General features: G+C 69.5%; 46 protein-coding genes (1 of these 46 running past the window's edge). 18 read left to right on the top strand and 28 right to left on the bottom strand.

Features of this window, described 5'->3' with window-relative positions:
• The 5 genes from chrA to ACX938_RS10235 form a co-directional block, all read left to right on the top strand.
• Positions 1 to 1153: the 3' portion of a chromate efflux transporter gene (gene chrA / locus ACX938_RS10255; RefSeq protein WP_459430968.1), read on the top strand. It extends 86 nt beyond the left edge of the window; 1153 of the gene's 1239 nt are visible here — the last part of the coding sequence; its start codon lies beyond the left edge, outside the window; the stop codon is at positions 1151 to 1153.
• A 100-nt stretch (positions 1154 to 1253) separates the two neighbouring features.
• Positions 1254 to 1727, top strand: a complete 474-nt coding sequence (locus ACX938_RS10250; protein WP_232751887.1) for an SspB family protein — start codon at positions 1254 to 1256, stop codon at positions 1725 to 1727.
• A 141-nt stretch (positions 1728 to 1868) separates the two neighbouring features.
• The gene (gene fumC / locus ACX938_RS10245) at positions 1869 to 3263 is read left to right on the top strand and encodes a class II fumarate hydratase (protein ID WP_459430967.1); all 1395 of its coding nucleotides are present in this window, start codon (positions 1869 to 1871) and stop codon (positions 3261 to 3263) included.
• Between the two features lie 950 nt (positions 3264 to 4213).
• Positions 4214 to 4387 carry a DUF4169 family protein gene (locus ACX938_RS10240; protein ID WP_232751889.1) on the top strand — a complete coding sequence of 58 codons (174 nt, stop codon included), beginning with the start codon at positions 4214 to 4216 and terminating at the stop codon, positions 4385 to 4387.
• On the top strand, positions 4384 to 4611 hold the full coding sequence (locus tag ACX938_RS10235) for a ribbon-helix-helix domain-containing protein (protein ID WP_459430966.1): 228 nt from the start codon (positions 4384 to 4386) through the stop codon (positions 4609 to 4611). The genes ACX938_RS10240 and ACX938_RS10235 overlap by 4 nt, the downstream gene beginning before the upstream one ends.
• 227 nt (positions 4612 to 4838) lie before the next feature.
• Here ACX938_RS10235 and ACX938_RS10230 read toward each other — a convergent pair whose 3' ends face one another.
• Positions 4839 to 5546 (bottom strand): SIMPL domain-containing protein, encoded by a 708-nt coding sequence (locus ACX938_RS10230; protein ID WP_232751891.1) that lies wholly within the window; start codon positions 5544 to 5546, stop codon positions 4839 to 4841.
• Positions 5547 to 5705: 159 nt separating this feature from the next.
• Here ACX938_RS10230 and ACX938_RS10225 point away from each other — a divergent pair, with 159 nt between their 5' ends.
• Positions 5706 to 9128, top strand: coding sequence for a hypothetical protein (locus ACX938_RS10225; RefSeq protein WP_459430965.1), 3423 nt, complete (start codon positions 5706 to 5708; stop codon positions 9126 to 9128).
• Between the two features lie 776 nt (positions 9129 to 9904).
• On the opposite strand, the gene hppD is transcribed toward ACX938_RS10225, so the two are convergent.
• On the bottom strand, positions 9905 to 11002 hold the full coding sequence (gene hppD / locus ACX938_RS10220; RefSeq protein ID WP_459430964.1) for a 4-hydroxyphenylpyruvate dioxygenase: 1098 nt from the start codon (positions 11000 to 11002) through the stop codon (positions 9905 to 9907).
• Positions 11003 to 11118: 116 nt separating this feature from the next.
• Between hppD and ACX938_RS10215 the strand changes: the two genes are divergently transcribed.
• Positions 11119 to 11592 (top strand): Lrp/AsnC family transcriptional regulator, encoded by a 474-nt coding sequence (locus ACX938_RS10215; RefSeq protein WP_459430963.1) that lies wholly within the window; start codon positions 11119 to 11121, stop codon positions 11590 to 11592.
• 91 nt (positions 11593 to 11683) lie between these two features.
• Positions 11684 to 13555 (top strand): monovalent cation:proton antiporter-2 (CPA2) family protein, encoded by a 1872-nt coding sequence (locus ACX938_RS10210; RefSeq protein ID WP_459430962.1) that lies wholly within the window; start codon positions 11684 to 11686, stop codon positions 13553 to 13555.
• Positions 13556 to 13905: 350 nt separating this feature from the next.
• Here ACX938_RS10210 and ACX938_RS10205 read toward each other — a convergent pair whose 3' ends face one another.
• From ACX938_RS10205 to ACX938_RS10185, 5 genes are all read right to left on the bottom strand, one after another.
• On the bottom strand, positions 13906 to 14418 hold the full coding sequence (locus tag ACX938_RS10205; protein WP_232751896.1) for a CarD family transcriptional regulator: 513 nt from the start codon (positions 14416 to 14418) through the stop codon (positions 13906 to 13908).
• A gap of 282 nt (positions 14419 to 14700) precedes the next feature.
• Positions 14701 to 15039: a ferredoxin FdxA gene (gene fdxA / locus ACX938_RS10200; protein WP_232751897.1), complete on the bottom strand. Its 339-nt coding sequence runs from the start codon at positions 15037 to 15039 to the stop codon at positions 14701 to 14703.
• 52 nt (positions 15040 to 15091) lie between these two features.
• Positions 15092 to 15469 carry an RNA-binding S4 domain-containing protein gene (locus ACX938_RS10195; protein WP_232751898.1) on the bottom strand — a complete coding sequence of 126 codons (378 nt, stop codon included), beginning with the start codon at positions 15467 to 15469 and terminating at the stop codon, positions 15092 to 15094.
• A 50-nt stretch (positions 15470 to 15519) separates the two neighbouring features.
• Positions 15520 to 18465, bottom strand: a complete 2946-nt coding sequence (locus ACX938_RS10190; protein ID WP_459430961.1) for a helicase-related protein — start codon at positions 18463 to 18465, stop codon at positions 15520 to 15522.
• 18 nt (positions 18466 to 18483) lie between these two features.
• Positions 18484 to 19005, bottom strand: a complete 522-nt coding sequence (locus ACX938_RS10185; protein WP_255702760.1) for a tetratricopeptide repeat protein — start codon at positions 19003 to 19005, stop codon at positions 18484 to 18486.
• Between the two features lie 125 nt (positions 19006 to 19130).
• Between ACX938_RS10185 and ACX938_RS10180 the strand changes: the two genes are divergently transcribed.
• The 5 genes from ACX938_RS10180 to ACX938_RS10160 all read left to right on the top strand — a co-directional run bounded on the left by ACX938_RS10180 (position 19131) and on the right by ACX938_RS10160 (position 25379).
• Entirely contained in the window at positions 19131 to 19421 is a 291-nt protein-coding gene (locus ACX938_RS10180) for an SCP2 sterol-binding domain-containing protein (protein WP_232751901.1), read from the top strand.
• A complete protein-coding gene (locus ACX938_RS10175; RefSeq protein WP_459430960.1) occupies positions 19421 to 20404 on the top strand; it encodes an alpha/beta fold hydrolase in 984 nt (327 codons plus the stop codon). Before ACX938_RS10180 ends, ACX938_RS10175 begins: the two co-directional genes overlap by 1 nt.
• Positions 20405 to 20580: 176 nt before the next feature.
• Positions 20581 to 21612 (top strand): ligase-associated DNA damage response exonuclease, encoded by a 1032-nt coding sequence (locus ACX938_RS10170; RefSeq protein ID WP_459430959.1) that lies wholly within the window; start codon positions 20581 to 20583, stop codon positions 21610 to 21612.
• The gene (locus ACX938_RS10165) at positions 21609 to 23207 is read left to right on the top strand and encodes an ATP-dependent DNA ligase (RefSeq protein ID WP_459430958.1); all 1599 of its coding nucleotides are present in this window, start codon (positions 21609 to 21611) and stop codon (positions 23205 to 23207) included. Before ACX938_RS10170 ends, ACX938_RS10165 begins: the two co-directional genes overlap by 4 nt.
• A gap of 360 nt (positions 23208 to 23567) precedes the next feature.
• Complete coding sequence (locus ACX938_RS10160; protein ID WP_459430957.1) at positions 23568 to 25379, top strand: M3 family oligoendopeptidase; 1812 nt, start codon at positions 23568 to 23570, stop codon at positions 25377 to 25379.
• Positions 25380 to 25560: 181 nt separating this feature from the next.
• On the opposite strand, the gene ACX938_RS10155 is transcribed toward ACX938_RS10160, so the two are convergent.
• The 7 genes from ACX938_RS10155 to ACX938_RS10125 all read right to left on the bottom strand — a co-directional run bounded on the left by ACX938_RS10155 (position 25561) and on the right by ACX938_RS10125 (position 32700).
• Complete coding sequence (locus tag ACX938_RS10155; RefSeq protein WP_459430956.1) at positions 25561 to 25830, bottom strand: DksA/TraR family C4-type zinc finger protein; 270 nt, start codon at positions 25828 to 25830, stop codon at positions 25561 to 25563.
• 151 nt (positions 25831 to 25981) lie between these two features.
• Positions 25982 to 27622, bottom strand: a complete 1641-nt coding sequence (betA, locus tag ACX938_RS10150) for a choline dehydrogenase (protein WP_459430955.1) — start codon at positions 27620 to 27622, stop codon at positions 25982 to 25984.
• A gap of 75 nt (positions 27623 to 27697) precedes the next feature.
• Complete coding sequence (gene betB / locus ACX938_RS10145; RefSeq protein ID WP_459431025.1) at positions 27698 to 29155, bottom strand: betaine-aldehyde dehydrogenase; 1458 nt, start codon at positions 29153 to 29155, stop codon at positions 27698 to 27700.
• A 12-nt stretch (positions 29156 to 29167) separates the two neighbouring features.
• Positions 29168 to 30676, bottom strand: a complete 1509-nt coding sequence (betC, locus tag ACX938_RS10140) for a choline-sulfatase (protein ID WP_459430954.1) — start codon at positions 30674 to 30676, stop codon at positions 29168 to 29170.
• 164 nt (positions 30677 to 30840) lie between these two features.
• Complete coding sequence (locus ACX938_RS10135; protein ID WP_232751908.1) at positions 30841 to 31038, bottom strand: hypothetical protein; 198 nt, start codon at positions 31036 to 31038, stop codon at positions 30841 to 30843.
• Positions 31039 to 31158: 120 nt separating this feature from the next.
• Positions 31159 to 32061 (bottom strand): DMT family transporter, encoded by a 903-nt coding sequence (locus ACX938_RS10130; RefSeq protein WP_459430953.1) that lies wholly within the window; start codon positions 32059 to 32061, stop codon positions 31159 to 31161.
• Between the two features lie 45 nt (positions 32062 to 32106).
• Positions 32107 to 32700, bottom strand: coding sequence for a LysE/ArgO family amino acid transporter (locus ACX938_RS10125; RefSeq protein ID WP_459430952.1), 594 nt, complete (start codon positions 32698 to 32700; stop codon positions 32107 to 32109).
• 118 nt (positions 32701 to 32818) lie between these two features.
• Here ACX938_RS10125 and ACX938_RS10120 point away from each other — a divergent pair, with 118 nt between their 5' ends.
• On the top strand, positions 32819 to 33559 hold the full coding sequence (locus tag ACX938_RS10120) for a YebC/PmpR family DNA-binding transcriptional regulator (protein WP_232751911.1): 741 nt from the start codon (positions 32819 to 32821) through the stop codon (positions 33557 to 33559).
• A gap of 193 nt (positions 33560 to 33752) precedes the next feature.
• Here ACX938_RS10120 and ACX938_RS10115 read toward each other — a convergent pair whose 3' ends face one another.
• The 7 genes from ACX938_RS10115 to ACX938_RS10085 form a co-directional block, all read right to left on the bottom strand.
• Positions 33753 to 34268, bottom strand: a complete 516-nt coding sequence (locus ACX938_RS10115) for an asparaginase domain-containing protein (protein WP_232751912.1) — start codon at positions 34266 to 34268, stop codon at positions 33753 to 33755.
• The gene (gene mltG, locus ACX938_RS10110) at positions 34265 to 35425 is read right to left on the bottom strand and encodes an endolytic transglycosylase MltG (protein WP_459430951.1); all 1161 of its coding nucleotides are present in this window, start codon (positions 35423 to 35425) and stop codon (positions 34265 to 34267) included. Before mltG ends, ACX938_RS10115 begins: the two co-directional genes overlap by 4 nt.
• A gap of 123 nt (positions 35426 to 35548) precedes the next feature.
• A complete protein-coding gene (fabF, locus tag ACX938_RS10105; RefSeq protein ID WP_232751914.1) occupies positions 35549 to 36808 on the bottom strand; it encodes a beta-ketoacyl-ACP synthase II in 1260 nt (419 codons plus the stop codon).
• Between the two features lie 86 nt (positions 36809 to 36894).
• A complete protein-coding gene (locus tag ACX938_RS10100) occupies positions 36895 to 37692 on the bottom strand; it encodes a glycosyl transferase (RefSeq protein WP_459430950.1) in 798 nt (265 codons plus the stop codon).
• 709 nt (positions 37693 to 38401) lie between these two features.
• Positions 38402 to 39700 (bottom strand): DUF3422 family protein, encoded by a 1299-nt coding sequence (locus ACX938_RS10095; RefSeq protein WP_232751917.1) that lies wholly within the window; start codon positions 39698 to 39700, stop codon positions 38402 to 38404.
• Positions 39701 to 40631: 931 nt separating this feature from the next.
• Entirely contained in the window at positions 40632 to 42065 is a 1434-nt protein-coding gene (locus ACX938_RS10090; RefSeq protein ID WP_459430949.1) for an NAD(P)(+) transhydrogenase (Re/Si-specific) subunit beta, read from the bottom strand.
• A gap of 15 nt (positions 42066 to 42080) precedes the next feature.
• Complete coding sequence (locus ACX938_RS10085) at positions 42081 to 43655, bottom strand: Re/Si-specific NAD(P)(+) transhydrogenase subunit alpha (protein WP_459430948.1); 1575 nt, start codon at positions 43653 to 43655, stop codon at positions 42081 to 42083.
• 446 nt (positions 43656 to 44101) lie between these two features.
• On the opposite strand from ACX938_RS10085, the gene ACX938_RS10080 reads away from it, so the two are divergent.
• Positions 44102 to 44854 carry an SDR family NAD(P)-dependent oxidoreductase gene (locus tag ACX938_RS10080; protein WP_459430947.1) on the top strand — a complete coding sequence of 251 codons (753 nt, stop codon included), beginning with the start codon at positions 44102 to 44104 and terminating at the stop codon, positions 44852 to 44854.
• A gap of 203 nt (positions 44855 to 45057) precedes the next feature.
• The gene (locus tag ACX938_RS10075; RefSeq protein ID WP_459430946.1) at positions 45058 to 47631 is read left to right on the top strand and encodes a Hint domain-containing protein; all 2574 of its coding nucleotides are present in this window, start codon (positions 45058 to 45060) and stop codon (positions 47629 to 47631) included.
• Between the two features lie 299 nt (positions 47632 to 47930).
• Here the strand turns inward: ACX938_RS10075 and ACX938_RS10070 are convergent, their stop codons facing one another.
• The 7 genes from ACX938_RS10070 to ACX938_RS10040 all read right to left on the bottom strand — a co-directional run bounded on the left by ACX938_RS10070 (position 47931) and on the right by ACX938_RS10040 (position 55900).
• The gene (locus ACX938_RS10070; protein ID WP_459430945.1) at positions 47931 to 48707 is read right to left on the bottom strand and encodes a gamma-glutamyl-gamma-aminobutyrate hydrolase family protein; all 777 of its coding nucleotides are present in this window, start codon (positions 48705 to 48707) and stop codon (positions 47931 to 47933) included.
• Positions 48708 to 48773: 66 nt separating this feature from the next.
• Entirely contained in the window at positions 48774 to 49202 is a 429-nt protein-coding gene (locus ACX938_RS10065) for a GlcG/HbpS family heme-binding protein (RefSeq protein WP_232751923.1), read from the bottom strand.
• 310 nt (positions 49203 to 49512) lie between these two features.
• The gene (locus tag ACX938_RS10060; protein ID WP_459430944.1) at positions 49513 to 51654 is read right to left on the bottom strand and encodes a malate synthase G; all 2142 of its coding nucleotides are present in this window, start codon (positions 51652 to 51654) and stop codon (positions 49513 to 49515) included.
• Positions 51655 to 52342: 688 nt separating this feature from the next.
• Positions 52343 to 52873, bottom strand: a complete 531-nt coding sequence (locus ACX938_RS10055; protein ID WP_232751925.1) for an adenine phosphoribosyltransferase — start codon at positions 52871 to 52873, stop codon at positions 52343 to 52345.
• 49 nt (positions 52874 to 52922) lie between these two features.
• Positions 52923 to 53792 (bottom strand): S-methyl-5'-thioadenosine phosphorylase, encoded by an 870-nt coding sequence (locus ACX938_RS10050; protein WP_459430943.1) that lies wholly within the window; start codon positions 53790 to 53792, stop codon positions 52923 to 52925.
• A gap of 91 nt (positions 53793 to 53883) precedes the next feature.
• Entirely contained in the window at positions 53884 to 54630 is a 747-nt protein-coding gene (locus ACX938_RS10045) for an EcsC family protein (RefSeq protein WP_459430942.1), read from the bottom strand.
• A 784-nt stretch (positions 54631 to 55414) separates the two neighbouring features.
• Positions 55415 to 55900: a GNAT family N-acetyltransferase gene (locus ACX938_RS10040; RefSeq protein ID WP_459430941.1), complete on the bottom strand. Its 486-nt coding sequence runs from the start codon at positions 55898 to 55900 to the stop codon at positions 55415 to 55417.
• A gap of 134 nt (positions 55901 to 56034) precedes the next feature.
• Between ACX938_RS10040 and ACX938_RS10035 the strand changes: the two genes are divergently transcribed.
• Positions 56035 to 56640 carry a flavin reductase family protein gene (locus ACX938_RS10035; protein WP_232751929.1) on the top strand — a complete coding sequence of 202 codons (606 nt, stop codon included), beginning with the start codon at positions 56035 to 56037 and terminating at the stop codon, positions 56638 to 56640.
• Positions 56641 to 56757: 117 nt separating this feature from the next.
• Positions 56758 to 57417: a CatB-related O-acetyltransferase gene (locus ACX938_RS10030; RefSeq protein ID WP_459430940.1), complete on the top strand. Its 660-nt coding sequence runs from the start codon at positions 56758 to 56760 to the stop codon at positions 57415 to 57417.
• Positions 57418 to 57671: the final 254 nt, after the last annotated feature.

The raw sequence follows: 57671 nt of genomic DNA, 5'->3' as shown, positions 1-57671 counted from the left end.
GCTTCTGCACCGCAGCACCGTGGAAGAGCGGCGCTGGCTCGACGAGCCGCGCTATCTCGATGCGCTCAGCCTCTGCATGCTCCTGCCCGGCCCCGAGGCGATGCAGCTCGCGACCTATGCCGGCTGGTCGCAGCGCGGCGTGGCGGGCGGGCTGATCGCGGGCGGGCTTTTCGTGCTGCCCGGCGCGCTGGTCATCGGGGCGCTGGCGCTCCTGCATGCGGCGCTTGGGGAGGATCCGCTGGCCGCGGCGCTGCTGCTCGGCGTGCAGGCCACGGTGATCGTGATCGTCCTGCAGGCCCTGGCGCGGCTCGCGCAGAGGACGCTCGACGGGCCGGTCAAACCCGCGCTGGCGCTTTTGGCCTTCCTCGCGATCTACGCGGGCGGGGTGCCCTTCCCGGTGATCCTGGCGCTTGCGGCGGGGGCCGGGGCGCTCCTCTTCCGCCCCGAAGCCCCCAAAGCCCCGCCGCCGCCCGCGCCGCCCCTGCCGCTGACCCGCCTGGCCGTCTGGGCCGCGCTCTGGCTCGCGCCGCTGGGCCTCCTTCTCCTGAGCGACGCGCCCTTCCTCACCGAGATCGCAACATTCTTCGCCAAGCTCGCCGTGGTCAGCTTCGGCGGCGCCTATGCGGCCCTGGCCTATATGGCGCAGGACGCGAGCTGGGTGGCGCCCGAGACCATGATCGACGCGCTGGGGCTCGCCGAGACCACGCCGGGCCCGCTGGTCCTCGCCACGCAGTTCGTCGCCATGCGCGCGGGCGCCGAGCTGGGCGGGCTGCCGCTGGCGCTTCTGGCGGGCGGGCTGACGCTCTGGATGATGTTCCTGCCCTCCTTCCTCTTCATCTTTGCGCTGGCCGCGCATCTCGACTGGCTGCGCGCCCGACCGGCACTGAAAGGCGCGCTTTCAGGCGTCACCGCGGCGGTGCTGGGGGTGATCCTCAACCTCTCGGTCTTCTTCGCGCTGCACGTGCTTTTCGCCGAGACCGCGGTGCTGTCCCTCGGTCCGCTCAGCGCCGAAACGCCGGTCTGGGCCAGCCTCTCGCCCCGCGCGCTGGGGCTGACGGCGCTGGCCGCGCTCCTGATCTTCGGGATGCGCCGGGGCATCGTCACGACGCTGGCGGTTTCGGCCGGAACCTCGGCGCTTCTGGCGCAGATCTGACGCCTCCGCCCGCGGCCCGAGGGAAATTAGCCCGTCCCGCCCCCTTTTCCTCGGCTCGAAAACCAATATCATCGGGGCACAGCTTGCCGAAGGAACCCCCATGTCCCGTGGAATCGACTACGGAAACCTGATGCACGAGGCCATGCGCGGCCTGATCCAGAAGGTGCTGATCGGTGTGGCCGAGCGCGGATTGCCCGGCGACCACCATTTCTTCATCACCTTCGACACCGCGCATCCCGACGTGGAGCTGGCCGACTGGCTGTCGGACCGCTACCCCGGCGAGATGACCGTGGTCATGCAGCATTGGTTCGACGCGCTCGAGGTCACCGACGAGGGCTTCTCGGTCACGCTGAACTTCGGCGAGGCGCCGGAGCGGCTCTATATCCCCTACGACGCGATCAAGACCTTCGTGGACCCCTCGGTCGAATTCGGGCTGAAGTTCGAATCCCCCGACGATCGCGACGACGGCGACGACGGGCCGGGTCAGGAGGCCGCCGACGAGGACGCCGAGGACGAGGCGCCCGAGGATCACAAGGACGCCGAGATCGTCAGCCTCGATTCCTTCCGGAAGTGAGCGCGAGGGGGCCGCGTGGCTGCCCCCGCATCGCCCACCACAGCCCTGCCGCCCGCACCCCGGTGCCGCCCCGCTCTTGGCCTTCGCGCCTCGGGCGGCTAAAGCGCATGCGAGTGTATACCGATCGCGAAAGGATGCCCCATGAGTGAGACCCGCACCGAGACCGACAGCTTCGGCCCGCTCGACGTTCCCGCCGAGAAATACTGGGGCGCCCAGACCCAGCGCTCGATCATGAACTTCCCAATCGGCTGGGAGCGCCAGCCGGTGCCGATCATCCGCGGCCTCGGCGCGATCAAGAAGGCCTGCGCCCTGACCAACGTCGAGCTCGGCAATATGGAGGCCGAGATCGGCGAGGCCATCGCCGCCGCCGCGCAGGAGGTGATCGACGGCAAGTTCGACGACAACTTCCCGCTGGTGGTCTGGCAGACCGGCTCGGGCACCCAGTCGAACATGAACGCCAACGAGGTGATCTCGAACCGCGCGATCGAGATGCTGGGCGGCGAGAAGGGCTCGAAAAGCCCGGTGCACCCGAACGATCACTGCAACATGGGCCAGTCCTCGAACGACACCTTCCCGACAGCCATGCATGTGGGCATCGGCCTGCAGGCGCGCGACGTGCTGCTGCCGGGCCTGCGCAAGCTGCACGCCGCGCTGGTCGCCAAGTCCGAGGATTTCGCCGAGATCATCAAGATCGGCCGCACCCACACCCAGGACGCCACACCGCTCACGCTGGGCCAGGAGTTCTCGGGCTACGCCCATCAGGTCGCCAAGGGCATCGAGCGCGTCGAGGCCTGCCTGCCCGACATCTACGAGCTGGCCCAGGGCGGCACCGCGGTCGGCACCGGGCTCAACACCAAGAAAGGCTGGGACGCCAAGGTCGCGGCCCGCATCGCCGAGATCACCGGCCTGCCCTTCGTCACCGCGCCGAACAAGTTCGAGGCCTTGGCCGCGCATGACGCCATGGTGATGTTCTCGGGCGCGCTGAAGACCGTGGCGGCCTCGCTTTTCAAGATCGCCAACGACATCCGGCTTCTGGGCTCCGGCCCGCGCTCGGGGCTGGGTGAGCTGATCCTGCCGGAGAACGAGCCCGGCTCCTCGATCATGCCCGGCAAGGTGAACCCGACCCAGGCCGAGGCGCTGACCATGGTCTGCGCCCATGTCATGGGCAATGACGCCGCGGTGGGCTTCGCGGGCTCGCAGGGGCATTTCGAGCTCAACGTCTACAACCCGATGATGAGCTACAACGTGCTGCAATCGATGCAGCTTCTGGGCGACAGCGCCTCGGCTTTCACCGACAACATGGTCGCCGGCATCGAGGCCAACGAGTCGCGGATCGGCGAGCTGATGCGCAATTCGCTGATGCTGGTCACCGCGCTGGCGCCGACCATCGGCTACGACAACGCCACCAAGGTCGCCAAGACCGCGCACAAGAACGGCACGACGCTGAAGGAAGAGGCGATCGCACTGGGCTTCGTGGACGCGGAGACCTTCGACCGCGTGGTGCGGCCCGAGGAGATGATCGGCCCGAAGGAGTGAGGGTTTGCCGGGGCCGGGTCCGTGGTGGGCCCGGCCTCGGGTTGTTTGAGGGGGGATGGTCGTGAGTTTTGCCGCGCGGCGCTTGGGGTGACGTTTGAGCCTGTGGCGGGCTTGGGGTGGGGTTTGAGCCTGCGGCGGGCTTGGGCCGGTTGGCGCTTGGATTGAATTTTGAGCGTGTGGCGTTCGGCCTCGGTTTTTTTTTAATGGCGACGGTGGTGAAGCTGGTGAGCTTTCCTGCGTGGCGCTTGGGGTGAAGTTTGAGCGTGCGGCGGGCTTAAGCCGGTTGGCGCTTGGATTGACGTTTGAGCCTGCGGCGCCCGGGCCGTGTGGCGCTTGGGGTGACCTGTGATGGCGCCGCGGGCTTTGGGCACGACTTGGGAGGCATGATCTGACACCGCCCGGCACGTCATGGGACACCTCCCCCGCAGCGTCCCATATCCCACGATCGGGAAAGCTCTCAGCCTGCCCCGATCACCGCCAGCCCCACCTCAATCGATACGCAGAACACCAACCACCCCGCGCCCCTTGCGCCCGAACAGCACCGAAGGTGCCGGGCGCGCGCCGGACCGGCCCCTTGGGCCGTCGCTCCCTCGAATGGCGCGCATAGCATGCCCCTAGTCCTGACCTTGTTGGGATAAAGCGCCTCGCTCAAAGGTCAGAAGCGCCGGCCCCCGGTCCGGTGCGCGCCCTCTGTTGTGCGGGCTGTTGGCGGGGAGAGCGTCGACGTCCGGCCCTGACCACTAAGGGTTGGGCTCTGGCCGCTAGGGGGCGGGCACTGGACACGCGGGGTCGGGCACTGACCACATCGGAGATTGCGCCCTCCCCAATCGTCGCCATCACCGCAACCTTCACCGTCACCCTCAGCCCCAAGCGCCAATCCTTCGTCACACCATCCCACCACCCTCACCACCCCTTCCGCTCCCCTGCCCGCCCGCCTAAACTCCCCACCCATGAGCAAGGTCACCAACCTCAAGGCCGCCCGGAAGGCCCGCGCGCGGGCGGAGAAGCGGCAGCAGGGCGACGAGAACGCCCGCGCCTTCGGCCGCAGCAAGGCCGAGAAGACCCGCGAGGCGGCGGAGCGCGAGAAGGCCCGGCGCGACCTCGACGGGCACCGGCGCGAATGACCGACCGGCCCGCGAAACGCTCGCTGACGCTGCGCGGGCACCGGACCTCGGTCTCGCTCGAGGAGGACTTCTGGCAGGAGTTCCGCGCCATCGCCCGGCGCGAGGGCAAGCCGGTCAACGCGCTGGCGGTCGAGATCGACGCCGAACGGGGGCTCGAGACCGGGCTGGCCTCGGCGATCCGGCTTTACGTGCTGCGCGACCTCAAGGCGCGCTCAGGCGGGTAAGGCGCGGGGCGGGGCTCGGGAAGGTGCGAGACAGAGGGCGGGCCTGGGTCAGAATGGCCGCCCAAGCGGGCGCTGCGCAACGCTCCCACCAGCGGCCCGCAGGGCCGCAAGCCCGCAGAGCACCTCAAGCGCCCGGACCACCTGCAAGCGCCCGGTCCTCCTGCAAGCCCCCAGATCTCCTGCAAGCGCCTCAACCACAAGCCTCGGCGCCCCACACCCCCAAACACCTACTGCCTAATCTCGAACACCATCGAGACCTGCGCGCTGATCCCCGTCTCGCCGCGCGCCACCGGGACCGCGCCGTCGGCGGCCATGCGCATCTCCGCCATGGGCACCGGGCCGGGATAGCCGCCGCCCTGCTCCGAGAGCGACAAGACCCGCCCGAGCGTCACCCCCGCGGCCTCGGCGTATAGCTCGGCCCGGGCGCGGGCGTCGGCCACCGCCTCGCGGCGCGCGGCCTCGAGGAGCGGCTCGGGATCGGCCAGCCCGAAGGAGAGCCCGGAAAGCTGGTTCGCCCCGTCGCCGGTCACCGCCCCCAGAACTTCGCCCAGCCGGTCGAGATCGCGCACACGGACAGACAGCGTGTTCGAGGCCCGGAAGCCCCGGATCTCGGGCGGCCCGTCGCTATTGCGGCGGTCGCTGTAGACCGGGTTCAGCGAGAGGTTCGAGGTCTGCACGTCGCGCTCCTCGATCTCGAACCCCGCGAGCCGCTCGAGGATCCGCGCGGCGACCTCGGAGGTCTGGTCCAGCGCCGCCTCGGCGCTCTCGGCCTCGGCCATGACGCCCAGGGTCACCGTCGCCATGTCGGGCACCGCCCGGGCCTCGCCCTCGCCGCTGACCGAAAGCCGGGCGACGGGCGGATCCCCCGCCTCCTGGGCCGAAAGCGGCAGGGCCAGGCAGGCCAGGGCCAGGACGGGAGCGATGAGACGGATCATGGATGCCTCCTTGCGGGCGATGGGGTCTGCCGTCACTCTCGGGCCAAGCGCGGGGCGGCGCAAGCCGCGCCGGCGGATATCGGCGCGCCCCGGCGGAGAGGCGCGCCCCGAGACGACTGCAGACTCCCATGAGTGCCTGAGCGATGCTAAGAGTGCCCCATGAAACCTGAATTCGCCCTGAACCTGTCCTTCGACGGCATCACCCTCCTGCGCCGGGTGCGCGGCGGCTGGGCGATCCTCGGCGAGGCGGCGCTCGACGGCGACATGGCCCGCGAGATGGCCTGGCTGCGCGAGGCCGCCGCGGCCGCCGCGCCCCATGGCACCGAGGTCAAGCTGATCCTGCCCGAGGACCAGATCAAGTTCCTCGACCGCGAGGCCGGCGGCGCGCCCGAGACCGCGGCCCGCGCAGCCCTCGAAGGCGCGACGCCCTACCCGGTCGCCGAGCTGCGCATCGACGCCGAGGAGACCGGCGGACGGCTGCATGTCGCCGCCGTGGCCGAGGAGACCCTCGCCGAGGCCGAGGCCTTCGCGCTGGAACACGGCTTCCAACCGGTGGGCTTCGTCGCGGCCAAGGGCAACGGCTTCGGCCGCGAGGTGGTCTTCGGGCCCGCGCAGAGCTGGACCGGCAAGGCGCTGACGCCGGAGAGTGCCGGGCTGAAGATCGTGCCGATGCCGGAGGGGGTGGAGGTGTCGGCTGGTGAGACTGACGCAGAGGCTGCGGTTGATGCGGATCCATCGCCGCGCGCACCCTTTGCCGCGGAGGACGATGCACCCGCGCCTGAGACCCCGGAGCAGGCCCCCACCGCCGAAGCCCCGGCATCGGAAGTCTTTGAAGACACGCCCGAAGCCGCGGAAGACGATCAGCCTATCGACGAGCCGGAAGCGGCGCCTGATAACGCCTTGGCGTCAGATTCTCCCGAACACGCGCCCGGGGAAGCTCACGCCAAGACCTCGGACGAAGAGCCGACGCAGGCCCGCCCCGATACCGCCGACCAAGAAAACGTGGTGGAGCCCGAGGTCTCTCCCGCGCCCACACCGGCCCCCTCCGAAGCAGATTCCAAGTCCTCGGACGCCACTTCAGAGCAGTCTTCCCAACCGGAGCCGACATCGCCAGATGCGTCGGAAGCTGCTCCTCACGCTCAACCGTCCGAACCGGAGTCGTCCGACCCCGAGGCCCCGGAGGCGACACCCACCGAAGAGCCTTCCGCCCCGGAGCCCCCGGCATCCAAGGCAAAGGCCAAGGCGCCCCCCGCACCCCGCGCCGAACCGGCGCAGGCCTCCTTCGCCTTCCAGAGCACCCGCAGCCGCGAGGAGGCGCGCGAGAGCCCGCGCGCGCCGCTCAGGGCCAACCCCGAGGACCGCCCCGCCGGGCGGCTCTCGCTGAGCAAGACCTCCAAGCGCAAAGCTCCGGCGGCGCCCAAGAAACCCGCGGCGAAGAAGGCCGCCGAGGGCCCCGCGACGCCCGCGCCCGATCTCGAGGCGAGCCTCTCGCGCCCCGATCCCGTGCCGCCCCTGCGCTCGGAGCGCCGGTCGGACGCCACGCCGCCGCTGCGCGCCGAGCGGTCCTCCGACGCGGCCCCGCGCGATGCGGCGGAGCCCGGCTCCGAAGCCAAGCCCGCGCGCGGGTCCCGCGCCGCCCCTGTGCCGCCCGCGCGGCCCGGGCGGGCGGCGGAGCCCGGCCCGCAGCTCTCCAAGCCCTCGGGGCAGGCCCCCGCGCCGCGCGCCGAGGCAGGCGACGACATTCCCCCGGCTCCGCGCCGCTCGGGGGCTGGAGCCCGGCCCGAGCCCCAAGCCGAGCCCCCCGTCGCGCCGCTGCGCCCCGCCGCCGCTGCACAGGGCGAAGGCCGCCGAGACACCGCGCCGCAGACGCCCCAGCGCCCCCAAAGCGGCGCCCCCCAGGCCGAGGACCGCTCCGCCGAGCGCCCGCCGCTCAGCGCGCGGGACCGGATCGCGGCGCTGCGCCCGGGCACCGAAGCGCCCGCGGGCACGGCCGTCGACACGCCCGCGCTGGCCGCGGGCCTCGCCGCCTTCTCGGGCTCGCGCCGCGACGACCCGGCGGAGGCCCCGGGCCCCGAGGCCGCGCAGAACCTGCCGCGCGGCACCCGCCCCGGGGTCGGCAGCTTCTTCGCCCGCAAACCGCGCATCGACCCCGAGAAAGCCGCCGAGGAAGAGCGCATGACCGTCTTCGGCGCGCGCCGGAAGGACGGCTATGTCGGCGGCAAGCCGCGCTACCTGGGCCTGATGCTGACCTCGGCGCTGCTGGTCTTCCTCCTGGGGGTCGCGGCCTGGGCCTCGGTCTTCCTCGAGGACGGCATCGCGCGGTTCTTCCGCGAGACGCCCGAGACCGCGGTCGCGAGCCTCGCCCCATCCGAGGACCTGCCGGCCCTGCCGCTCGAGACCAGCGCGCGGCCCGCGGCGCGGCCTGCCCCGGCGCCCGAGGTGGACCCGGTCCGCGAGGCCCGGCTCGAGACCGGGGCGGAGACCGACGCCGCCCGCAGCCCCGCGCCCGAGAGCGCGGAGGAGGCCGGTGCGGAACCCGCCCCCGAGGCCCCTGCGGCCCTGCCCGAGGCGCCCGCCGAGGCCCCGCCCCGGCTGCTCTCGCCCGAGGAGGCCGAGGCCACCTATGCCGCGACCGGCATCTGGCAGCGCGCCCCCGGCGCGCCCGCCGAGATCGCGGGCGAGGAGTCCGGCGACCCCTATGTCGCCTCGATTGACCCCGAGGTGCCGCAGTTCGACGCCACCGCCCTGCCCGAGGTCGCGGCCGCGCCCGACAGCGCCCCGGCCTCGCTGCCGATCCCGGCGCCCGCGGGCACGCCCTTCGACCTCGACGCCCGCGGGCTGGTGCGCGCGACGCCCGAGGGCGCGGTGAACCCCGACCGCGTGCGGATCTTCGCGGGCCTGCCGCCGGCGGTGCCGCCCCGGCGCGGCGCGGCGCTGGCGCCGCTGATGGAGGCGATCCCCGAGCGCGGCGACGGCTCGCGCCCGGCCCCGACCGAGATCTTCAACCGCGTGCAGGAGAGCAGCGGGCTGCGCCCCTCGGCCCGGCCCGAGGACCTGCAGGAACAGAACGACCGCGCCAATCTCGCGGGCTTCTCTCGGAGCGAGCTGGCGGCCTTCCGGCCCGAGGTCCGGCCCGAGAACGCCAAGGACGAGTTGGAGGCCGACCGCAGCGCCACCGCCCAGGCGGTCGAGACCTCGAACCGGCCAAGCGGGCGGCCCGGCAATATCGCCGCCATCGTCGCCGCGGTGGAGGCCAGCCGCGCCGCCGCGCCCGCGCCCGCGCAGTCCCAGCAGGTCGCCCAGGCCGCGCCCCGCACCGTGGCGCCGAGCGTGCCCTCCAACACCTCGGTCAGCCGCGCGGCGACCGAGGAGAACGCGCTGAACCTGCGCCGGATCAACCTGATCGGGGTCTATGGCAACGAGTCGAACCGCCAGGCGCTGGTGCGGCTCGGCAACGGGCGCTACGTGAAGGTCGGGGTCGGAGACCGGCTCGACGGCGGGCGCGTCTCGGCCATCGGCGAGAGCCAGTTGCGCTACGTGAAGGGCGGGCGCAACATGACGCTGGAGATGCCGCGGGGGTGAGGCGGCGGCGCGGGTGTCTGGGTGGGTGCTTGAAAGGCGCGGCCACTGGGACGCAATTCCGCGAATACGCTTGGCACGCTGCTCGCTGCTCTTAGCCTTTAGTTCCTTGCTAAAGCCTCACAGCCGCGCAACTCGCAGCCCGAGATCCAGAGTTCACAGCCCTCTGCCCTCTGCCCTCTGAACCGAAGCCGCCCCTGCTCCCTCTCCACAAGCACCATCAGAGGGCGCGCGGCGGACCGGGGGTCGGCGCTTCCGACCTCTGAGCTGAGCACTTTATCCCAACAAGGTCAGGACTAGGGGACAGCTAAGCACGCCACCCCAAGGAGCGCCGGCCCAAGGGGCCGGTCCGGCGCGCGCCCGGCATCTTCGATGCTATTCGGGCGCAAGGAGGGGTTGGTGTGACCGGCCGCTCTCGTGCAGACGACGGTTTGGCGTGTTTCTGGAGGAAGCGCCCCCGCTCCCTCTCCACAAGCACCGCCAGAGGGCGCGCGGCGGACCGGGGGCTGGCGCTGCTGACCTCTGAGCTGCGCACTTTATCCCCACAAGGTCAGGACTAGAGGCACGCTAAGCACGCCATCCCAAGGAGCGCCGGCCCATCGGGCCGGTCCGGCGCGCGCCCGGCACCTTCGGTGCTGTTCGGGCGCAAGAAGGGGGTGGTGCAAGTGAGTGCTACGCGGGATCAGTGGGCCCCGCCCCTTCGCCCCGCCCCCCAAAAAAAAGACGCGCGCCGGAGGATCGGGCGCGCGCCAGTCAATTCTGCCTGTTCGTTCTTCGGATCAGCTGGTCTCTTCCAGCTCCCCATTGGCAATCTGTTCGGCCTCGATCGACTCGAAGAGCGCCTTGAAGTTGCCCTCGCCGAAGCCGTCGTCGCCCTTGCGTTCGATGAACTCGAAGAAGATCGGCCCGATCACCGTCTTCGAGAAGATCTGCAGCAGGATCTTGGTCTCGCCGCCGTCGACCACGCCCTCGCCGTCGATCAGGATGCCGTGTTTCTTCATCCGGTCGACCGGCTCGTCATGGCCCGCCACCCGCTCGAAGCTCAGGTCGTAATAGGTGTCCGGCGGGCCGGGCATGAACTTCACGCCCTTCTCGGCGATGGCATCGGTGGCCGCGTAGATGTCCTTGGCGCCGACCGCGATATGCTGGATGCCCTCGCCGTTGTACTTCTCGAGATAGGCCACGATCTGGCCCTTCTCGCCGCGGTCCTCGTTGATCGGGATGCGGATGCGGCCGCAGGGCGAGGTCAGCGCGCGGCTGTAGAGGCCGGTGAACTTGCCCTCGATGTCGAAGAAGCGGATCTCGCGGAAATTGAACAGGTCCCCGTAGAAGCGGAACCAGGTGTCCATGTTGCCCTTGTAGACGTTGTGGGTCAGGTGATCGAGATACCAGAAACCCACGCCCTCGGGCTTGGAGGTGGCGATCCAGTCGAAGTCCTCGTTGTAGGGCGAGGTGTCGAAATACTGGTCGGTGAAATAGATCAGGCTGCCGCCGATGCCCTTGATCGCGGGCCAGTCGACGGTCTTGTCGTCGCCCTCGTAAGGCTCGGCGCCCAGCTTCACGGCGTGCTCGAAGGCGTGCCGGGCATCGACCACGCGCCAGGCCATCGAGGGCGCGCAGGGGCCGTGCTCCTCGACGAAGCGGGCGGCGAAACTGCCGGGCTCGGCGTTCAGCACATAGGTGATGTCGCCCTGTTGCCAGAGCTCGACCGCCTTGCTCTTATGGGTGGCGACATGGGCATAACCCATGCGGGCGAAGAGGTCGCGCAGCACCTGCGGCTCGGGATGGGCAAATTCGACGAACTCGAAGCCATCCGTGCCGGCGGGGTTCTCGGGGGTGATCTTCGCCTGCGGGGCGTCGTGGGGAAACGGACCCATGATTCCTCTCCTGTCTGACTTACCCCCAGTCTAGACTTGCGCCCATGCGGATGTTGCGCGAATGTCGGCATGCTCACCGCAAAATCCGCACCAGTTCCGCAGGTTTCCCCATGGTCATGCAAAAACCCCGCATAACGCTGGATGAGACCGACCTGCGGCTCCTGGCCGCGCTGCAGCGCGACGCGCATCTCACCGCCGAGGCCCTGGGCGAGGAGCTGAACCTCTCGGCGAGCCAGGCCGGGCGGCGGCGCCAGCGGCTCGAGAAATCCGGCGCCATCCACGGCTATACCGCGCGGCTCGACCCCGAGGGGCTTGGGCTGGCGGTGCAGGCCTTCATCCAGGTCAGCCTCGAAAGCCACGGGCCCGAACAGGCCCAGGGTTTCGCCCGGCTGATCGCCACCCGGCCCGAGGTGGTCTCGGCCTGGACGCTGACCGGCGAGGCCGACTACCTCCTGCGGGCCTATACGACCGACCTGCGGGCGCTGCACCGGCTGATCCACGAGGTGCTCCTGTCGCATGCCACCGTGGCGCGGGTGCAGAGCCAGATCGTCATGGACCAGCTCAAGGCGGATGCAGCCCTGCCGCTCTGAGCCCTGGCGCAGGGGGGCCGCGCGCCTCCGCCCATTGCGCCCCGCGCCGCAGGCGGCACTATAGACCGGACCCCGAAGGGAGCCTCCGCCGATGGACACATTCCTGCTTCAGGCCTCGATCTACCTTCTCGCGGCGGTGATCGCCGTGCCCATCGCCTCGCGGCTGGGGCTGGGCTCGGTGCTGGGCTACCTCGCCGCGGGGCTGGTGATCGGCCCGATCCTCGGGCTGGTGCACGAGACCGAGGACATCCAGCATTTCGCCGAGTTCGGCGTGGTGATGATGCTTTTTCTGATCGGGCTCGAGCTGGAGCCCCGCGCGCTTTGGGACATGCGCACCAAGCTCATCGGCCTCGGCGGGCTGCAGGTCGGGCTGACCACCGCGGCGGTGACGGCGGCGGCCATGGCCATGGGGCTGGCCTGGCAGCCGGCGCTGGCGGTGGGGCTGATCTTCTCGCTCTCCTCGACGGCCATCGTGCTGCAGACCCTGACCGAGAAACGTCTGATCCAGACCGGCGGCGGGCGCTCGATCTTCTCGGTGCTCCTGACCCAGGACATCGCGGTGATCCCGATGCTGGTGCTCTTGCCGCTCCTGGCCCTGCCCCAGCACGCCAGCCTCTCGCCCGACGGCTCAATCGAGCGCGACCACGGCGACCACGGGGCCCATGCCACCATGAGCCTCGTCGAGGGGCTGCCGGGCTGGGGCGTGGCGCTGGTCACGCTGGGCGCCATCGCGGCGATCATCCTCGCCGGGATCTACCTGATCGGCCCGCTTTTCCGCTTCATCCACCAGGCCCGCCTGCGCGAGATGTACACCGCCTTCGCGCTGCTGATCGTGCTGGGCATCGCCTTCCTGATGATCCTCGTCGGCCTCTCGCCGGCGCTCGGCACCTTCCTCGCCGGGGTGGTGCTGGCCAACTCGGAGTTCCGCCACGAGCTCGAATCGGACATCGAACCCTTCAAGGGGCTTCTCCTGGGGCTCTTCTTCATCACCGTCGGCGCGGGCATCAGCTTCACCACCTTCTTCGCCGAGCCTTTCCTGATCCTCGGGCTGACGCTGGGGATGATGACGCTGAAGGGGCTGATCCTCTACGGGCTGGCGCGGATCTTCGGGCTCCGGCATTCGGACAACGCGCTCTTCACCATGGGGCTCGCGCAGGCGGGCGAGTTCGGCTTCGTGCTGGTGAGCTTCTCGCTGCAGCAGGACGTGCTGACCGGCGCCCTGGGCGAACGTATCCTCCTGGTCATCGCGCTCTCGATGCTGTTTACGCCGCTGGTTTTCCTGGCCTACGAGGCGATCTCGAAGCGTTTCGCGCCGACCTCGGACCGGCCCGAGGACGACGAGATCGACGAGACCGCGCCGGTGATCATCGCGGGCATCGGGCGCTTCGGGCAGATCGTGAATCGGCTCCTGCAAAGTTCGGGCTTTCAGACCGTGGTGATCGACCACGACATGGAGACGATCCAGCTCATGCGGCGCTTCGGCTTCAAGGGCTATTTCGGCGACCCGACGCGGCCCGAGCTTCTGCATGCGGCGGGGCTGCACAAGGCGCGGGTGCTTTGCGTTGCGCTCGACGATCCCAAGGCCACCAACACGCTGGTGGCCTATGCCCGGCAGGCGCGCGGGGAGGATCTGCACATCGTCGCTCGCGCGCGGGACCGGACGCATGTCTACGAGCTTTACCAGGCCGGGGCCGACGACATCGTGCGCGAGACCTTCGACAGTTCGATCCGCGCCGGGCGCTACGTGCTCGAGAATATCGGGCTGACGGAATACGAGGCCTCGCAGGCCGAGCGGACCTTCTTCGACCACGACCGGATGACGGTGCGGGAGCTGGCGAAGCTCTGGAAGCCGGGGGTGCGGGCGGTCGACAACCCCGAATACGTGGCCCGCGCGCAGGAGCTGGAAAAGGAGCTGGAGACGGCACTGTTCTCGGCGCTGGAGCGCAAGGAGGACGCAGCGTGAAGGGCGGCGGTGGGCGGGCCGCCTGCCCGGCTGGGTTGGCGCGTTAGGCGGGAGGTGGCAGCGGGGCTGTTGAGGAGGCGTTCAGCGGATGCCGCGGGCAGCTTGGCTTTTCAATGGCCTGCCTAGAACGGCATTTTCTCCGGGTTCGGCTCCGAGGCGGGAGCTGACCCGCTCCGGCCTCTCCCGAGCAACTGACCGGCCGCAGGCCTCCCCCGCGCCTGACAGGCCGCCCGCCTCGCTCGCCGCACCTCACCGGCCTTCGGCCTCCCCCTCGCCCCCCAAAACTCCGCCCATGAAAAAGGCCGCGCCCCTCGGGGACGCGGCCAATTCCTTGCGGGACCGTTGCCGGCTCAGGCGGCGCGGGAGACCAGCACCTCGTCGACCTGCTTGGCCGCCGCGATCTCGTCGCCGCCGGAGACCGCCGCCACCTCGCGGGTGAGCCGCTCGAGCGCGGCTTCATAAAGCTGCCGCTCGGAGTAGCTCTGCTCGCGCTGGTCGTCGGCGCGGTGCAGGTCGCGCACCACCTCGGCGATTGCGATCAGGTCGCCGGAGTTGATCTTCTGCTCGTACTCCTGGGCGCGGCGCGACCACATGGCTTTCTTCACCTTGGCCTTGCCCTGGAGGGTCTTCATCGCCTGGCTGACCACGTCGGGCGAGGACAGGGTCCGCATGCCCACCTCCGTCGCCTTGTGGGTCGGCACGCGCAGGGTCATCTTGTCCTTCTCGAAGGAGATCACGAACAGCTCCATCGTGATGCCGGCAATCTCTTGCTCTTCGATCGACATGATCTGCCCCACACCATGCGCCGGGTAGACGACGTAATCGTTCGGACGGAATTCGGACGACTGTTTGGTCTTGGTCATTACGGTTCCTCAGGCAGCTTGAACGCTGAACCTTCCAGACGAAAAAAGTGCCCGGATACCTTGGGGGATCCGTTCACTTGGTTCGATCAAGAAAATTACCAGCGGGGCGCAGACCCCGCGACCTGGTATGGTTGCAGCGTTCTCATTTGTAACGAGAATATAGCACAATTCCGGGGCGCTGAACAGCGCAAGCGGTAGAGCGCGCTAACCCCTGTGTATCAAGGGGTTACGCCTCGTCCTTCAGGTGCGCACGGCGCCCCGGGGGCGCCGGCTCGAATCGCGTCAGCCGCCTTCGCCGGGCTTCTCCGAGAAGTATTTCTCGAGCTTGCCCTCCTCGCCGTCGCGCTCTTCGGCCTCGGGCAGAGGGTCCTTCTTGGTGATGATCACCGGCCATAGCTCGGAGTACTTCCGGTTGAACTCGACCCACTTCTCGGCTTCCGGCTCGGTGTCGGGCCGGATCGCATCGGCGGGGCATTCGGGTTCGCAGACACCGCAGTCGATGCATTCATCGGGGTGAATCACCAGCATGTTCTCGCCTTCGTAGAAGCAGTCGACCGGACAGACCTCGACGCAGTCGGTATACTTGCAGGCGATGCAGGCGTCATTGACGATATAGGTCATGTTCGAGAGGTCCGTAAGCTGATCCGAGGGTTGGCTAGACCAAGCGCCGGGATCATTCAAGAACCTCACGGCGGGTTTGATCGAGCTGGCGTCTTTCCTTCTTGGTCGGGCGACCGCTGCCTTCATACTTCGGCACATGCGGGGTTGCACTGCGGTCTTTTGGCCGCGGCGGGTCGAGATCGTCGTAAAGCGTCCGCGCCTCCGAGGCCGGCCCGCGCCGCGCGCCGGGCGCAAGCACCCGGATCACCCGGATCTCATGCGCCTGCGGGAAGGTCAGCACGTCCCCCGGCCCCACCGCGAAGGCGGGCTTGGAGATCGGCTGCGCGTTCACCCGCACGCGGCCCGAGGCCACGACCTTGGCCGACAGGCTGCGGGTCTTGAAGAACCGCGCCTGCCAGAGCCATTTGTCGATGCGGATCCTGTCGCTCATCTCTGGACCTGCCATGCCGCGCGGGCGGTGGGCCCGCCGCGCGCAGTTCTTCAGGACTTGCCCTTGTTGAACCCCGAGAGCGCCGCGGCGAAGGGGTTGTCGGGGTCGATCTTGTCCTTCTTCGGCGGGCGCGCCTCGTAGTTCTTGGCCTGCTGCGGCGGGCGCTTGCCCTTCGGCTTGCCCTTGCCCTTGGGCGGGCCGCCCCGGCCCTGCGGACGGCCCTTGCCGCCGCGGTCGCGGTTGCGGTTGCCGGCCCAGGTGAAGGTGTAGAAGACCTCGATCTCGGGCCCGGCGACGGCGGCGTCGGGGGCCTCGCCCAGGGGCGTCTCCTCGGGCGGGGTCTCGGCGACCGGGGTCTCGGGCACATCCTCGGCAGGCTCTTCGGCCAGCGGGGCCTCGCCGTGATCGGCGATCTCGGCGACCTTCTCCTCGGCGGGATCCTCGGCGGGGGCCTCCGGGGCCTCGGCCTCGCCGGTCACGGCGCCGGGCTCGATGGCCTCGGGCGTGCCCTTGTCGAAGACCGGAGCGTCTTCGGCAGGCGCGGCCTCGTCCTCGGCGGCATCGGCGCCGGCGTCGGTGGAGGCGCCCTCCTCGACCGGGACGGTGGCGTCGACCGGCTTCTGCTTGGCGCGTTCGCCCTTCTCGGCGCGGTAGCCGAGCCCCTCCATGAGGTCGGAGAACTGCTCCAGCGTCAGCCCGGTGATCGAGAGCATGTCGGCGGTGGCCTCGAAGCCGCCGCGGCTGTCCTCGACCCGCACGAGATCGGCCAGCCGCTCGAGCATGTCGATGCGGATCGCCCGGGTGCCGGCCTTGCGGTAGCCCATGATCGCGAACTCGTCCTGCGGCGTGCCCTGGTCGGCGGGCACGGTCACCAGCCCCGGCGGCGGCGCCTCGGGGAAGGTGTCGCGGCCCTGCGCGAGGCTCCAGAGCACCAGCCGCAGCCGGGTCGGCGCGGGCTTCAGGAGAAGCGGCATGAAGATGGTGAACTGGCCGAAGCGGATGCCGTGCTTGCGCAGCGCGCCGCGGGCCTCCTGGTCCAGCGCCTTGACCTCGTCGGCGACCTTGGCGCGCGGGATGACGCCCATGGCCTCGATCATCTGGAAGCCGAAGCCCTTGGCGAGCCCCGTCAGCGCCTCGTCGCGCTGGATGTTCATCAGCGGCTCGAACAGCGCCGCGACCTTGCGGTCGATGAAATGCTGCAACCGGCGCTCGACCTTCTGGCGCACCTCGGGGCCCGCCTCGTCGTCGACGAAGGCCGCCACGCGGGGCTTCATCGGGTCGTCGCCGCGCTCAAGCTTGCCGACGGCCTGCTCGCCCCACATCAGACCGCCCTGTTCGGTAAAGTCGATCTCGGTGTCGGGGGCGTTGTAGAACCGATCCGCGCGCAGATGGAAATGCGGCGCAAGCGCCTGAAGCGACGCGGATTTCAGCGTTTTCGCCTCCTCGCCCTTGGCGTCCTTGTCCTGCCGGAAGCGGAACCCTTCGAGACGGCCGATAAACTCGCCCTCGACGGTCACTTCACCCTTGTCGTTCACTTCGGCCAAGAGGGCCTCCTTCTGCTTCAACCGGCGGAGCAACACGCTGGTCCGCCGGTCCACGAATCTCTGCGTCAGCCGCTCGTGCAGCGCGTCTGACACCCTGTCTTCTACCGCCCGCGTCCGGTCTCGCCAATGGGTCTCGTCGGAGACCCAGCCACGGCGTTGCGCGACGTAGGTCCATGTGCGGATATAGGCCAGCCGTTTCGACAACATGTCGATGTCGCCGTCGACCCGGTCGATGCGGTGCACCTGCCGCGCGATGAAATCGTCCGGCACGGTGCCGCGCTCGTGCAGATGCCGGAAGATAACGTCAAGCAGGCCCGCGTGTTCCGCCTGGCTGATGCCGCGGAAATCGGGGATCCGGCAGACATCCCACAAGAGCTGCACCGACCGCGCGTCGCTGGCCCGGGCGCGGATTTCCGCCCGCGTCGCCAGCTCCTTCAGCGCCTTGAGGTCGTCGGCCTCGCGCGCCTTCAGAAGCAGCGGATCCTCGCTGGCCGCCTCGAGCGAGGCGATCAGCGCCTCGGGCGTGCCGAAGGACAGTTTCGGGTTGCGCCACTGCAGCTTGCGCAGCGGGGTGAAGCGGTGGTTGCAGATCGCCTCGGCGACCTCTTCCTCCAGGGGCGGCGCCTCGCCGGTCACCCCGAAGGTGCCGTCGCGCATCCCCCGGCCCGCCCGGCCGGCGATCTGCGCCAGTTCGTTCGGCGCCAGGGGCCGCATCCGCCGCCCGTCGAACTTCACCAGCGAGGAGAAGGCGACGTGGTCGATGTCGAGGTTGAGCCCCATGCCGATGGCGTCGGTGGCGACCAGGTAGTCGACCTCGCCATTTTGATAAAGCGACACCTGGGCGTTGCGGGTGCGCGGGCTGAGCGCCCCCATGACCACCGCCGCGCCGCCCTTCTGACGGCGCAGAAGCTCGGCGATGGCATATACATTCTCAACCGAAAATCCCACAATTGCCGTGCGCGGCTTGATGCGGCTTGTCTTTTTCGGACCTGTGTAGCTCAACTGGCTCATCCGCTCGCGGCGCATGAACTCGCAGCCCGGGACCAGTTCGGCGATCGGCCCGCGCATGGTATCGGAGCCCAGGAACAGCGTCTCGTGGGTGCCCCGCATCCGCAAAAGCCGGTCGGTGAAGACATGGCCGCGCTCGGGGTCGGCGCAAAGCTGGATCTCGTCGATGGCGACGAAATCGGTGCCCATGCCCTCGGGCATGGCCTCGACGGTGCAGACCCAATAGGCGGCGCGCGGCGGCACGATGCGCTCTTCGCCGGTGACCAGCGCCACCACCGAGGGGCCGCGGGCGGCGACGATCTTGTCGTAGACCTCGCGCGCGAGCAGCCGCAGCGGCAGGCCGATCATGCCGGTGCGATAGCCCAGCATCCGCTCGATGGCGTAATGCGTCTTGCCGGTATTGGTCGGGCCGAGAATGGCCGCGACCCGCGAGTTCATGAGCATGTAACGCCCTTTGGCCGATCAGAGGCGATACCCGTTCGCGAGGAGGTCGAGCCGCGTCAGCGCATTGGTCACACGTTCGTCGAAGGGACGCAATGCGTCCGCGGCGTCATAGGCGCGGTAGGCCCGCTGGGCATCGCCCAGGTGTTCGAAGATCGCGCCGAGCCCCTGCAAGGCCCCGTAATGGTTGGGATTAAGCGCCAGCGTCCGCTCCAGCGCATCGGCCGAAAGCCCCAGCCGGTCCTGCGCGTAATAGGCCTGGGCCAGGGTGTGCCAGCCTTCGGCGAAGCCGGGCGCATGGTCGGTCAGCGCGCGCAGGTGTTCGACCGCGCGGTCAAGCTCCTGCACCTCGAGCGCGTCGCGCCCGCGGCGCAACAGAAGGTCCATGGCCGCCGAGCCGGATTTCGACCATTCGAGCTCCAGCTCGCGTTCGAGCCGGCGTGCCTCGGCCGGGGTCTCCGCGGCGCCGAGGTCGCGCAGAAGTTCCGCCGCGCGCTCGCTGCCGCCCTCGGCCTGGCCAAGTGACGGAAGGGAAAACGCCATCACGGCCAGAAATGCCGTGACGGTAGATTTGAATTTCGCGCGCGGCCTAATCATGGTGCCAAGGAGAATAGCGCACCCGCGCGGCTTGTGAACACCCGCGCGCGATCACATGGAGGACACCACGCATGAGCGACACGATCACCGAGGCGGTCTCGGCCCTGAACGCCAAGATGGACGGCCAGGACATCGGCGGCACCGTCAAGTTCGACATCGAGGGCGAAGGCACGATCATCATGGACGACAACGGCGCCCGCGCCGCGGATGAAGACGCCGATGTCACCATGACCGCCGATGCCGACACCTTCCGCGAGATCCTGGAGGGCGAGATGAACCCCACAGCGGCCTTCATGTCGGGCAAGCTGTCGATCGACGGCGACATGGGCCTGGCGATGAAGCTGGCGGGCGTCCTCTCCTGATGGCCGAGACGGCCCCCTTCCTGGCCCAAGAGGCCGAGGGGCCGGAGGGCGCGCGCGCGCTCTGGGTCGCGGCCGTGGACGGCACGCGCCTGCGCATCGGGCATTACCCCGGCGGCACGGCGGGCACGGTACTTCTCTTGCCCGGCCGCACCGAATACATCGAGAAATACGGCCGCACCGCGGCCGATTTCGCCCGCGCGGGCTATCACACGCTGACCATCGACTGGCGCGGGCAAGGATTGTCGGACCGGCTTCTGACCGATGTCCGCACCGGCCATGTGCATGTCTTCGACGACTACCAGCGCGACCTCGACGCCGCGCTGAGCTGGGCCGAAGCCGAGGGCCTGCCGAAGCCCTGGCATCTGCTTGCCCACAGCATGGGCGGCTGCATCGGGCTGCGGGCGCTGATGAACGGCCTGCCGGTGGCGGGCGCGGGCTTCACCGGGCCGATGTGGGGCATCCGCATCTCGCCCTTCATGCGGCCGGCGGCCTGGGCCCTGTCCTGGAGCTCCTCGCGGGTGGGGCTGGGCCATACAATCGCGCCGGGCACCAGCCCCGACAGCTACGTCGTGGCCGAGACATTCGACGACAACCTGCTGACCCGCGACCGCGAGATGTATGACTACATGCGCGCCCAGGTCATCGCCGAACCGGGCCTGCAGCTCGGCGGGCCCTCGCTGCGCTGGCTGAACGAGGCGCTGGTCGAATGTCGGGCGCTGGCGCGAATGCCGGCGCCGGATTACCCCTGCCTGACCTTCGTGGGCTCGAACGAGCGCATCGTCGACGTGCCGCGCATCGCCCAGCGCATGGCGGGCTGGCCGGGTGGCCGCCTGGTCACCGTGCCCGGCGGCGAACACGAGGTGCTGATGGAGGGCCCCGAGGTCCGTGGCGAGATCACCGCGGCGCTGATCGCCCATTACGACGCCGCCGGGGCTTCCGCGCGCGAGGAAGAGAACGGCGGGCCGCGCAGCGCGCGGGCCTGAGGGGGCGCGGGGCGGGCCTCGCGCCAGATGCGCGGGCCGAGCCTCGCCCCTGACGCGCCGGGCTACAGGCGCCAGCCCCGCCGCTGACACGGTGTCCCGGCCCGGCACAGCGGCCAGCGCAAAGACCGCCCCGCCCGCCTCTGGCGCGGCCCTCCGCCTGCCCTATCATGGCCCTCATGGCCGAGCCCGTCCTCACCTTCACCGACCGCGGCATCTACTGCCCCGCGGGCGATTTCTTCATCGACCCCTGGCGCCCCGTCGACCGGGCGCTGATCACCCATGGCCATGCCGACCACGCCCGGCCCGGCCATGCGCGCTACCTCGCCACCGAGGTCGCCGGGCCGGTCATGCGCTACCGGCTCGGGCAGATCGACCTCGAGACCATCCGCTTCGGCGAGACCACGCGCATCGGCGGCGCCGAGGTCAGCTTCCACCCCGCCGGCCATATCCCCGGCTCGGCGCAGATCCGCGTCTCGGTCCGCGGCGAGACCTGGGTGGTCTCGGGCGACTACAAGACCGCGCCCGACCGTCTGTCGGAGCCCTTCGAGCCGGTGCGCTGCCACACCTTCATCTCCGAATGCACCTTCGGCCTGCCGGTTTTCAAATGGCGCCCCGAGGAAGAGGTCGCGTCAGAGATCAACGCCTGGTGGCAGGCCAATGCGGCCGCCGGCGTGACCTCGGTCCTCGGGGCCTATTCGCTCGGCAAGGCGCAGCGGGTGCTGACCCTGCTCGATCCTGACTTGGGTCCCATCCTGACCCATGGCGCGGTGGAGGCGACCAATGCCATCCTGCGCGACCAGGGGCTGGCGCTGCCCGCGACAGCCCAGGTCTCGGAGGAAAACGACCCCAAGAAGACCCCGGGGGCGCTGGTCATCGCGCCGCCCTCGGCGCTTGGCACGCCCTGGATGCGGCGCTTCGGACCTTCGAGCCAGGCCTTCGCCTCGGGCTGGATGGCCCTGCGCGGGGTGCGGCGCCGCCGCGCCATGGACCGCGGCTTCGTCGTCTCCGATCACGCCGATTGGGAGGGCCTGCACGAGGCGATCCGCGAGACCGGCGCGGAAAAACTATACGTCACGCATGGTTACACCGAGATCTTCGCGCGCTGGCTGAACGCCAGCGGCTGGGACGCCGAGGTGCTGCAGACCGAGTTCGGCACCGAGGAGGCGGAGGAGACCGCGCCCGCATCCGACAGCGGGGCGGCGGCATGAAAGACTTCGCCGCGCTCTTCGCCGCCGTCGACCAGACCACCCGCACCAGCGCCAAGACCGCCGCGCTGGCGCGCTATTTCACGCAAGCCTCGGACGCCGACAAGCTCTGGACCATCGCGCTCTTTTCCGGCCGCCGCCCGAAGCGCGCGGTGACCACGACGCAGCTGCGCGAATGGGCGGCCGAGCGCGCGGGCATCCCGCTTTGGCTCCTCGAGGAGAGCTACCCGATCGTCGGCGACCTGGCCGAGACCATCGCGCTGGTCCTGCCGCCGCCCGGGGCGGAAAGCGACCTGCCACTCTCGGAGTGGATCGCCGAGCTGCGCGCCCTGCCCGGCCTGGAGATCGCCGAGCGCCGCGCGCGCATCCTCTCGGCCTGGGACCGGCTCGACACCACCGAGCGCTTCCTCTTCAACAAGCTGATCACCGGCGGCTTCCGCATCGGCGTCAGCCGCAAGCTGATGACCCGCGCCCTGGCCCGCGCCACCGGCCAGGAGGAGGCGGTTCTGGCGCATAAGCTCATGGGCGCCTGGCAGCCCGCCGAGACCAGCTATCACGCGCTGATCGAGGCCGAGGACCCCGCCGCCGACGCCTCGCGGCCCTATCCCTTCTACCTCGCCTACCAGCTCGACGAGGGCCCCGAGAGCCTCGGGCCGCCCGAGGACTGGCAGGCGGAATGGAAATGGGACGGCATCCGCGGGCAGGTGCTGATCCGCGGCGCCGAGCACCACGTCTGGTCGCGCGGCGAGGAGCTGATGACCGACCGCTTCCCCGAGCTCACGCCGCTCCGCGACTACCTGCCCGAGGGCACGGTAATCGACGGCGAGATCGTCGCCTGGGACGCCGCGGCGGCGATGCCCCTGCCCTTCAACACGCTGCAGGCGCGGATCGGCCGCAAGACGGTGCCGAAGAAGCTCCTGCGCGAGGCGCCGGTGATCCTCCTGGCCTATGACCTCCTGGAGGACGGCGGCGCGGACATCCGCGACATGCCGCTGGCCGAGCGCCGCGCGCGGCTCGAGGCGCATCTGGCCGAGGTGCCGCCCGAGGCGCCGATCCGCCCCTCGCCGCGCATCGATTTCGCCGATTGGCAGGCCCTCGCCCGCCACCGCGCCGAGGCCCGCGAGATGCGCGCCGAGGGGGTCATGCTGAAGCGCGCAGCCAGCCCTTATCTCTCGGGCCGCAAGAAGGGCGACTGGTGGAAATGGAAGCTCGACCCGCTGACCATCGACGCGGTGATGATCTACGCCCAGCAGGGCCACGGGCGGCGGGCGAACCTCTTCACCGATTTCACCTTCGCGGTCTGGGACGGCGAGGCGCTGGTGCCCTTCACCAAGGCCTATTCCGGGCTCACCGACGCCGAGTTCCGCCAGATCACCGCCTGGGTGCGCAAGAACACCCAGAACCGCTTCGGTCCGGTGCGTCAGGTGACCCCGGAGCATGTCTTCGAGATCGCCTTCGAGGGCATCTTCGAAAGCCCCCGCCACAAATCCGGGGTCGCCCTGCGCTTCCCCCGCATGTCCCGCTGGCGCCACGACAAATCCGCGGGCGAGGCCAACACGCTGGCGGATCTGAAGGAGATGCTGGCGGCTTACGGGTGATGTGTTTGGGGGCTGTTTGTAGCGTGGCGCGGGGTGTGGCGGGGACGTTTGCATTTTTGGTTGTGGGGGGCTCTGCCCCCTCTTCGGGCCTGCGGCCCGAATTCACCCCCGAGGGTATTTGGACAAGCTGAAGGGCAAGAGGCGCTGCGCTTTAAAGCCCGGCGGGGGGTGCGGGTGGTTGGCGGGGCTGGGTGGTGCGCTTTGGGGCCGTGTCGGTGGCGCGGGCATTTGGCGGTTGCGGGGCGCGCGGGCGGCGCGGTGGCGGCCGGTCTGCCTTGTCGTGGCGCGCCCTGCGGGGCTTGAACCCGGCTGGCGCGCGCGCCACCTTGAGCGGCAAGACCGACACCCATGGAGAACCTGATGACCCCACGCCCCGTCTTCGACGCCGACGCCCACCAGAAAGGCCAGGACCTGGGCGACCTGCCGGTCTGGGATCTGAGCGATCTCTACGCCGCGCCGGATGCGCCCGAGTTCAAGCGCGATCTCGACTGGCTGGAGGCCGCCTGCCGCGACTTCGCGGCGGATTACGAAGGCAAGATCGAGGGCCTCGACGCCGCGGGCTTCGCCGAGATGATCGGCCGGCACGAGACCATCGAGCGGGTCGCAGGGCGCATCATGTCCTACGCCGGGCTGCGCTATTACCAGAACACCACCGATGCCGAGCGCGCCAAGTTCCTCTCGGACGCGCAGGAGAAGATCACCGTCTACACCACGCCGCTGGTCTTCTTCTCGCTCGAGCTGAACCGCCTGGGCGACGAGCATTACGCGCAGCTCTTCGAGGATGCGGCGTTGGCGCGCTACAAGCCCGCCTTCGACCGCATCCGGGCGATGAAGCCCTACCAGCTCTCCGACGAAATGGAGAAGTTCCTGCACGACATGGGCGTGGTCGGCGACGCCTGGGAGCGGCTTTTCGATGAGACCATCGCGGGGCTGACCTTCGAGGTCGCGGGCGAGACGCTCGGCATCGAGGCGACGCTGAACTGCCTGACCGAACAGGACCGCGCCACCCGCGAGGCGGCGGCCCGCGCCCTGGCCGAGGTCTTCGGCCAGAACATCCGCACCTTCGCCCGGGTCCACAACACCCAGGCCAAGGAGAAGGAGGTCATGGACCGCTGGCGCGGCATGCCCAGCCCCCAGACCGGGCGGCACCTGGCCAATGACGTCGAGCCCGAGGTGGTCGAGGCGCTGCGCGACGCGGTGGTGGCCTCCTATCCCGATCTCTCGCATCGCTACTACGAGCTGAAGCGCAAGTGGCTGGGGCTCGACCGGATGCAGGTCTGGGACCGCAACGCCCCCCTGCCCATGGAGGAAACCCGCCGGGTCGGCTGGGACGAGGCGCGCGAGACGGTGATGAATGCCTATGGCGCCTTCGACCCGCGCATGGCCGAAATCGCCGAGCCCTTCTTTACCAAGGGCTGGATCGACGCGGGCGTCACCCCGGGCAAGGCGCCGGGCGCCTTCGCTCATCCCACGGTGACCGACGCGCACCCCTACGTGCTGTTGAACTACCTCGGCAAGCCGCGCGACGTGATGACGCTTGCCCATGAGCTGGGCCACGGCGTGCACCAGGTGCTGGCCGCAGACCAGGGCGAGATGCTGAGCCAGACGCCGCTGACCCTGGCCGAGACCGCCAGCGTCTTCGGCGAGATGCTGACCTTCCGCCGGATGCTGGCCAACGCCAAGGACGATGCCGAGAAGAAGGTGCTCCTGGCCGGCAAGGTCGAGGACATGATCAACACGGTGGTCCGGCAGATCGCCTTCTACGACTTCGAGTGCAAGCTGCACGAGGCGCGGCGCGGCGGCGAGCTGACGCCCGACGACATCAACGCGCTCTGGATGAGCGTGCAGGCCGAGAGCCTCGGACCCGCCTTCGACTTCATGGAGGGCTACGAGACCTTCTGGGCCTATATCCCGCATTTCGTGCATTCGCCCTTCTACGTCTACGCCTATGCCTTCGGCGACGGGCTGGTGAACGCGCTTTACGCCAATTACGAGGACGCGCCCGAGGGCTTCGAGGAGAAGTATTTCGAGATGCTGCGTGCCGGCGGCTCGAAGCATCACACCGACCTCCTGGCGCCCTTCGGGCTCGATGCGACGGACCCGGCCTTCTGGCAGAAGGGGCTGTCGATGATCTCGGGCTTCATCGACGAGCTGGAGGCGATGGAGGGCTGACGGCTCCCGCGCTCGCGCGGGGCGCGCATTTGGGAGACCGGGGGAAGGCCGCGTTGCTGTCATAGGGCGGCGCGGACCCGGTCTCCGCCCCCTCCCGACCGGCGGCGCGCGATCTCAAGCCTTGAGGCGGGCGCCGCCCCTACCCGGACCTCCGGCGCCGCGTGACGCCCACGCGCCAAGCCTACTTCAGCTGGCTGTCCTTCGAACCCCGGCGGTTCACGCCGCCGCGCGCGGCGGGGCGGCCGTCGCGCTCGGACTGGCAGTCGATGCAGAGCTTCACCCCGGGCAGCGCCTTGCGGCGCTTCTCGGGGATCGGCTCGTCGCATTCCGCGCAATGGGTCAGGCTCTCGCCCTCGGGGGTGCGGCGGGCGCGCATCCGCGCCAGCTCGTCGCTGATCGAGGCCTCGATCTGTTCGCTCACCGCGCCGTCGCGGGTCCATCCTCCGGCCATGACGTGCCTCCTTGCCTGCCATGAAGGCTAGGCCGGGCGGCGCCTTTCGCCAAGGGGCCCGCCCCCCGGACAGACAAAGGCCGCCGCCGTGGGTGCCCGGCGGCGGCCTTTGCTCCTTGGCGTGGGGGCCGCAGGGGCTGCCCCCTGCGCCTCAGCGTTGCGCGGTCTGCCACTCGGGATGGACCCAGGGCGCGCTGTTCTCGGGCGGCAGACGGCGGCCCAGCACGTGGTCGGCGATCTTCTCGCCCACGAGGATCGACGGGCCGTTGAGGTTGCCGTTGGTGATCCGCGGGAAGATCGAGCTGTCGGCGACCCGCAGGCCCTCGACGCCGATCACCCGGCCCTCGGGGTCGACCACCGCCTCGGGGTCGTCGGGCCGGCCCATGCGGCAGGTGCCGCAGGGGTGATAGGCGCTTTCGACATGCTCGCGGATGAAGCCGTCGAGCTCTTCGTCGCTTTGCAACTCGGCGCCCGGCTGGATCTCGAAATCGGCGTAGTCCGAGAAGGCCTCCTGCGCGAAGATCTCGCGGGTGAGCCGGATCGCGGTGCGGAAGTCCTGCCAGTCCTTGTCGTGGCTCATGTAGTTGAACCGGATCTTCGGCGCCGCCTCGGGATCGGCGGAGGCCAGGCTGACCGAGCCGCGCGAGGGCGAGCGCATCGGGCCGACATGGGCCTGGAAGCCATGCCCCTCGGAGGCCGCCTGCCCGTCGTAGCGCACCGCCAGCGGCAGGAAGTGATACTGGATGTCGGGGTAGTCGACGCCCGGCGCGCTGCGGATGAAGGCCGCGCTTTCGAACTGGTTCGAGGCGCCGGGGCCGGACTTGTTCAGAAGCCAGCGCAGCCCGACGTAGGCCTTCCCGAAGAGGTTCCAGTAGCTGTAGAGGCTGACCGGCTTCTTCGAGGCCATCTGGATGTAGAGCTCGAGGTGGTCCTGCAGGTTCTGCCCGACGCCGGGACGGTCGGCGCGGACCTCGATGCCGTGTTCGGCCAGATGCGCCGCCGGGCCCACGCCCGAGAGCATCAGGAGCTTCGGCGAGTTCAGCGAGGAGGCGGCAAGGATCACCTCGCGGCTGGCGCGCACGGTCTCGACCGAAGCGCCGCGGGCGATCTCCACGCCGCTGGCGCGGCCTTCCTCGAAGGTGATCCGGCGGGCGAGGCCGCGCACCACCTGCGCGCCCATCTTCTCGGCCGGGCGCAGGTAGGCATGGGCGGCGGACCAGCGGCGGCCCTTGTGGATGGTGGCCTCCATCGGGCCGAAGCCTTCCTGCTTCTCGCCGTTGTAATCCTCGGTAGTCTCATAGCCCGCCTGGGCGCCAGCCTCGACGAAGGCGCGGGTCAGCGGGTTGTTGCGGGGGCCGCGGCTGACGTGCAGCGGGCCGTCGGTCCCGCGCCAGCCCTCTTGGCCGCCGTGGCTGGTTTCCATGCGCCGGAAATAGGGCAGCACGTCGGCATAGCCCCAGCCGTCGGCGCCCTGGTCGCGCCAGTGGTCGTAGTCGCGCGCGTGGCCGCGCACGTAGACCATGCCGTTGATCGAGGAGGAGCCGCCCAGCACCTTGCCGCGCGGGCAGGCCAGCCGGCGCCCGCCGAGGTGCGGCTCGGGCTCGGACTGGTAGCCCCAGTCGTAGCGCGACATGTTCATCGGGTAGGAGAGCGCGCCCGGCATCTGGATGAAGGGGCCGCCGTCCCAGCCGCCGTGTTCGATCACGATGACCGACTTGCCGGCCTCGGCCAGCCGGTAGGCCATTGCACAACCGGCGCTGCCCGCGCCGACGATGACGTATTCCGCCTGCATGTTGAAACCTCCGTGGAAGCTGTCCCGGCGGCGCGAGGGGCCCTCCCTGCGAACCGCCGGGGCGAAAGCCAGCGCCTAGAAGGGCGCCTCGACGCGGCCCATCCGCACGTAGACGGACTTGAGCTGCGAGTAATGGTCGATCGCCGCCTTGGCGTTCTCGCGGCCGACACCGGACATCTTCACGCCGCCGAAGGGCATCTCCACCGGCGCGTCGTTGTAGGAGTTGATGTAGCAGGTGCCCGCCTCGAGCCGGGAGATGACCCGGTGCGCGCGGCTGATGTCGCGGGTGAAGACCCCCGCCGAAAGCCCGAAGGCCGTGTCATTGGCGCGGGCGACGGCCTCCTCCTCGGTCTCGAACTCGAAGACCGACAGGACCGGGCCGAAGATTTCCTCCTGCGCGATGGTCATCTCGTCGGTGACCCCTTCGAAGAGCGCCGGCGTCATCCAGTAGCCCGCGCGGTCGAGGGTCTCGCCGCCGCAGACCAGCCGGGCGCCTTCGGCTTTGCCCTTCTCGAGGTAGCCCTGCACGATCTCGAGCTGGCGGGCGCTGACGAGCGGGCCGAAGTTCGTGTCTTCGTCCATCGGGTCGCCGATCACCGCGCCGCCGAGGCGCTCCTGCATGCGGGCGATGAAGCGGTCCTTCAGGCCCTTCTGGACGAAGACCCGCGTCCCGTTCGAGCAGATCTGCCCCGAGGAGTAGAAGTTGCCCATGATCGCGCCGCCGACCGCGTCGTCGAGATCGGCGTCATCGAAGACCACCATGGGCGACTTGCCGCCCAGCTCCATGGTCACATGCTTCAGGCTGTCGGCGGCGGCGGCATAGACCTTGCGGCCGGTCGGCACCGAGCCCGTGAGCGAGACCTTGTCGACCTTGGGGTGGGTGGTCAGCGCCGCGCCGACCGAGCCCGCGCCCTGCACCACGTTGAAGAGGCCCGCGGGCAGGCCCGCCTCGATCAGGATCTCGGCGACCTTGAGCGCCGAGAGCGGCGTGGTCTCGGAGGGCTTGAAGATCATCGCGTTGCCGCAGGCCAGCGCCGGGGCGGCCTTCCAGCAGGCGATCTGGGTGGGATAGTTCCAGGCGCCGATGCCGACGCAGAGGCCCAGCGGCTCGCGCATGGTATAGGCCCAATCCTCACCGAGCGGGATATGCTCGCCGGTCAGACCGGCGGAGATACCGCCGAAATATTCCAGCGCGTCGGCGCCCGAGGTCGCATCGGCCACCAGCGTCTCCTGCAGGGGCTTGCCGGTGTCCTGGGTCTCGAGGACCGAAAGCGCGCGGTTGCGCTCGCGCATGAGCGCGGCGGCGCGGGCCAGCACCCGGCCGCGTTCGCGCGGCGGGGTCGCGGCCCATTCGGCCTGCGCCCGGCGGCCGCTTTCCACGGCCTTGGCGATCACCGCCTCGGTGGCCTCATGCACCCGGGCGATCACCTCGCCGGTGGCGGGATAGACCACCTCGATCTCGGCGCCGGCGGTGTCCTCGACATAGGCGCCGTCCACGAAGTGGCTGGCTTTCGGTTGGGGGTCGTATCTCAGCTCGTCCATCACTTATTCGCCTCTCGGAAAGCGTTGATTTTCCTCGACAACATTGAGGTCCATGTGGTTGCGCATGTAGCGGTCCGAGGCCTCTCGGAGGGGTTGGTAATCCCAGGGGTAATAGCCGCCCTCGCGCAGGGCCTCGTAGACCACGCGGCGCCGGGCCTGGCTTTCGCGGACCTCGGCATCGAAGGCCTCGAGGTCCCAGCGCAGCGCGGCGGCCTTGCGGAACTCCTCGAGCACCTCGGCGTGTTCCGGCGCCTCGGCCAGGTTCTCCTGTTCGTGCGGGTCCGCCTCGAGGTCGAAGAGCTGCTCGGGGTCGAGCGCGCAATTGGTGTATTTCCACCGCCCCGCGCGCAGCGCGACCAGCGGCGAATAGGAGGCCTCGGCGGCATATTCCATCTCCACCGGCGAGCGGCGCGCGCCGCCCTTGCCCAGGGGCACCAGGCTTTCGCCGGTGGTCCAGGGCATGACCTCCTCCATCGAGACGCCGGCCAGCTCGCAGAGCGTCGGGCAGAGGTCGATGGTGGAGACCGGCGCGGTGACCTGGCCCGGGGTCATCCCGGGCGCGGAGACCATGAGCGGCACCCGCGCGGAGCCCTCGAAGAGGCTCATCTTGAACCAGAGGCCGCGCTCGCCCAGCATGTCGCCGTGGTCCGAGACCAGGACCACGATGGCCTCCTGCCGGGTGCGCTCGAGCACGTCGAGGATGCCGCCGATCTTGTCGTCCAGGTAGGAGATATTGGCGAAATAGGCCCGGCGCGAGCGGCGCACGTCCTCGCGGGTGATCTCGAAGCTGCGCCAGTCGTTGGCGTCGAAGATGCGCTGGCTGTGCGGGTCGTGATCCTCGTAGGGCAGCGCCGGCACCTCGGGGTCGAGATGGTCGCAGTCCTCGTAGAGGTCCCAGTATTTCTTCCGCGCGACATAGGGGTCGTGCGGATGGGTGAAGCTGACCGTCAGCATCCAGGGCCGCGCGTCATGCCCGCGCGACAGGTCGTAGAGCTTCTGCTCGGCCTGGAAGGCGACGTCGTCGTCGTATTCCATCTGGTTGGAAATCTCGGCCACGCCCGCGCCGGTGACCGAGCCGAGGTTGTGATACCACCAGTCGATGCGCTCGCCGGGGCGGCGGTAGTCCGGGGTCCAGCCGAAATCGGCGGGGTAGATGTCGGTGGTCAGCCGGCTCTCGAAGCCGTGCAGCTGGTCGGGGCCGACAAAATGCATCTTGCCCGAGAGGCAGGTCTGGTAGCCCGCCCGGCGCAGGTGGTGGGCATAGGTCGGAATGGCCGAGGGGAACTCGGCGGCGTTGTCATAGACCCCGGTCTCGGAGGGCAGCTGCCCGGACATGAAGGCCGCCCGGCCCGGCGCGCAGAGCGGCGAGGCGGTATAGGCATTGGCAAAGCGCGTCGAACGCGCCGCCAGCCGCTTGAGGTTGGGCGCATGCAGCCAGTCGGCCGGGCCGTCGGGAAACAGCGTGCCGTTCAGCTGGTCGACCATCAGGACAAGTATGTTCGGACGGGACATGGGTCGCCTCTTCCTTCCGCGGGATGCCGGGTGCGGGAGAGAAGCTAGGCATTTCTGATTGACTCGTCAATCAATACCCGGGCCGGAATGCCGCCCAAGGCCAAGAAAAAGCCCGGTCGCGGATGCGGCCGGGCGTCAGAAACCGTGATATGTCATGTGGTTGTTCAGTCCTCGATATGGCCGATCACGCACATCTGCGGCAGGCGCGCGACCTCGTATCCGGCCTCGGTCTGGCGCAGATTGTAGCCGAAACCGCGCATCCGGAAGCGCCATTCGGTGTCCGAGACCACCTTGCACCGCTCCTGCAGGGCGAAGTGGCGGATGTCGTCGAAGTTCTCGGTCAGTGTGTTCTCTGCAAACATGGGTCAACTCCGTATCCAAAACACTGGGAACAAGCCCGATGCCCCGAGGATCGGCGCGAATTGGGGCAATACGGTGCCCAAGGCGTGATTATTTATGGAACGGAAACAGTTAATGCGGGGCTAATGTTTTGTCGCATGGATCGGCGGGGTGACCCCCTGCCGCTTCAGCTGCGCCTCGCGCCAGGTGATGAAGCTCACCGCCGCGATGATGATGCCGCCGCCGAAGATCACCCAAGGATCGGGCGGCTCGGCGAAGAACAGCGCCCCAAGCGCCACCGACCAGACGAGCTGCAGGAAGGTCACCGGCTGGGTCACCGTGACCGGCGCCGCCGCGAAGGCCAGCGTCATGGTGTAATGCCCCGCCGTGGCGAAGGCCGCGACCGCGAAGAGAAAGCCCAGCTCGGTCCAGCTGGGCCAGACCCAGTTCAGAAGCGCAAAGGGCATCAGCGCCAGCATCACCGTGACCGACAGGAAGGCCACCACCACCGGGGCCTCGGTCTCGTCCGAGAGGATCTTGGCCAGGAGGTAGCTTCCCGAGAAGGTGCCCGCGGTGACCAGCATGGCGAAATGCCCGGGGTCGAGCTCGCGGAAGCCCGGGCGCAGGATGAAGAGCGCGCCGGCGAGTGCCGCGCAGATCGCCAGGATGCGCCGCGCAGCGATCTTCTCGCCCAGCAGCAGCACCGCCAGCACGCTCACCCCGATCGGGTTGAGGTAGTTCAGCGCCGTCACCTCGGCGATGGGAATGCGGGTCATGGCGAAGAACCAGCAGATCACCCCCACCGCATGGGCCGCGCCGCGCAGGGTGAAGAGCCCGAGCTGCCGCTTGGTGAGCCGCGTCGCCGCCAGCACCCGCCAGAGCGGCAAGAGGAAGACCAGCCCCATGAGATAGCGCAGGAAGGCCATCTCGGCCGCCGGGATGCGCGGGCCGAGGGTCTTCACGAGCGCGGTGACCATCACGAAGCAGAAGCCCGTCACGACCATCCAGAAGATGCCTCGGAGCGGGCTTTGGGGCTTTTCCGTCATGCGGTGCATCAAGCGCGCGGGCGCGGCGGATTGCAAGGGCGCGCGCTACCCAAGAAGCAGCGAAGCCGCGATTGCGAACATCGTGCAGCCGACCAGCGCATCGAGCACCCGCCAGGCCCGGGGCCGCGCGAAGACCGGCGCGAGAAGCCGCGCGCCGAAGCCCAGGAGGAAGAAGAAGGTGAAGGAGGCGGTGACCGCGCCCGCCCCGAAGAGCACCGGCGCCGCGTATTGCGCCGAGATCGCGCCCAGAAGCACCACCGTGTCGAGGTAGACATGCGGGTTCAGCCAGGTCAGCGCCAGGCAGGTCAGGAGCGAGGCCCGGAGGCTCGGCGCGGCATCGCCCGCGCGCATCCCCTGCCCGCCCCGCCAGGCCGCCCTGAGCGCCAGGGCACCATAGACCACCAGGAAGGCCGCGCCGCCGTAGCGCATGACGCCCACGAGCCAGGGCGCGCGCTCGACCAGCACACCGAAGCCCGCGACCCCCGCGGTGACCAGCAGCGCGTCCGAGATCGCGCAGGTCAGCACCACCGGCAGCACGTGCTGGCGCAACAGCCCCTGGCGCAGAACGAAGGCGTTCTGCGCGCCGATGGCGAGGATCAGGGAGAAGCCGAGCGTGAAGCCGGCGAAGGCAGCCTGCATGGCGCCCAGTTCTGGCCGCTCGGGCCCGGCGAGACAAGCGGTTTTGCGCCCTTGCCCCCTGCCCCCGGTAGCCCGTATATGTCCCCAGATTTTCAGACATCACCCGAATGAGGCAATCATGGCCGGCCATTCCAAATGGGCGAACATCCAGCACCGCAAGGGACGGCAGGACGCCGCCCGTTCGAAGCTCTTCTCCAAGCTCTCCAAGGAGATCACCGTCGCCGCCAAGATGGGCGACCCGGACCCCGAGAAGAACCCGCGCCTGCGCATGGCGGTGAAGGAAGCCAAGGGCCAGTCGATGCCCAAGGACAACATCGAGCGCGCGATCAAGAAGGCGACCGGCGGTGACGGGGATTCCTACGAGGAGATCCGCTACGAGGGCTACGGTCCGAACGGCGTGGCGGTGATCGTCGAGACGATGACCGACAACCGCAACCGCACCGCCTCGAACATCCGCTCCACCTTCTCGAAGAACGGCGGCAACATGGGCGAGACCGGCTCGGTCGGCTTCATGTTCGAGCGCAAGGGCGAGGTGGTCTATCCCGCCGAGGTCGGCAACGCCGAAGAGGTGCTCGAGGCGGCGATCATGGCCGGGGCCGAGGACGTGGAAAGCTCCGAGGACGGGCATATCGTCTGGTGCACCGACACCGACCTCAACGATGTCTCCAACGCGCTGGAAGAGGCGCTGGGGGAATCCGAGACCACCCGGCTGGTCTGGAAGCCCTCGAACACCACCGAGCTCGACCTCGAGGGGATGCAGTCCCTGATGAAGCTGGTCGATGCGCTGGAGGACGACGACGACGTGCAGCGCGTCACCACCAACTTCGAAGCCTCCGACGAGGTCATGGCGCAGCTCTGAGCCGCGCTTGAGCGAGACATGAAAAACCGGCGCCGGGGGGACCCGCGCCGGTTTTTACTTTTGGTGGGGTTTGGTGGTCGGGTCGCAGGATCGGGCCGACGCGCACAGCATTTTCATAGAAAGGTAAAGCGCCCGGGCACACGCCCGGCAGCTCTCCGGTCTCGTTTGGGCCGGTCACACCCGCCCGCCCCTCTCAGAGGTCGAAGCGCCCCTGCTCGACGTTCTTGTCGAGCCGCTCGGCGGGGAAGACCCGCCCGTTCATCACGCCCCAGACCCCGGGGCCGAGGATCTGCGCGGCCACCACCGCGCCGCCGAGGTTGAACTCCCCGTCCGAGGCGTACAGCGAGAAAGGCCGCATCGCGCCGGTCAGCACCACGGTCTTGCCCGTGCCCTCGATCTGCGGGGCAAGGTCGCGCGCCGTCTCGCCCATGGTGCCGGTGCCATGGGTCACGACCAGCGCGGGCTCGGGCGCGCGCAGGACCGCCTCGGCGATGGCCGCGCGGTCGGCCGCGTCGAAATAGAGGCTGTCCTTCAGGAGCACCTTCTCGACCTCGGCGAAATGGCACCGCCCGATGCGCAGCATCTCGGGCAGATGCGTGGCGCCGTCGGGCGAGAAGCCCAGGCCCTCGGTCCGCGGGTCATGCACCTTGTCGATCGTCCCGCCGGTCACCAGGACGCGCAGCGCACGGGCCTCGGGCGCTCCGCTCACTGGCTCTCGCTCGCGCGTTCGGCCTCGATGGCGCGCCAGCGCGCGACGTTGTCGTTGTGCTCGGCCAGGGTCTGGGCGAAGGCGTGCCCGCCGGTGCCGTCGGCCACGAAGAACAGGTAGTCCGTCGAGGCCGGGTTCAGCGCCGCCCGGATCGAGGCCCGGCCCGGGTTGGCGATGGGCGTCGGCGGCAGCCCGTCGATCACATAGGTGTTGTAGGGCGTCTCGCCGCGCAGCTCGGACTGGCGCAGCCCGCGGCCCAGCACGCCCTCGCCGTTGGTGAGCCCGTAGATCACCGTCGGGTCGGTCTGCAGGCGCATGCCCTCCTCGAGCCGGTTCACGAAGACCGAGGCGACCTGCGGGCGCTCTTCGGGCACGCCGGTCTCCTTTTCCACGATGGACGCCAGGATCAGCGCCTCCTCGGGGGTCTCGATCGGCAGGCCGTCGGCGCGGTTGGCCCATTCCTCTTCGATGATGATCTCCTGCGCGCGGCGCATCCGGTCGATCAGCTCGGCCCGGCTGTCGCCCTCGGAGACCTCGTAGCTGTCGGGCGCGAGCGAACCCTCGGGCGGCACCTCGACCTCGCCGTCGAGCACGTCGACGGATTTCAGCTCCTCGACCACCTGCCAGGAGGTGACGCCCTCGGCCAGCGCGATGCGGTAGCGGGTGTCGGCGCGGCCGCGCACCTCGGTATAGGCCTCGGGCGCGGGGGCCTCGGCGGCGGGGTCGAACTCGGCCAGTTCCACGAAGCGTCCGGTGGCGGGATCGAGCTCGCGCACCTCGACCTCGGCCGAGGTCACGCCGATGCGGTAGACCACTTCGGTCCCGCAGGTGGAGGCGCCGCCGCGGGTGACGATGTCGACGATCTCGCGCATCGAGGAATTTTCCGGCACCAGGTAGCTGCCGGCCTTCAGCTCGGCGGTCTTGTCGCTGTAGTCGGCGCCCAGGCGGAAGATCGTCGGAGAGCTGACCGCGCCGCGTTCGGCGAGGTTCTGCGAGACCCGGGACATGTTGGTGCCGCGCGGCACCTCGAGGCAGATCGGCTCGGACAGGGGGCCCGCGCCGTCATACTGCTGCTGTCCCCAGATCAGCACGCCGCCGAAAAGGAAGATGATCACGACCAGGAAGGTCAGCGCGTTGGAGGCGATGTTGCGCCACATGGGTCTCTGCCTGCTCTCGTTCTTGTCACCACGCCGCCCCGGCCCGGCCAGGGGCGACACGGCGCGTTTATCGCCCGGATGGCGCCGCCGGGAAAGTCCGGCGGGCCGCTCTGCGGGCGGGAATCAGCCGACCTTGCCGAAGATCACGCTGGCGTTGGTGCCGCCGAAGCCGAAGGAGTTCGACAGCGCATAGGTGATCTCGCGCTCGCGCTTGGCGTTGGGCGCGAGGTCGACCTTGGCCTCGACCGCGGGGGTGTCGAGGTTGATCGTCGGCGGCGCCACCTGGTCGCGGATCGCCAGGATCGAGAAGATCGCCTCGATCGCGCCGGCGGCGCCCAGGAGGTGCCCGGTCGCCGATTTGGTCGAGGACATGGTGACCCGCGGGGCGGCCTCGCCCAGGAGCCGCTCGACCGCGCCGAGCTCGATCACATCGGCCATGGTCGAGGTGCCATGGGCGTTGATGTAGTCGATCTCTCCGGGCTCGAGGCCCGCGTTCTTCAGCGCCGCGCGCATGGAGCGTTCGCCGCCCTCGCCGTCCTCGGCGGGCGCGGTGATGTGATAGGCGTCGCCCGAGAGGCCGTAGCCCTTGACCTCGGCGTAGATCTTGGCGCCGCGCGCGACGGCGTGGTCGTAGTCTTCCAGCACCACGACGCCCGCGCCCTCGCCCATGACGAAACCGTCGCGGTCGGCGTCATAGGGGCGGCTCGCGGTCTCGGGCGCGTCGCCGCGCTTGGTCGAGAGCGCCTTGCAGGCGTTGAAGCCCGCGATGCCGATCTCGGAGATCGCCGCCTCGGCGCCGCCAGCCACCATGACGTCGGCATCGCCGTGCTGGATCAGCCGCGAGGCGTCGCCGATGGCATGGGCGCCGGTCGAGCAGGCGGTCACCACCGAGTGGTTCGGCCCCTTGAAGCCGTAGCGGATCGAGACCTGGCCGGAGATCAGGTTGATCAGCGCGCCGGGGATGAAGAAGGGCGAGACCCGCCGCGGCCCCTTCTCGCGGATCAGAATGGCGGTCTCGGCGATGGAGTTGAGCCCGCCGATGCCCGAGCCGATCATCACGCCGGTGCGCAGGCGGTCCTCTTCCTCCTCGGGCATCCAGCCCGAATCCTTCACCGCCTGATCGGCGGCGGCCATGCCGAAGAGGATGAACTCGTCGACCTTGCGCTGCTCTTTCTTCTCCATGAAGGCATCGGGATTGAAGGTCCCGTCAGAGCCGTCCCCGTAGGGCACTTCGCAGGCATATGTGGTGGCCAGATGCGAGGCATCGAACTTGGAGATCGTGCCCGCGCCGGACTTGCCGGCCAGGAGCCGCGACCAGCTCTCCTCCATGCCCGAGGCCAGGGGTGTGACGAGGCCCATTCCGGTGACGACGACTCGACGCATGGCGTGCCCTTTTCACTTCAGCATTCCTGTTCGGGCAGGCTCTTACCGGTTGGCCCGTTTCGGGGCAAGGGCGGCGTCCCCGGCGCTCACGCCCAATCGGGGCCGAGATCCGCCGCCGCGCGGTCGATCCAATGCTCCCGCAGCCAGTCGCAGGGCTTGGAATAGCGGATCAGCGAACCGCGGTAGCCCTCGATCGCCTCGTCCATCTTGGGATGGCCGTGGAAGCAGACGACGCGCGCCGCCTCGGGCAGGCGCGGGGCGCTCAGGTAATTGCCCGGGAAAGGGTTGCAGTCGTATTTGAACGAGACGACCCAGTCTTCGGGGATATATTCGAAGACCCCGCGGTCCATGGCCTTGTGGCTGGTGTAGCGCTGCTCCGAGCCGCGCGCGGCCTCGACCTCGGCATAGGGGTTCGCGGCGATCTCCTCGTAGAGAAAGCCGTGATGCGCCGGGTCGTAGCGGAAGACCGAGCCGTGCCCGGTGGGCCTTCCCTTGCGCTTCTCGGTCCAGTCGTGGCGCATGGCAACCTTGCCGGGGGCGAGGTCGAAGAGCGGATCGAGCGGCCCGGTGATCACCACGTCGAGATCGAAGCCGAGGATCGGGCCTTCGAGGTCCGGCACCAGCCCCTCGCGGAAAAGCGAGACCTTGCGCATGGCGCCCTGCCGGTTGGCCACGGCGAGCGCCCGGTCCATCTCGCCGCGGAAGGGTTCCTCGGGCAGCGGCAGCACCTCGATGTCGGGGTGCAGGCCCTCGGCGTGTTCGGTCATGCAGAGAAAGCGCACCGGCCGGTCGAGGTGGCGGCGCACCCCCGAGTAGAGCCGGTTCACGTATTCGGGCCCGAACAGGGTGCCCCATTTGATGCAGGAGATGGTCGCGCGGCGCATGGCCGGGCTCTAGCAGGTGCGGCCAGCGGGGGGAAGATGGGTTGGAGGGATGGGCTCGGCCGGATCGTGGAGCGTCTGACGCCAGCAGAGGCTGACCAGTTAGAGGCTCACCAGCCAGAGGCGCCTGCGGTTGCCCCCCCCCAAGGCACGGTCGAGGCGCGCCCCGCTGCCATCGACGCGCTTGAGAAACAGCTGGCCACTGCGAAGCGGAGCTGACGGCGCCAAGGGAATGGGCGGGCGCTAGGTAGCCCGAGCGTGTCGGCCTCAGGTCGGAGACGGGCTGAGTGGATGCGGCGCAAGTTTCCCCGTCAGGTTTTCCGCACACCGCCAACCTCCCCCGCGCAACCTGCGCCCGAATAGCACCGAACGTGCCGGGCGCGCGCCGGACCGGCCCCTTGGGCCGGCGCTCCTTGGGGTGGCGTGCATAGCTATCCCCTAGTCCTGACCTTGCCGGGATAAAGCGCGCAGCTCGGAGGGTAGCAGCGCCGGCCCCCGGTCCGGCGCGCGCCCTCTGGTGCGAGGGGTGCTAGGGGGAAAGGGGCTGCGGCGGGGAGAAGGTGTCAGGGCCTCGGCGCGTCCTGCACGGCGCCGCGCGCCAAGGCGCGCCCTGCCCCGAGGCATACCACCTTCACAGGTCCAACCGCATTCACAGGCCAACCGCTTTCAAAGAACCAACCGCGTCACACCAGCCAAACCCCACCCCCGCCCCTCACAGCGACGGCCCCTGCTTCTCCATCTCCGTGCGGATCCGCCGGATCATCCACCAGACCGCGCCGACCACGGGCAGCACGGCGGCGGCGGTCAGAACCCCGCGGGAGACCCCGGCGAGCTCGGCCGCGGGATAGAGCAGATAGGCCACCAGCGAGACCGCGTAATAGCTGATCGCCACCACCGAGAGGCCCTCGACCGTCTTCTGCAGCCGCAGCTGCATGTCGGCGCGCTGGTTCATCGATTCGAGCAGGTCCTGGTTCTGCGCCGAGCGCTGCACCTCGACCCGGGTGCGCAACAGGTCCCCCGCCCGCATCGCCCGTTCCGCCATGGTGCCGAGCCGCCGCTCGGAGGATTTCACCGTCCGCATCGCCGGATCGTAGCGGCGCGTCATGAACTCCTCGAAGGTCTGCCGCCCGCGCCAGCGCTCCTCGCGCAGGACCTCGATGCGCTGGCCGACGATGGCCTCGTAGGCACCGGTCGCCCCGAGCCGGAAGGAGGTCTGGGCCGAGAGGCTCTCGAGCTCGGCCGAGACCGCCAGGAGCGCCTTCAGCGTCTCCTCGGCGGGGCCCTCGCCATGGGTCATGGCCTCCATCAGCCGCGTCAGCTCGCTGTCGATCTCGCCCATGCGCGGGCTGATCGCCCGGACCCGGGTGAAACCCAGCATGGACATCGACTTGTAGGTCTCGATCTCGGTCAGCCGCTGGACGATGCGCCCGACCCGGCGCTCGCCGACATGCGGCCGGGCGAAGACCGCGAAGCGCATGTGCCCCGAGGGGTCGATGCGGAAATCGCCGGCGATCACCGCCTCGTCGTCGATCACCGAGGAGACCGCGAGGCTCTCGGGCACGAACCAATCGGCCAGCTCCTCCTCGAAGCCGTCGCCCTCGGGGCGCACGCAGCAGCGGATCAGGCAGGAGGTCACCCGCACCCCCGGCGCGGCATCGAGCCATTCGCTGGGGAAGACCTCGAAGTCGGAGGGGTCATAGGGCCGCTCGCCCAGCCCCTCGAGAAAGACGGTATAGGTGACGAACTCGGTGTGCTGTTCCCATTTCAGCATGTGCCGCCCGATGCGGCCCTGGAAGTGCGTGGCCCCGGGCTGGGGATGCGGCGCGCCGTAGCGGTCGAGCAGGTCGGTCAGATGCGCGAGATCGAGCGAGCGGTCCCGCGAGGCCGCGCCCCGGGGCTTCTTGATCGCCAGGAAGACCGCCCGGCAGGGCGGCGTCAGCGCGGGAAAGGGGCGCGCGTGCAGCTCGTTGGCGAGCTTGTAGCGCAGCGGATGATCCTGGATCGGCGGCATGGGCACTTCTTCTGACGGCTGGGTCTGAGTGTAAGGCTTAGTCCGCTCCGGTCGCGCAGCAAAGGTATTTTTTATTCATTTTCAATAGCTTGCGCGGATGCAACGGTATACAGCGGGGGTTGGAGGGGGTTTTCCTGCGTGATTTCAAGCGGTTGGGGTTGAGGGTGGCGCGGAGGGAGTGTGTGTGCTGCGGCATTGGGTGGTGGGCGTGGTTGAGGTGCAGGGATGCGCTTGGAGGGCGCTTGGGCAGTGGGTCGGCATGGTTGGCGCGCGGTAGGGCAGCATGACTGGTGCTTGATGTGTCGGCAGGGCTGGCGTGCAGCGGGTCAGCCTGCTGGCATGTGGCGAGCTGGCATGTTGGCGCGTGGCGGGTTGGCATGTTCGCGCGTGGTGAGACGCGCATGCGTCCGCCTTGGATGCGCTTACACCTTGGGGATCGATGACATCCCCGCAGTAAGAGGGCGCGCCTCCCCCCTCTCCACTAGCCCCAACAGAGGGCGCGCGCCGGACCGGGGGCCGGCGCTGCCGACCTCTGAGCGAAGCGCTTTATTCCGGCAAGGTCAGGGCTAGGGGCGATCTATGCACGCCACTCCAAGGAGCGCCGGCCCATCGGGCCGGTCCGGCGCGCGCCCGGCACCTTCGGTGCTATTCGGGCGCAAGGAGGGGCGCGGGTGTGGGGGCGTGGTGCGGAGGCCGAAGGGTTTCGGCTCTCGAGAATACGCAAGAGGCGCCGCGGTGTCCCGGGGCGCCTCTTCTGTTTTCAATGCAGATTGGCTTTGGGCGGGGTGCGGGCGTCTGGCGCCTGGCCATTCTGGCCGCCTTTCAGCATCGAGGGCCTTTCAGCCCTCAGCGCCCACCAGACGCGCCCCCATCACCCGCGCGCCGCCGACCAACCGTCAACCACCGGCCGGCGCCGCGCCACCTCGCCTCCTCAGCCGAGCTTGCTCAGCAGGTCGGTGATCGTCGCCTTCGCGTCACCGTAGAACATCCGCGTGTTGTCCTTGAAGAACAGCGGGTTCTCGATGCCCGAATAGCCCGTGCCCTGGCCGCGCTTGCAGACGAAGACGTTCTTCGCCTTCCAGACCTCGAGCACCGGCATCCCGGCGATCGGCGAGTTGGGATCGTCCTGCGCCGCCGGGTTCACGATGTCGTTCGAGCCGATCACGATGACCACGTCGGTGTCGGGGAAGTCGTCGTTGATCTCCTCCATCTCCAGCACGATGTCATAGGGCACCTTGGCCTCGGCCAGCAGCACGTTCATGTGCCCCGGCAGACGTCCGGCGACGGGATGGATGGCGAAGCGCACCTCCTTGCCCTTGCCGCGCAGCGACTTGGTGAGGTCGGAGACCGCGTTCTGCGCCTGGGCGACCGCCATGCCGTAGCCCGGCACGATGACCACGCTGTCGGCCTCGTCGAGCGCCTGGGCCACGCCGTCGGCGTCGATCGCCACCTGTTCGCCCTCGACCGCCATCTGCTCGCCCGAGCTGCCGCCGAAGCCGCCCAGGATCACCGAGACGAAGCTGCGGTTCATGCCCTTGCACATGATGTAGGACAGGATCGCACCCGAGGAGCCGACCAGCGCGCCGACCACGATCAGAAGATCGTTGCCGAGCGAGAAGCCGATCGCCGCGGCGGCCCAGCCCGAGTAGGAGTTCAGCATCGAGACCACCACCGGCATGTCGGCGCCGCCGATGCCCATGATCAGGTGGTAGCCGATGAAGAAGGCCAGGAGCGCCATGATGAAGAGCGTCCAGGAACCCGATCCGCCGAGGTAGAGCACCAGCATCAGAACCGAGCCGATCAGCGCGGCGAGGTTTAGAAGGTGCCCGCCGGGCAGCTGCTTGGCGGCGCTGTCGACGCGGCCGGCGAGCTTGCCGTAGGCGATGATCGAGCCGGTGAAGGTCACCGCGCCGATCCAGATGCCGAGCGAGAGCTCGACCATCAGGATGCCGATCTCGACCGGGGACTTCTTGGAGACGAGCTCGGCGAAGTTGCCCTCGACGCCCTCACCCGCGGCCTTGGCGGCCTCGACCATGTTGATGGTGAAATCGGCGTTGAAGCCGACGAAGACCGCCGCGAGGCCGACCAGCGAATGCATCGCCGCGACCAGCTCGGGCATCTGCGTCATCTGCACCCGCGTGGCGAGCTGCCAGCCGATCACGCCGCCCATGGCGATCAGGATGACCGAGACCACCCAGAGGCCCGAGCCGGGCCCGATCAGCGTCGCGATCACCGCCAGCCCCATGCCGACGATGCCGTACCAGATGGCGCGTTTCGCGCTTTCCTGCCCGCTCAGACCACCGAGCGAGAGGATGAAAAGAACCGCCGCGACCACATAGGCCGCCGTCGTGAATCCGAAGTCCATTGTCCTGCCTCCCGCTTACGATTTCTGGAACATGGCGAGCATGCGCCGGGTCACGAGGAAACCGCCGAAGATGTTGATCCCGGCCATGAAGACCGAGACGGCGGCGAGGAGGATCACCAGGAAGGAGCTCGATCCGATCTGCATCAGAGCCCCGAGAATGATGATCGAGGAGATCGCGTTGGTCACCGCCATCAGAGGCGTGTGCAGCGAATGGCTGACGCCCCAGATGACCTGGAAGCCGACGAAGACCGACAGGACGAAGACGATGAAATGCTGCATGAAGCTGGCCGGCGCGATCAGCCCCACCGAGAGGATCGCCGCGGCGCCGATGCCGAGCAGCGTGATCTGCTGGGTGGTCTGCTTCTTGAAGGCGGCCAGTTCCTCGGCGCGCTTCTCTTCCGGCGTCAGCTCCTTTTCCTTGGGCTTGGGCTTCTGCGCCGCGATCGCCTTGGTCTTGGGCGGCGGCGGCGGGAAGGTGACCTCCTTGGCATGCGCGATGGTCGCGCCGCGGATCACGTCGTCCTCCATGTCATGGTTGACCGTGCCGTCCTTCTCGGGCGTCAGATCGGTCATCATGTGCCGGATGTTGGTGGCGTAGAGCATCGAGCTCTGCTTTGCCATCCGGCTGGGGAAGTCGGTGTAGCCGATGATCGTCACGTCGTTGTCAGTGACGATCTTCTTGTCCTTCTGGGTGAGCTTGCAGTTGCCGCCCTTCTCGGCGGCGAGGTCGACGATCACCGAACCGGGCTTCATCGCCTTGACCATGTCCTCGGTCCAAAGCTCGGGCGCCTCGCGGTTGGGGATCAGCGCCGTGGTGATGACGATGTCCACATCCGGGGCCAGCTCGCGGAACTTCGCCAGCTGCGCCTCGCGGAACTCCGGGCTCGATGGCTTGGCGTAGCCGCCCGATTCTGCGCCGTCGGTCTGTTCCTCGTCGAAGTCGAGGTAGACGAATTCCGCGCCCATCGACTCGACCTGTTCGGCCACCTCGGGGCGGACGTCGAAGGCCAGGGTGATCGCGCCGAGCGAGGTCGAAGTGCCGATCGCGGCCAGCCCCGCGACACCGGCGCCCACGACCAGCACCTTGGCCGGCGGCACCTTGCCCGCCGCCGTCACCTGACCGGTGAAGAAGCGGCCGAAGTTGTTGCCGGCCTCGATCACCGCGCGGTAGCCCGCGATATTGGCCATCGAGGAGAGCGCGTCCATCTTCTGCGCGCGCGAGATGCGCGGCACCATGTCCATGGCGATGACCGAGGCGCCCTTGTCGGCGGCGGATTTCATCAGCTCTTCGTTCTGGCCGGGCCAGAAGAAGGAGATCAGGAGCTTGCTCTCGCTCAGGTGGCCGATCTCGGCCTCGCTGGGCGGCTGCACCTTGGCGACGACATCCGCGCCGCTCCACAGCGCCTCGGCGCTGGCCACGATCTCGACGCCGGCCTCTTCGTAGGTCGCATCGGGATAGCCGGCCTTCTCGCCGGCGCCGGTCTCGATGGCGCAGTCATAGCCGAGCTTCTGGAGCATCTTGGCGCTGTCGGGCGTCATCGCGACCCGCGCCTCGCCCTCCAACACCTCTTTTGGCGTACCAATCTTCACGGTCTCAAGTCCCCTTTCGGTCCGTCGTTCATGCGCATGTCAGCAGCCCCGCGATCCCCGAGCCCGGGGTCGCGCGTCGCTGCGCATTTGCAGACCGTAGAGCATAGCTTCACGCGGAGTTAAAGCCACCTGTTCGTTTGTTGCGCGCGGGCGAGGGATTGCGACATAAAACTGTCGCGGAAATGCGCAGGCCGGGCATGGGTGTTTCAAGGGCGGCGCGCGGCGGGGCGGATCGGCGGGATGCGTGGCGCGGGCCGCGGCCGGGATTTCACACGCTATTCCAAATACTTGCCGCAGCGCCAGCTTGCCGTCCGCGCGGCGCCTCCCCCGCCCCCACACCCTGCCCCGGCGCGCCCGACCGCTGACGCCGCGTCGACCGAGGCGCCGCCTCTTGTGGCCCCCGCGCGGCTCACCCTAGGCTCGCGGCAATCGAGAGGAGGACGTCCATGCATCTTCAGGGCAAACACGCGCTTGTCACCGGCGGCGGCACCGGCATCGGCCTGGCCATCGCCCAGGCCCTGGCCGAGGCCGGCGCCGAGGTCACCATCACCGGCCGCCGCGAGGCCCCGCTCCGCGCCGCCGAGGGCCCGCGCATCGCCGGCCAGGTCATGGATGTCTCCGAGGAGGCCTCGGTCGAGGATGGCGTTGCCGCTGCCGTGGCCGCCCGCGGGCCGGTGCAGATCTGCGTCGCCAATGCCGGCATCGCCGAGGGCCGGGCCCTGCACAAGACCGACCTCGCCTTCTGGCGGCAGATGATGGGCATCAACCTCGACGGCTGCTTCCTGACCATCCGCGCCTGCCTCGCCTCCATGCGCGGGACCGACTGGGGCCGGGTCATCGCGGTCTCCTCCATCGCGGGCATCCGCGGGCTGAAGGGCGCCCCGGCCTATTCGGCCTCGAAACACGGGATGGTGGGGCTGATGCGCGGGCTGGCCGCCGATTACGCGGGCAAGCCGATCACCTTCAACGCGCTCTGCCCGGCCTATGTCGACACCAATATCGTTTCCTCCAACGTCGAGAAGATCATGCAGCGCACCGGCATGTCCCAGGAGGACGCCACCCAGGCCATGGTCGGTGTGAACCCGCACGGGCGGCTGATCACCCCCGCCGAGGTTGCTGAGGCGGCGCTGTTCCTCTGCGGGCCAAACTCGGGCAGCATGAACGGCCAGGCGCTGCAGGTCGCGGGCGGCGAGATGTGAGCGGGGGCGGGCACAAGAAGTTGCCCCATTTAACCCCAAGTTAGGCCATCCCGGCCTTCTATGGCGAAAGTCCCGGCGCCGGGCATTTCTCCGGCGGCGGGGGGCGTGCCCGCGACCCGCGGCGCGCCTCGGGTGCAAACATAGCGCGGCGGGCCCCGACGGGGCCTTTCCCCCCGCGCCTTTTCGACCGGAGTTGCTGATCGATGCCCAGCTACGACGTGCGCTTCTACACGATCAATGCCTTCGGCACCGTGCCCACCGGCCGGGGGTCGAGCTTTACCTGGAACGGGCCCGCCACGCCCGAGGGCCGCGCCCGCATCACCGACGAGGAATCGGGCATCGAGGGGCGCACCCTCGACGACGATTCCGCGGGCTCGGAAAGCGCGCGCGCCGATGTGCAGACCCCCGCGGGCAACTCCAGCGGCAGCCGCGTCGACGCCGAGGCCGTCTGGACGGTGATCGACACCGTGACCGGCGAAAGCTTCCAGATCGTCGCCTTCGACGTCGAACAGGGCAGCGCCGCGGGCGACTACATGCTGAGCGAGGTGCCCCTGGTCCAGGGCCGCAGCTACCGGGTCGAAAGCTACGACAGCAACCCCAACGCCGCCTCGGGCGACGCCGCCTTCAGCTACGCCGATTACACCGAGGAAAACGGCGTCGTCGAAGGCACCGAGGGCGGCGATCTGATCGACGCCTCCTATCGCGACTACGGCGGAGAGGGCATCGACCAGGGCGCCTCGCCCGACGATTCGATCCTGGGCTTCGGCGGCGACGACACGATCTACGGCGGCGCGGGCGGCGACACGATCGACGGCGGCAGCGGCGCGGATGTGATCTACGGCGGCAGCGGCACGAGCGACGGCAGCCCCGCGCCCGAACGCCTCTCCGAGATGCTGCGCTGGAACGCGGAAGGCGGCAGCGGCACCAATGTCGCGGGCGGCTTCACCCAGAACACCGGCGCGGTCGATGTCTCGCTCTCCTTCCGCAGCGACGGCAACAACGACCCGAGCTTCCTGATCGACAACGGCACCGCGCAATACGGCGGGCCCGAGGATTTCGCCGCCAATTCCTCGCTCCGGCTCTACGGGCGCGGCGACGGGGAGACCTCGACCTCGACGATCTCCTTCTCCTCGGCGCGCGACGGCTATGCCGACACGGTCGAGAATGTCTCCTTCCGGATCAACGACATCGACTGGGGCCGCGACAACCACACCGATATCGTCACGGTCAACGCCTATGACGCCGCGGGCAATCCCATCGACGTGGTGCTGACGCCGGGCGGCGGCGACCGGGTCGACGGCAACACCGTGACCGCCAATACCGTCGCCAACAGCGCCGCCCAGGCCGACGGCTCGGTGCTGGTGGAAGTGGCCGGGCCCGTCGCCTCGATCGAGGTCAGCTATGCCAACGGCCAGGGCAACACCCAGGCGATCTGGCTCACCGACATGCGCTTCGACGCGGTCCCCACCGAGGATGGCGGCGACCTGATCACCGGCGGCACCGGCGCCGACCGGATCTTCGGCGAGGCGGGCGACGACACGATCTCCGGCGGTGCCGATGACGACACGATCGAGGGTGGCACCGGCAGCGACAGCCTCGCGGGCGATGGCGGTGCCGACAGTCTTTCCGGCGGCGACGGGGCCGACACGCTCTCGGGCGGCGACGGCGACGACACGCTGGCAGGCGGCGCCGGGGCGGACAGTCTCGACGGCGGCGCGGGCGCGGATGCCCTCGACGGCGGCAGCGGCGCGGATATGCTCTCGGGCGGCGCGGGCGATGACACGCTGGACGGTGGCGCCGGGGCTGACCGCCTCGACGGCGGCGAGGGCGACGACAGCCTCTCCGGCGGCACCGGCTCCGACACGCTCTCGGGCGGCGCAGGCGCCGACGATCTGACCGCCGCCCAGGGCGATCAGGTCTCGGGCGGCGCCGGCGACGACCGGATCTCGCTCGCCGATCTCAACGAGGACGGGCGCGGCGAGATTTCCATCGACGGCGGCACCGAGGACCAGCGCGCGGGCGACACGCTCGACCTCGCGGGCCTCGCCGACCGCAGCACCCTGCGCTTCACCACCGACGAGACCACCGGCGAAAGCACCGGCAGCGTCCAGATGCGCGACGGCACAACGGTGAAATTCCGCAACATCGACCGGATCGTCTGCTTCACCCCCGGCACGTTGATCCGCACCGCCGCGGGCTGGCGCCGGGTCGAGGTGCTGGAGCCGGGCGACCTGCTCGAGACCCGCGACCGGGGCCTCGCGCCGCTGCGCTGGGTCGGCCGCGAGCGTGTCACCGGCCAGGGCGCCACCGCCCCGGTCGAGATCCCGGCGGGCGCCCTGCCCGGCCTCCGCCGCCTGATCCGGGTCTCGCCGCAGCACCGCTTCGTGCTGGGCGGCAAGGCGGCCGAGCTCCTCTTCGGCACGCGCGAGGTCTTCGTGACGGCGCTGCATCTCGCGGGCTGGCGCGGCATCCGGCAGCGCGCCTGCCGCCGGGTCGACTATTTCCACCTGGCGCTCGACCGCCACGAGGTGATCTTCGCCGAGGGCGTCCCGACCGAGAGCTTCTTCCTCGGCCCGACGGGCCTTGCCACCCTGCGGCCCGAAACCCGCAAGAGCCTGCAGGCCGCCCTGCCCGCGCTGGTCCATCATCCGCAGGACTTCGGCGAGACCGCCCGCCCCTGCCTGCGCGCCCATGAGACCCGCGCCCTCCTGCGCGCGCTCGATGGGGAAGTGACGGAGGGCGCTTCCAGGCGTCGGAGCCCTCTGCCCGTGGGGTGACTGCGGGGCGGGCCCTCTCCGGGGGGGGCTCACGCCAAAGCTACCGGCACGGGCACAGGCACAGGCACAGGCACAGGCACAGGCACAGGCACAGGCACAGGCACAGGCACAGGCACAGGCACAGAACAACTGCCCCGCTCCCGGTCGGCGCACCATCCAAATCCTCGGAAAATCGACGCCCGCCGGCCCCGCCAGCTACGCCGGGCCGTGCAGACTCACACAGCGCCCGCCCTCAACCAGAGCCGCACCGCCCCACACGACACCCACCGCTCAATCCGACCGGCGCAGCGCCCCGCCTCTCAGGCCGAGACCCGCAGCCCCGCCCGGCGCGAGGCCGCCCAGTCGCGCGCCGCGGCCCCGAAGGCGCGGAAGAGCGGCCGCGAGACCGGATCGTTGCAGGCATCCCATTCCGGGTGCCATTGCACCGCCAGGGTGAAGCCCGAGGCGCCCTCGATATAGGTGGCCTCCGGCGTGCCGTCCGGCGCATGGCCGTCGATCCGCACCCGGTGGCCGGGCGACTTGATGCCCTGGCCGTGCAGCGTGTTGGTCATCACCTCGCGCGCGCCCAGCACCCGGTGGAAGGGCCCGCCCTCGGTGAAGGTCACCTTGTGGCGCAGGGCGAACTTCTCCTCCAGCGTGCCGTCGGGCGGCATGCGGTGGTTCATCCGCCCCGGCAGGTCGCGGATCTCGGGGTAGAGCGTGCCGCCCATGGCGACATTGACCTCCTGGAAGCCCCGGCAGACGCCGAAGACCGGCTGGCCGCGCTCCACGCAGGCCCGCACGAGCGGCAGCGCGATGGCGTCGCGGTCGCGGTCGAAGGCGCCATGGGCCTCGGTCGGCTCCTCGCCGTATTCCTCGGGGTGCACGTTGGGCCGCCCGCCGGTCAGCAGGAAGCCGTCGCAGGCCTCCAAGAGCTCGGGCACGGTCACCACCCGCGGATCGGCCGGGATCAAGAGCGGCAGCGCCTCGGCGACCTGCGCCACCGCCTCGGAGTTCATCGACCCGCCGGCATGGGCGGGATACTCATCGTTGATGAGGTGGTGATTGGTGATAATCCCGACGACCGGACGGGTCATGGCGGCCTCTTTTTCCAGCGTGCTCCGCAGATATCTAGGTCAAAGCGGCGCCGAGGTGAAGCCCGCTCAGACCTTGGGCACCAGCCCCGCGGCCTCGATGCCCGCCGCGCCGGCCTTGGCGTCGTTGTCCGAGGTATCGCCGGTCACGCCGACGCTGCCGAGCGTCCGGCCCCGGCTGTCCTGGACCAGGATGCCGCCCGGCACCGGCACCAGCGCGCCGCCCAGCGCTCCGTTGGCGCAGGCGATGAAATAGGCCTGGTCCTCGGCCCGCTGCATCTGCGCCGAGCCCGGCATGCCCAGCATGACCGCGCCGTAGGCCTTGCCGTGGGCAATCTGGTAGCGCCCCGGGCTCGCGCCGTCGCCGCGCTCGAAGGCGATCGGGTTGCCGCCGGCGTCGAGCACGATGACCGACAGCGGCTTCATGCCCGCCTCCTTGCCGTGCTCGAGGGTCTTGCGGATGATGGTGCGCGCGCGGCGCAGCGAAATCTCGGCCATTCAGAAAATCCTTTCCTCTCCTGTCGCGTCGTCAATCGAAAGCCCGGCCCCGGGCCTCAAGCGCCCCCGCCCCTGGCATGACCGGGCGCCAAATACTCCGGGAGCGCGAGGGCAGCGCCCTCGCTCCGGTCGGCCCGGCCGCAAGGCCGGGGCGATCGGACCCTCCCGACCCAAGCCACCGAGCCCAGACCAAGCCCCCCGAAGCGCCCCGCCCCTCGCATGACCGGGCCTCAAAATACTCCGGGAGCGCGAGGGCAGCGCCCTCGCCTGGGCCGGCCGCTTAGGCCGGACCGGCCCCAAAGCCAAAACCTCAGCCCGCCGCCTTCAGCTCCAGGCGGCGGCGGTGCAGCACCGGCTCGGTGTAGCCCGAAGGCTGGGCGCGGCCCTCGAAGACCAGCTCGCAGGCCGCCTGGAAGGCGATCCCGTCAAAACCCGGGCCCATCGCGCGATAGGCCGGGTCATCGGCGTTCTGCCCGTCGACCACCTCGGCCATGCGCTGCATGACGCCCATGACCTCGTCTTTCGAGACCACCCCGTGATGCAGCCAGTTGGCGACATGCTGGGCCGAGATCCGGCAGGTCGCGCGGTCCTCCATGAGGCCCACGTTCTCGATGTCGGGCACCTTGGAGCAGCCGACGCCCTGGTCGACCCAGCGCACCACGTAGCCGAGGATGCCCTGGGCGTTGTTCTCGATCTCGCGGGTCACGGCGTCGGCGTCCCAGTTGCGCCCCTCGGCGACCGGGATGGTCAGGAGCGGCTCGAGCCCCGCGCGCGGCCCGCCCCGGGCGATCTCGTCCTGGCGGGCGGCCACGTCGATCTGGTGGTAATGGGTCGCATGCAGCGTCGCCGCCGTCGGCGAGGGCACCCAGGCGCAGGTCGCGCCGGACTTGGGGTGGCCCACCTTCTGCTCGAGCATGGCCGCCATGCGGTCGGGCATGGCCCACATGCCCTTGCCGATCTGCGCCCGGCCGCGCAGCCCGCAGGCGAGGCCGATGTCGACGTTGCGGTCCTCGTAGGCGGCGATCCAGTCGGTGCCCTTCATCTCGCCCTTGGGCACCATGGGGCCGGCTTCCATGGCGGTGTGGATCTCGTCGCCGGTGCGGTCGAGGAAGCCGGTGTTGATGAAGGCCACCCGCTTGCGCGCGGCGCGGATGCATTCCTTGAGGTTGGCCGAGGTGCGGCGCTCCTCGTCCATGATGCCGAGCTTCACGGTGTTCGGCGCGATCCCCAGCGCCGCCTCGACTTCCGAGAAGACCTTGTCGGCGAAGGCCACTTCGGCGGGCCCGTGCATCTTCGGCTTGACCACATAGACCGAGCCCGCGCGGGAGTTGCCGCGACCGGCGTCCTGCAGGTCGTGCTTGGCGATGAGCGTGGTGATCATGGCGTCCATCAGGCCCTCGAAGACCTCCGCGCCCTCGGCATCGAGGATCGCGGGGCTGGTCATCAGGTGGCCGACGTTGCGCACCAGCATCAGCGCCCGGCCCGGCACGGTCAGCGTGCCGCCGTCCGGTGCCTGGTAGTCGCGGTCCTCGGCGAGGCGACGGGTCACGGTCTTGCCGCCCTTCTCGAAGCTCTCCTCGAGGTCGCGCTTCATCAGCCCCAGCCAGTTGCCATAGGCCAGGGTCTTGTCCGGCCCGTCGACGCAGGCGACCGAATCCTCGCAGTCCATGATCGCCGAGACGGCGCTTTCCAGCTCCACGTCGGCGAGGTGCGCCGGGTCGGTGCTGCCGATCTGGTGGTCGGGGTCGATCACCAGTTCGATCTTCAGCCCGTTGTGTTCGAGCAGGTGGCGCGTCGCGTCGCCGGTCTCGCGGCTGCCGCGATAGGCGGCGGGCTCGGCCAGCGGGCCCTTGTCCGTCACCAGCGCGCCGCCCTCGACGCGGTAGGCGGTGACATCGCCATGCGAGCCCTGGGCCAGCGGCACCGCGCGGTCGAGGAAGTCCTTGGCCCAGGCGATCACCCGCGCGCCGCGCTTCGGATCATAGCCGCCGCCCTCGGGCAGGTCGCCCAGCGCGTCCGTGCCGTAGAGCGCGTCATAGAGCGAGCCCCAGCGCGCGTTGGCGGCATTGAGCGCGAAGCGCGCGTTGGTGATCGGCACCACGAGCTGCGGGCCCGCGATGGTGGCGATCTCGGGGTCGGTATCGGCGGTCTCGATCTGGAAGTCGCCGCCTTCCTCCACGAGGTAGCCGATCTCGCGCAGGAAGGATTCGTAGGCCGCGGGGTCCGAGATCGTCCCGGGGTGCTCGCGGTGCCAGGCGTCGAGCTTGGCCTGCATCTCCTCGCGCTCGGCCAGGAGCCGGCGGTTCTCCGGCGTCATCTCGGCCAGAAGGGCGGCAAAGCGGGTCCAGAAGTCCTCGGGCGCGATGCCTGTGCCCGGCAGGGCCTTTGTCTCGATGAAGTCGCAGAGCCCCTTTTCGACCTGCAATCCCTGCCGCTCGCTGCGCTCGACCATTCCGTGCCTCCCGGTTTCCTAGATTCGGCGCAGAACCTAGCAAGAGGTTTCCGATAGGCAACATGCGTTTCTTGGGAGGTGGGGGGGTGTGGGGGGACGGCAGGTCGTCTTGCGTGGTGTGCCGGGCGGGCTAAGGCGGGTCGATGCGGTCTTTTGCGGTGTGAGAGGTCTGGGGGATTTGGGGCGATGCGTGGGATTGATCGCTTCACGGCGGCGTGGGGTTAGGTGTTCGTCGATCCGAAGGGCGCGGATTGGCCTTGCTGCCCAAGCCAAGACGGCACCCTGCCCCGCTCCACGCAAGAGACATCCCCAGCATCAGAGCCGCCTAAGCGCCGCCACAACAAGCTCCCGAACGCCCCCCGCCCGACACCAACCGGCCCACAAGCCCCTCTCCCGCCGCAACCTCGCGCAACAGAGGGCGCGCGCCGGACCGGGGGCCGGCGCTGCTGACATCTGAGCGGCGCGCTTTATCCACGCAAGGTCAGGGCTAGGGTCATGCTATGCGCGTCATCCGAAGGAGCGCCGGCCCAAGGGGCCGGTCCGGCGCGCGCCCGGCATCTTCGATGCTATTCGGGCGCATTTAGGGCGTGGGTGGTTGGTGGGTGGGTGGGCGTTACCCCGGCCGATCAGGCGCTGCGCCTCTGTATGATCAGGCAGAAAACCTCGCCCCAGTGCGCCCCTCTAAACCTCACTCCCCCGCATAGGCACAAAGCGCATGCACCTCCATGCCCAGCGCCTCGAGCCGGGCGCGGCCGCCGAGGTCGGGCAGATCCACGATGAAGGCGCAGCCGATGACCTCGGCCCCGAGCCGCTCGCAGAGCTTGATCCCGGCCTCCGCCGTGCCGCCGGTGGCCAGGAGGTCGTCCACGATCAGCACCTTCTCGCCGGGGCTCAGCGCGTCGTCATGCACCTCGACCACCGCCTCGCCGTACTCCAGCGTGTAGCTCTCCGAGATCACCCGCCCCGGCAGCTTGCCCTTCTTGCGCACCGGCACGAAGCCGGTCGAGAGCTGATGCGCCACCGCGCCGCCCAGGATGAAGCCCCGCGCCTCGAGGCCCACCACCTTGTCGAAGCGCAGGCCCGCATAGGGATGCAGGAGCTGGTCGATCGCCATGCGAAATCCGCGCGGGTCGGCAAACAGCGTGGTGACATCGCGGAACATGATGCCTTCATGGGGAAAATCCGCGATCGTGCGGATGTAGTCTTCGACCTTGGTCATCGGGATCGGGCCTCTTCGAGGGTCGCTGGGTCAGGAAAAATTCAAGGGCTCAGAGCACGCGCCCGGCCACCGCGTCGAGCTTGGCCAGAAGCGCGGGGTCGCGGGCCTCGGGGGCGGTCAGGATGGCGTGGTCGAGCGCATGGTCGCAGCCCTCGGGACAGGGCGCGGGCCGTTCGGTCAGCCGCCCCGGCAACGCCTTGACCAGCGCCCGGGCATTGGCGGCATTGGCCTTCAGCACCTTGACCACCTCGGCGACCGAGACCGCCCCGTGCCCGGGGTGCCAGCAGTCGTAATCGGTGACCATGGCGACCGAGGCGTAGCAGATCTCGGCCTCGCGGGCGAGCTTGGCCTCGGGCAGGTTGGTCATGCCGATGACATCGGCACCCCAGGCCTCGCGGTAGAGCCGGCTCTCGGCATAGGTCGAGAACTGCGGGCCCTCCATGGCGAGATAGGTGCCGCCGTCATGCACGGTCACGCCGGCCGCGCGGGCCGCCCCGGCGGCAGCCGCGGAGAGCCGCGCGCAGGTCGGATGGGCGAAGGAGACATGCGCCACGCAGCCCGAGCCGAAGAAGGAATTCACCCGCGCGAAGGTCCGGTCGATGAACTGCTCGACCACGACGAAATCGCCCGGGCGCATCTCCTCGCGGAAGGAGCCGCAGGCCGAGACCGACACGAGGTCGGTCACCCCCAGCCGCTTCAGCGCGTCGATATTGGCACGGTAGGGCACATCGGTCGGCGCATGCACATGGCCCCGCCCGTGGCGCGGCAGAAAGGCCATGGGCTGGCCCTGGAGCGTGCCGGTGAGGATCCGGTCCGAGGTCGGCCCCCAGGGGGTCTCGACCTGCACCCAGTCGGCATCTTCCAGGCCGTCGATCTCGTAGACGCCCGATCCGCCAATGATTCCAAGCCGTTCGACCAAATGCGCCTCCCCCTGCACACGCCGGGCACATGGAAGCAGCTTGCCCGCGCTTTGGCAATGCCGGCGCGGGACGGCGGGGCCCGGGGGCGGCCTATCTGCCGATGCGCCGGCGCAATTCGCCCACAAGTTCGGCGCGGTCGCGGCCGCTGCGCTCGGAGAGCGCCTTCAGCCCGAAATGCACATGCGCCATTTCCTGGTAGTAGCTCGTGTAGGCGTAGTTCGTGGCCGCCCCCGCCGCGGCGCCGAGCACCGGCACGGTCTGGGCGGCGAGCTTCTGGCCCAGCACGGTGGCGAGCCGGGGGGCGACCCGGACGATGATCCCGTGCACCGTGGCGCCGGTCAGCGTGACCCGCGCCGAGAGGAAGGCCATGTCGGCGCCGTCGTCGGCCTCGAGCGGGCCCGCGGAGCCGAAGACCAGGAGGCACTCCTTGCGGATCTCGGGCGCATCGGGGTCGAAGCCGTGTTCGGCGGCGATGCCCTGGATCGCGCGGAGAAGCACCGTTGTGGTGACCGGCAGTTCCGCCAGCGCCGTCGGCAGCCCGCCCGCGCCGCCCGCGGCCCCCATGGCGGTGGTCAGCGCGGTGTTGAGCCAGCCCTGCTGGTCCGGCAGATGCGTCCGCGAGCGCGCCGCCGCCTGCAGCGCGGTCTCGAGCGCGCGTTCGGTGGCGCCTTCGAGCCGGTCCTTCACCCGGTCCGGCAGGCGCTCGATCAGGTTCTCGGCCTGGCTGCCGAGGATGTTGAGGAGCTGCAGCCCCACCCCGCCCGCGCACCGGTGCCGCCGCGCCAGCGCGTCGAGATCGGCGGAGAGGTCGGCGGGCACGAGGTCGGTGGTGGTCATGGGGAAAAGATCGGCGCGGTCGGGCGGGGTTTCAAGGCGGTTCGGCGGGGTTGAGCGGTGAGGCGCGGGTTGGGGGGGAGGTTGGGGGAGGAGGCGCGGCTTTGCGGTGGGGCGCGGGCTGGTGATGCGGCTCTTTTAGCGGGACGGCATAGGCCGGGCAAACATAGGACCGCTCACGCGCCCCTCCCCGCCCCGCACCTCTAGCCCCCACCCTCGCACATTAGGGCGCTCCCTCCCCCGCGCCGCTGGCACCGCGCACCAGAGGGCGCCCCCTCGCCCCTCTCCACAAGCCCCGCCAGAGGGCGCGCGCCGGACCGGGGGCCGGCGCTGCTGACCTCTGAGCGAGGCGCTTTATCCCAACAAGGTCAGGACTAGGGGACAGCTGAGCACGCCACCCCAAGGAGCGCCGGCCCAAGGGGCCGGTCCGGCGCGCGCGCGGCACCTTCGGTGCTATTCGGGCGCAAAGCGCGATGGGTGGACCCGAGGGCTTTTGTGCAACCGCCTGCGCGGTTCACCTTACGCGGAAGCCGCGCTTTCGACCCTCTCCACAAGCCCCCACAGAGGGCGCGCGCCGGACCGGGGGTCGGCGCTGCTGACCTCCGAGCGAAGCACTTTATCCCAGCAAGGTCAGGACTAGGGGATAGCTAGGCGCGCCATCCCAAGGAGCGCCGGCCCAAGGGGCCGGTCCGGCGCGCGCCCGGCATCTTCGATCCTATTCGGGCGCAAGGAGGGGCGCTTTGGTTACAAGCTAGGTGCAAGCGGTTGGACCGGGGACCAGCCCCCCTCACACCGCCTTCGACACCTCGCCGGAGACCCCGTCCCAGGCGCCGGGCTCCAGCGCCAGACCGAGCACCCGGTCGGGGTTCGTCGGCGGCGGCATCCTAACCGCGTCGAGACGTTCGAAGCCGAACCGCCCGTAGTAAGGCGCATCGCCCACCAGCAGGACGCGCGGGCAGATCTCCCGGGCGCGCTCGACGGTGTCGCGGATGAGCGCGCCGCCCATGCCCTCGCCCTGGGCGGTGGGATGCACGGCCACGGGACCGAGGAGCAGCACCTCCGCCCCGCCCACGCGCACCGGCCAGTAGCGGATCGCCCCGCCGATCGCGCCGCCGGCCTCCCAGACCGCGACACGGCAAAGCGTGGCGACCGGCGCCACGTCCTCGCGCAGGCGATAGGAGGACAGCGCCGTCCGCCCGGGCGCGAAGCTCAGGTCGTAGAGCGCCTCGATTTCCCACCAGTCGCCCGGTTCTTCCTCTCGGAGGCTGTACAAGGTCCGCCCCAGCTGCCCGATCTACCGACGCCCCGCCTAGCACGGCCCGCGAGGGGCGGCAAACCTGCCGCGCGGCTTGCCCTCGGCGGCGCGACGCGCTCTATCTGCGGCACGGACGACGCCAAGGAGGTTCCATGTTCTACCGCCCCGAAGACGGCCACGGCCTGCCCCACAATCCCTTCAACGCGGTGGTCACCCCCCGGCCCATCGGCTGGATCTCGACCCGCGCCTCGGACGGATCGGAGAACCTCGCGCCCTATTCCTTCTTCAACGCGGTCGCCTATGTGCCGCCGCAGGTGATGTTCGCCTCGACCTCGGCCAAGGCAGACCGCGGCGACACCAAGGACAGCGTCGCCAATATCCGCGACACCGGGGTCTTCTGCGTGAACATCGTGGAATACGCCCTGCGCGAGGCGATGAACACGACCTCGGGCCCCTGGGACAAGGAGAAGGACGAATTCGAGCTCGCCGGCCTCGAGAAGGCCGAATGCGACACCATCGCCTGTTCCCGGGTGGCCGCAGCGCCCGCCAACCTCGAGTGCAAGCTGACGCAGATCCTCGAACTGCCGGGCGAGGCCAATTTCGCCGTCTTCGGCGAGGTCACCGGCGTGCACCTGCGCGACGACTGCCTGGTCGACGGGATCTTCGACGTCCTGCGCTTCAACCCGCTGAGCCGCATGGGCTACCGCGATTACACCGTGGTGCGCGAGAAATTCTCGCTGAAACGCCCCGGCGAATAAGGCGGCTCGACGGCGCGCGCGAAAGCTGGCACTAAGGGCGGGCACCAAGGGAGTGAGCGATGGACCAGCACCTTTGATCGAGAACCCGAGTTTTTGTTCCGTCGAAGGAGGCTCTCCATGCCTGCCCGTCTGCCCGACCCGCGCGCCGCGCATCCCATCACCCTGCCCGATGGCACCCTGCACCGGGGCACCGTCTTCCTGAACCAGGTGATCGACCATCCCCGGATGGAGATCGGCGATTACACCTATGCCTCGGATTTCGACCCGCCGCCCGAGGGCGGCTGGGCTTCGCGGCTCGCCCCTTATCTGTTCGATTTCGCCGAGGAGCATCTGCGCATCGGCCGGTTCTGCCAGATCGCCCACGGGGTGCGCTTCGTCGGCGCCTCGGCCAACCACGAGACCCGGGCGCTCTCGAGCTTTCCCTTCCAGGTCTTCGACCCCGAGGCCATGCACGGCTATGCGCCCGACCGCCGGGACACCGAGGTCGGCCATGACGTCTGGCTCGGTTACGGGGCACTTGTCTGCCCCGGCGCGCGGATCGGCAACGGCGTCTTCGTCGGCGCGGGTGCGGTGGTCCGGGGGGAGGTGCCCGACTACGCGGTGGTGACCGGCAACCCCGCGCGGGTGGTGCGGATGCGCTACTCCGAGGGCGAGATCGCCACGCTCAACCGCCTGGCCTGGTGGGACTGGCCCGCCGCGCGCATCACAGAGGCCCTGCCCGCGCTGACCGCGGGCGATGTGGCCGCGCTGGAGCGGGTGGCGGAGGCAAGCGGGTGAAGATGGGGGGTTTGGGGCATAGACCTAGGTTTTTGCCTCGCGCCCCTCACACCCATCGCACCAGAGGGCGCGCGCCGGGCCGGGGGCCGGCGCTGCTGCCCTTTGAGCGAGGCACTTAATCCACGCAAGGTCAGGGCTAGGACTGAGCTAAGCGCGCCACCCCAAGGAGCGCCGGCCCATCGGGCCGGTCCGGCGCGCGCCCGGCACCTTCGGTGCTATTCGGGCGCAAGGAGCGATGGGTGGACCCGAGGGCT

Source organism: Roseivivax sp. (assembly GCF_054552075.1).
The sequence above is the reverse complement of the archived record's forward strand: the minus strand, read 5'-3'. Positions and strand labels throughout refer to the sequence as shown.

Coding starts and splice junctions, on each gene's coding strand:
- ACX938_RS10250 (WP_232751887.1), top strand. CDS start 1,254: ATGTCCCGTGGAATCGACTACGGAAACCTGATGCACGAGGCCATGCGC.
- fumC (WP_459430967.1), top strand. CDS start 1,869: ATGAGTGAGACCCGCACCGAGACCGACAGCTTCGGCCCGCTCGACGTT.
- ACX938_RS10240 (WP_232751889.1), top strand. CDS start 4,214: ATGAGCAAGGTCACCAACCTCAAGGCCGCCCGGAAGGCCCGCGCGCGG.
- ACX938_RS10235 (WP_459430966.1), top strand. CDS start 4,384: ATGACCGACCGGCCCGCGAAACGCTCGCTGACGCTGCGCGGGCACCGG.
- ACX938_RS10230 (WP_232751891.1), bottom strand. CDS start 5,546: ATGATCCGTCTCATCGCTCCCGTCCTGGCCCTGGCCTGCCTGGCCCTG.
- ACX938_RS10225 (WP_459430965.1), top strand. CDS start 5,706: ATGAAACCTGAATTCGCCCTGAACCTGTCCTTCGACGGCATCACCCTC.
- hppD (WP_459430964.1), bottom strand. CDS start 11,002: ATGGGTCCGTTTCCCCACGACGCCCCGCAGGCGAAGATCACCCCCGAG.
- ACX938_RS10215 (WP_459430963.1), top strand. CDS start 11,119: ATGCAAAAACCCCGCATAACGCTGGATGAGACCGACCTGCGGCTCCTG.
- ACX938_RS10210 (WP_459430962.1), top strand. CDS start 11,684: ATGGACACATTCCTGCTTCAGGCCTCGATCTACCTTCTCGCGGCGGTG.
- ACX938_RS10205 (WP_232751896.1), bottom strand. CDS start 14,418: ATGACCAAGACCAAACAGTCGTCCGAATTCCGTCCGAACGATTACGTC.
- fdxA (WP_232751897.1), bottom strand. CDS start 15,039: ATGACCTATATCGTCAATGACGCCTGCATCGCCTGCAAGTATACCGAC.
- ACX938_RS10195 (WP_232751898.1), bottom strand. CDS start 15,469: ATGAGCGACAGGATCCGCATCGACAAATGGCTCTGGCAGGCGCGGTTC.
- ACX938_RS10190 (WP_459430961.1), bottom strand. CDS start 18,465: ATGCTCATGAACTCGCGGGTCGCGGCCATTCTCGGCCCGACCAATACC.
- ACX938_RS10185 (WP_255702760.1), bottom strand. CDS start 19,005: ATGGCGTTTTCCCTTCCGTCACTTGGCCAGGCCGAGGGCGGCAGCGAG.
- ACX938_RS10180 (WP_232751901.1), top strand. CDS start 19,131: ATGAGCGACACGATCACCGAGGCGGTCTCGGCCCTGAACGCCAAGATG.
- ACX938_RS10175 (WP_459430960.1), top strand. CDS start 19,421: ATGGCCGAGACGGCCCCCTTCCTGGCCCAAGAGGCCGAGGGGCCGGAG.
- ACX938_RS10170 (WP_459430959.1), top strand. CDS start 20,581: ATGGCCGAGCCCGTCCTCACCTTCACCGACCGCGGCATCTACTGCCCC.
- ACX938_RS10165 (WP_459430958.1), top strand. CDS start 21,609: ATGAAAGACTTCGCCGCGCTCTTCGCCGCCGTCGACCAGACCACCCGC.
- ACX938_RS10160 (WP_459430957.1), top strand. CDS start 23,568: ATGACCCCACGCCCCGTCTTCGACGCCGACGCCCACCAGAAAGGCCAG.
- ACX938_RS10155 (WP_459430956.1), bottom strand. CDS start 25,830: ATGGCCGGAGGATGGACCCGCGACGGCGCGGTGAGCGAACAGATCGAG.
- betA (WP_459430955.1), bottom strand. CDS start 27,622: ATGCAGGCGGAATACGTCATCGTCGGCGCGGGCAGCGCCGGTTGTGCA.
- betC (WP_459430954.1), bottom strand. CDS start 30,676: ATGTCCCGTCCGAACATACTTGTCCTGATGGTCGACCAGCTGAACGGC.
- ACX938_RS10135 (WP_232751908.1), bottom strand. CDS start 31,038: ATGTTTGCAGAGAACACACTGACCGAGAACTTCGACGACATCCGCCAC.
- ACX938_RS10130 (WP_459430953.1), bottom strand. CDS start 32,061: ATGACGGAAAAGCCCCAAAGCCCGCTCCGAGGCATCTTCTGGATGGTC.
- ACX938_RS10125 (WP_459430952.1), bottom strand. CDS start 32,700: ATGCAGGCTGCCTTCGCCGGCTTCACGCTCGGCTTCTCCCTGATCCTC.
- ACX938_RS10120 (WP_232751911.1), top strand. CDS start 32,819: ATGGCCGGCCATTCCAAATGGGCGAACATCCAGCACCGCAAGGGACGG.
- mltG (WP_459430951.1), bottom strand. CDS start 35,425: ATGTGGCGCAACATCGCCTCCAACGCGCTGACCTTCCTGGTCGTGATC.
- fabF (WP_232751914.1), bottom strand. CDS start 36,808: ATGCGTCGAGTCGTCGTCACCGGAATGGGCCTCGTCACACCCCTGGCC.
- ACX938_RS10100 (WP_459430950.1), bottom strand. CDS start 37,692: ATGCGCCGCGCGACCATCTCCTGCATCAAATGGGGCACCCTGTTCGGG.
- ACX938_RS10095 (WP_232751917.1), bottom strand. CDS start 39,700: ATGCCGCCGATCCAGGATCATCCGCTGCGCTACAAGCTCGCCAACGAG.
- ACX938_RS10090 (WP_459430949.1), bottom strand. CDS start 42,065: ATGGACTTCGGATTCACGACGGCGGCCTATGTGGTCGCGGCGGTTCTT.
- ACX938_RS10080 (WP_459430947.1), top strand. CDS start 44,102: ATGCATCTTCAGGGCAAACACGCGCTTGTCACCGGCGGCGGCACCGGC.
- ACX938_RS10075 (WP_459430946.1), top strand. CDS start 45,058: ATGCCCAGCTACGACGTGCGCTTCTACACGATCAATGCCTTCGGCACC.
- ACX938_RS10070 (WP_459430945.1), bottom strand. CDS start 48,707: ATGACCCGTCCGGTCGTCGGGATTATCACCAATCACCACCTCATCAAC.
- ACX938_RS10065 (WP_232751923.1), bottom strand. CDS start 49,202: ATGGCCGAGATTTCGCTGCGCCGCGCGCGCACCATCATCCGCAAGACC.
- ACX938_RS10060 (WP_459430944.1), bottom strand. CDS start 51,654: ATGGTCGAGCGCAGCGAGCGGCAGGGATTGCAGGTCGAAAAGGGGCTC.
- ACX938_RS10055 (WP_232751925.1), bottom strand. CDS start 52,873: ATGACCAAGGTCGAAGACTACATCCGCACGATCGCGGATTTTCCCCAT.
- ACX938_RS10045 (WP_459430942.1), bottom strand. CDS start 54,630: ATGACCACCACCGACCTCGTGCCCGCCGACCTCTCCGCCGATCTCGAC.
- ACX938_RS10035 (WP_232751929.1), top strand. CDS start 56,035: ATGTTCTACCGCCCCGAAGACGGCCACGGCCTGCCCCACAATCCCTTC.
- ACX938_RS10030 (WP_459430940.1), top strand. CDS start 56,758: ATGCCTGCCCGTCTGCCCGACCCGCGCGCCGCGCATCCCATCACCCTG.